The organism is Pseudoalteromonas rubra (assembly GCF_000238295.3).
GTDB lineage: Bacteria > Pseudomonadota > Gammaproteobacteria > Enterobacterales > Alteromonadaceae > Pseudoalteromonas > Pseudoalteromonas rubra.
In genome coordinates this window covers 230,687-288,357 of record NZ_AHCD03000026.1, presented here as the reverse complement: position 1 = coordinate 288,357, position 57,671 = coordinate 230,687, and the positions used below count along the sequence as shown (strand labels likewise).

Sequence of the window (57,671 nt, the reverse complement as noted above, 5' to 3'; positions counted from 1 at the left end):
GCGAAAAACGCACTGGCGAAAGCCAAGAAAAGCCTAACTGAAGTGATGGCGAAAGAAATGCAGACCAAGCGTAAGTTGGCTGCACTGGACGAGAGCATTGCCGAGCATGAAGACTATGCAGGTCAGGCATTGCAACAGGGCAATGAGGCACTGGCGGTAGAAATTGCCGAGAAAATTGGTGAATTTGAAACAGAGAAAGAAGAGCATCAGCAAGTGCTGGATGGCTTTACTAAGCATGTTATTCTGCTCAAGCAGCAGGTGAAGGATGCAGAAAAGTCGATCAAAGAAAACCAACGCCAACTGACGATGGTGAAAACCACAGAAAGCGTGCAAAAAGCCACGATGGCAGTCAACAGCACACTCAACACTAATGAGTCGTCTATGGTGAATGCACGTCAGTCTCTGGAGCGTATTAAGCAACGTCAGCTGGACAGACAAGATCAGCTGGCCGCAGCCAAAGAGCTGGAAGCTGCTGAAACAGGTGCCGATCTGAAAGCCAAGATGGCAGAAGCGGGCATAGGTACAACCCAAAAGAGCAATGATATTCTGGACCGCATTAAGGCTAAACAAGCAAAGTAGTGCGGCCGAAGTGAAAAAAGGAGGCCTGGCCTCCTTTTTTGCTTGCTCTAATTTTTTAAAAGGTGAGTTATGTTTGGTTTTTTCAAATCTAAAAAGGCCCCGGAGCGCCAGCTTGAGCATGCCCGCGATCTGCGTGTCGGTGATATGCTGACGGTGATAGATTCATTTGCTTATCCTGACTGGCTAAAAGGCCAGACACTCAAGGTCACCGCAGTGCAGACATATCAATACCAGCACAGTGCTGACTATGAATTTGTGCTTGAATCAGAATCTGGTAGGGCGGTTTTTTTGCAGATTGAGCAGGATGATGGTGAAGAGTTTGCTAACTTTTCGGTGAAGATCCAGCGTGATGATGTGGATGCGATATTTACCCTCGATGAGTTTGCCCGGATCTTCGATGAAGAATCCCTGACACAGCTCGAAACACACACAAAGCCGGCCGCTTTTGAGCGCTTCCTGGGGCAAAGCTACCAGCAAAGTGAAGCCCCTTATGTTGCTTATTATTATGAACAGGACTATCGTGGCCGGACATTGCCACGTTATCAGGACGAAAGTGGCGCTGTCTGTGAGGTGATAGAACTGATATCGCCTGACGAGAAACACAGTATCAATATTGAGGTCTGGGACGGAGGTGAGACTGAAGTTTCCCTGACGATTACCCGACCGCTCAGTGATATTGTGGAGTTGTTTCCCGGAGCAAGCTCGTGACGGATAAACAAGCCAAATGGCAGCGTCAGGAACGGGCGCTGCGGGCCACTCAAATGGCCTTTGATTTAACGACAGAAGTTCAGAAAAGCTTGAAAAAGCAGGCGATAGATGAAGAGTTAACGCCGTCGGATATGATCCGCAAGATTCTGGATTTAGAAGTCAAATCGAAAAAAACCAGGCAACGCCTGTCGTTTAATCTCACCGATGAAGAAATTGCTTTATTGGCTCAGCGTTTTGGCGTTGACCCGGACGATAAGCGTGCGGTTAAGCAGCAGGTCGCCAGTTTACTGATCAATCGCTATACAGACGCGCAGGGCACATAGCCCAAACGCGTCTGCCAGCAGCGGCTTGGTGACGCAGTGAGTAACAATAAGCACGGTCACAAGCAGCAGGGCACCGAAAAAGCATGGCAAACCCTTATAGCAGATAGGCACCATGCACATAGGCCGGGATAAATGCCATTCTATACAGTGACACAAACAGTGCACTTACCAATAGATTCAACAAAATCACACCTACCACAGCGTACTAGCCAAAGTTAAATATCCTTGCCTGATGGGCCAGCACGATAACGCGTGGTGCATATCCATTTTTAACCGGTTAATTTGATTGGTCTTTCAATCTTGGCTGATATAGATATTCCATATTGGGGGGGTTACAGCGACAAATGGCCAATTTTAAATAGCATCACTCATATTGTTGGTCGTCGCTGGTAGCAAGTTATTCTCCTGTTGAGTAAGCAGAACTGAACGGACTGGACTAGAGTTACTAAGCCGTGATCGCTACCAGGTCTTTAGCACTATGTCAGCCTGGGCGATACGGCTAGTCACCCTTACTGGAGTCTGTGGGTAGTAGGGATAAATTATTTTTCCAGACCTCCAGGTCGTCTCTCAGCGGAGCGACAGTATAACCTTGCCGTTGTATGTATCGAGTTGGCCTGGAGCAGGTGTTTATTAAGGAGCAACTCATGGCAGAACACCAATCACGCGCACGTTTTTTTCAGCAGCACCCCAAAGCCAGAGCCCATGCCGCGCTCGATGACGCGACCAATCAGCAGCTTAAAGTCACACCGGGTCCGGTGACCCTGACCAAGCACAAATATCAGGGCAAGAAAGCGGTGATCATTGGCGCGGGTGTATCCGGCCTGACTACGGCTTATGAATTGTTAGCGCAACAGTCGGGTATGGAAGTGACGGTGCTGGAAGCGCAAAACCGCACAGGGGGACGTTGTTTGAGCCTGCGTACCGGGGATACCTTAATTGAGGATGTTGACAGTCAGCTGTTTCATTCCAAGCCCGGTCAGCCACAGGTGGTGCGCTTTGACCGGCCACAAGGTGATGCAGAACCTTATCTCAATGCGGGTCCTGGCCGCATTCCCTCCAGCCACAAACGCCTGCTGTCTTATCTGAAGCAATTCAGTGTGGATGTGGAAGTTTATGTCATGAACAGCGAGTCTAACTTAGTGCAGATGTCAGATAGCTTTGCGGGTTTGCCGCTGGTTTATCGCCGTCTTGATCACAATACCCGGGGGTGGCTGGCTCAGATGGTGTTTGAAAATGCTGAGCAGCTGATCAAAACCACTGAATGTGGCGTGGGCGCACAGGATGTTGAGCGTCGTGCCCAACAGCTGAGAGAGTTAATGATCAGTTTTGGGGAGTTGGTACCTAGCGGTCCCAATGAGGGTAAATACGTCGTGACGGCGGGTGAAGATGGCATGGAGAATGGCCGTTCTCGCGCGGGTTACACAGAGCTGCCTGGCGTGGATGCCGGAACGATTGCGGAGCCTTTGAGTTTCGACAGTTTACTGGGCTCTGAGTTTTGGGATAAAACACGTTTTTATCAGCCCGTTGATTTTCTCTGGCAGTCGACGCTGTTTCAGCCAGTCGGCGGGATGGATCAGGTACAGCATGCCTTTGCCCAGCAAGTCGCTGCTCTGGGTGGCACCATCTTGTTGAACAGTCCGGTAAAACAAATTGACTGGGATACATCGCGTCAGCAGTTTGCGATTTCTATCGCGAAAGTAGGCACTGACGATCTTGACGTTGTGTATGCGGATTACTGCTTCAGCAACATGGCCATGCCTTTCTTGAAAGAGATCTTGTCAGAAACGCTTCAGGATCCAAACAGTCAGGTGGGCCTCAACAGTGAATTTAAATCAGCATTACAGGCTGTGTATCAGTCTCAGTTTGTCGATGACCATGGCGGCTACAAGGCTAAGTTCCTGGCATGTACGACCAAAGTGGGTTGGCAGGCCGATCGTTATTTATGGCAGGGTAGTCAGGTTAAAGAAGTCCATGATGATTGTGCTAACGTCGATCTGTTGAGTGTGCCGGATTCTGAAATTGGTGTAGTGCCTATTTTCGGGGGGATCTCCTGGACGGACAACGATATTACACAGATCTGGTATCCCTCCACGGCCTATCATGACCAAAAAGGCGTCCTCACCGGTGCCTATAACTTCTCTGAAATTGCCTATGAGTGGGGTAAGTTACCGGTTCAGGCGCGTCTGGACAAAGCACGTGAAGGCGCGAAATTGTTCGGTCAGGAATTTGGGGATGGTCTGGAACATGGTCTGGCGATTGCCTGGCAGAATATGCCATATATCAAAGGCGGCTGGGCACAGTGGCATGTGGTCGGCGATCAGGCTGTGCACCATTTCAATGTACTGGCGCAGGGCAGTGCGGTGAAAGCGGCAGACGGCAGTGAAACGCAACCCAACTTCTTCATCGTTGGTGATCAGCTGTCGTCTTTACCTGGGTGGCAGGAGGGAGCCATTGCGGCGGCGCTAAATGCACTCAATCGTATGGAACGCCCGGATTTGGCGATCCCACATTTGGCGTGTTTGCCAGATACGCGCTTGATCGTTGAAGGCGTTTAACTCGCATTACAATCCATAATATGGATGCGCGAACCTGCACGGGAGATGACTAAGGGATCCCAGGCTTTGGGTTCGCGCTTTGCGTATTGTGGAGACTGGGGATAACTGAAGTGGTTAAAGGCTGTGCCACATACGCTGTCCCCGGATAAGGAATAGTGGCGCGATAATTTGAACCATTATTGGTAATTGTTGCCACACACAGGCAAAAGGCTGCTATTTTTAAAAGAGGCTTATGACCCAGCTGTGAAAACATCATTTAACACCTTAGATCAGACTGTTGCGCGGGACTGATGTATTAAGTACAGACTGAATATCAAATGGAGACTTGGCGATGCGTCACATTGCGATCTGGGCTATCTTGGCCCTGTTCATTACCGGTTGCGCCAGCACCCAACAGACAACACGTTCAGGGTTTTTACCCGATTATCAGCGTTTAAAACCCTCTGACACTTATCCCGATACCGCGTTGTACGTATCGGAACAACTTAAAAATGGCGCCCTGAAACAGGTACACACCATCTACCTGCCACATTTTGAAGTGTGGCTGCAGCTCAATGACGAAGCCAGAGTATCGCTCAGCCCGGCAGATGTGGCCAAGCTAAGTATTTATATGCAGGCTCAGCTACAACAAAAGCTCTCTGTGCATTATCAGGTTTTGCTAGAGCAGCCAAAGGAGCTTGGCCCGGACGTACTGACTATACGCGGTGCGTTTACTGAAATTGAGTTTGCACCGACTGAAATGCAAGTACGCGACTTTATTCCTGTTCGCCTGGTGTATAGCGCCGGCAAAAGCGCCTATCTTATGGCAACCGAACAGTCAGAGGTTGTGACGTCAGTCTCACTGGAGAGCATGTTTTATCTGGGGGAAAGTCAGGAACCCGTGCTGATGATGTCTGCCCACAAAGCGGTAGAGTCAGTCGTAAAACAAAACGGCGATGAAAATGCCCAGGCTGTAAAAGCCGTACTCGACATCTGGATAGATAATTTTGTTACAGCAATCAGTAAATCAAAAACGATATAGTGGTGATCACCTATGATAAGAAAGCACACCTTCCTTTTAGCCGTCGTGATGGCGACTGTCCTGTCCGCGTGCTCTGAGCCACAGACCTCGGCTGAGAAAGCACCACAACTGCGGCCAGTGAGAACGATTGAGCTCAGTGTTAATAATTTTGGGCCACTTCAGGAGTTTCCGGCTGTGGTGGATGCAGCCAGCACCGCCGATCTGTCGTTCAAAGTGTCTGGAGAACTAACACACTTGAATGTGAAACAAGGTCAGCAAGTGACGCAAGGAGATGTGATAGCAAAGGTAGATGATACCGACTACAAACTGGCGGTGGAGGAAGCGCAAGCGGCTTTTGAAAAAGCCGAAGCAGACTTTAAGCGGGGAGAGCAACTGATTGTGACCGGAACCATCAGTCAGTCAGATTATGACCTGCTTAAATCTCAATTTGCCAGTGCCAAAACGAAGCTGGCCAATGCCAGAAACAACCTGGACTATACCCAGCTCAGGGCGTCATTCTCGGGGATTGTTGCGCGCACACATGTTGAACAATTCGAAGAAGTGCAGGCCAAGCAAGTCGTGGCGACTTTACAGGACATAGAGCATATTAATCTCAAGGTAAATGTCCCTGAAAGTATTATGATCCACGTCAGCAAAGACACACCGAAGCAGGTATTTGCGGAATTTGCGGCGATTGAGGGGAAGCGCTTTGAACTGACATTTGTAGAAGTCAGCACCCAGGCCGATGAAGTGACAAAAACCTATGAGGTCACGCTCGGCATGTTACCTCCTCCCGGATACAACATTTTGCCAGGTATGACGGCCAAAGTCATGGCCAGTGCACCCAGTGAAGCGTTATCCCGCCTCTATTTGCCATTATCTACGGTGCTGAAAGACGACAAAGGCCACTATGTGTGGACGGTTACCTCGCTCGGTGACGGCAAAGGTAAAGTGACCAAAACGCCGGTGCAGATTGGAGAGGTCTCTTCGCTGGGCTTTCCGGTGATCTCTGGGGTGACAGCAGGCACACACGTGGTGACCGCGGGTATGAGTAAAGTGACCGATCAGCAGGTTGTGAAATTCCAGGGAGGTCGTGAGTGAACATCACCCGATTAGCATTAGAGAATAATCGCACAACCTGGGTTTTGATTTTTGCCCTGGTGTTTTTCGGCATCGTGGCGTTCAATAAGATGCCTAAAGACTATGATCCTGGCTTTATTATCAGAACCGCACAGGTTGTTACTTACTTTCCCGGTGCAAGCCCACAGCGGGTTGAAGAACTGGTTACCGACAAAATTGAAAAGGTGGTGCAGCAAATTCCGGAGCTGGATTTTGTTAAAAGTACCTCCAAAACCGGTGTCTCGATCGTCAGTGTTAATATCAAAGAAAGCTATAAGGAAATGCGGCCTATCTGGGATAACTTGCGTCGTAAGATTGAAACCGTCGAAAGCGACCTTCCCAGCGATGCGCAAAAACCCATAGTGAACGACGAATTTGGTGATGTGTTTGGTGTTGTCATCGGACTGACTGCGGAAGGTTACTCCTATCGTGAAATGGAAGAAGTCGCCGAGCAGGTCAGAGATGAGCTGCTGAGGTTACCAGAAGCCGCAAAGGTCGACATTTTCGGTGCACAGGAGCAGCGTGTCTTCATTGAATTTGAAAACGCCAAACTGGCATCGCTTGGGATTTCGCCCGGGCAACTGAAAGATCAGCTGGCAGCCCGCAATATCGTTAATCCGGGCGGCTCAATATTTATTGATGATGAAACCCTGGCGCTGGAGCCCAGTGGTAACTTTGAATCGGTAGAAGACATCGCGGGTACCATCATTAACATCACAGGATCAGAGCAGGTGATCCTGCTCAGTGATATCGCCCGGGTGTACCGTGATTATGTCGACCCAGCTAAGGTCAAGGTGCGAGTGGCAGACAAAGAAGGCATGACGATTGCCATTTCCATGCGCCACGGCGGTAATAATTTGCTGTTGGGTGAGCAAGTACTCGATGCGATCCATTATCTTGAATCTGTTTACCCGATAGGGGTGGACTTTAAGCTGCTGTCATTTCTACCGCGAGAGGTTGAGCAAAAGGTTGATGATTTTGTGTCGAACCTGATCCAGGCGGTACTGGTGGTGACCGTGGTGATGCTGTTCAGCTTGGGTTTGCGAACCGGGTTAATAGTCGCCAGCCTGATCCCAATGAGCATGGTATTCGGCATACTGGCGATGTCCTTTTTTGACATCAGCATCGATCAGATCTCGCTGGCTGCTCTGATCATTGCGCTGGGCATGCTGGTTGATAACGGGATTGTGATGTCAGAAAGCATCATGGTGCAGATGGAGCGAGGCAAGTCCGCGGTAGATGCGGCGGTTGATTCCGCGGATGAGCTAAAAGTGCCACTGCTGGTGTCCTCGCTGACCACAGGTGCCGCGTTTTTACCAATTTTTCTGGCGGAATCCGCAACGGGAGAATACACCGCATCCCTGTTCAAAGTGGTGACCATCACTTTACTGTGCTCCTGGTTACTGGCGATGACCATGATCCCCATGCTGTGTGTTCTGTTTACCCGGGTTAAATCCCAAGCCGCCAATTACGATGCGGGCATCTATTTAACTTATAAACAGATCCTGATGGGACTGATTAAGCATCGCTGGATGACCCTTGCCGGGTGTGTGTTGATGTTTTTCCTGGCATTGCAGGGGTTACAGTTGGTGCCTAAGTTGTTTTTTCCGCCCTCAGATCGAGACTACTTTAAAGTCGAACTGGAGCTACCCATTGGCACACGCCTGAGTGCAACCGAAGCTATGGTTAAAGATATGGAAGCCTTCTTACTGCGCGACCTGAAAGTCAACGAAACGCGTGAGCAAGGAGTCACCGATTGGGTGTCGTATGTGGGTAATGGCGGCCCCAGGTTCCTGCTGACGCATACGCCGGAACCGGCCAGCTCAAACTATGCTTTGATGATAGTTTCGACCACCTCATATCGGCATATTGATGAGCTGATGGCACAAATCGAGGCATATGCACTGCAGCGCCATCCTGATTTGCTCATTAAACAGCGTAAGATAGAAAACGGCTCCCCAATTGATAACCCGGTTGAAGTACGCTTATCTGGCAGTGATATCGACGTGCTGACGGGACTGGTCAATGAGCTGAAAGCACAAATGCGTAACACGCCAGGATTGAAAGCAGTGAGTGACGATTGGGGTCTACCAATCAAGAAACTACAGATCAAAATCAATCAGACGCGCGCGCGACGTGCAGGTGTCTCCAGTAAAGACATTGCAAGTTCACTGCAAACCGGGCTCAGTGGTCTGGAGCTCACCCGTTATCGCGAAGGGGATGAGCTTATTCCGGTCACTCTGCGTTCGGTGGCTGCGGACAGACAGGATATCGGTAAGCTGGAAGCCATGGTGGTGTATTCACAGGCTTCGGGTAAATCGGTGCCGCTGAAGCAGGTAGCAGATATCGAAGTGGTGTGGGAGAACGCCCAGATCTTGCGGCGCGACCGCCTGAAGTCGGTCACAGTGGGCGCTCAGCTGGACGGTATCACCGCTGATGAAGGCTTTTCTAAACTTAAACCCTGGCTGGAGGAGCAACAAAAATCCTGGCCGTTTGGTTACAGCTATGAGCTGGGTGGTGAAGCCGAATCTTCTGGTAAAGCGAACCAGTCTATCGCTGAGAAAATGCCAATAGCAGTCTTCATTATCGTGATTTTGTTGGTCGGTCAGTTCAATTCATTGCGTAAGTCGGCCATTGTGCTGACAACTGTTCCTCTGGGCTTTATTGGGGTGGTTGCCGGGTTGCTGATTGGGCAGTCATTTTTTGGCTTTATGACCTTACTGGGGATCATCTCACTGGCAGGCATTGTGATTAACAACGCCATTGTATTACTGGAGCGGATTAAGTACGAGTTGGATCAGGGAGACGACCCGGTCCTGGCGATTATTCAGGCCGCGCAACAGCGCATGCGTCCCATTTTGCTCACCACAGCCACGACTGTATTGGGCCTGGTGCCGCTTTACCTGGGTGGCGGAGAAATGTGGGAGCCTATGGCACTGGCCATTATGGGGGGCTTGTTGTTTTCAACTATACTGACATTAGGCGTTGTGCCCGTGTTATATGCGCTGTTGTATCGCATTTCGGTGAAGTCGTAACGCACGAGATAGATACCAGTCCGCTAAAGTCAGTGGATTGGTATCAATTTGTCGTCAAATGTTACCTTTCATTGCGCGTTCAGCAAAAAATGCAGACTATTTAGAGGTTGAATGTATCAATGCGACCGCAGATGGGTTGGCAATCGTGAGGAGAAGACCATGAAATGTTTACATGTAATTACGCTAGTTTGCTTGAGTCCGTTGGCTGCGCTGGCAGGAGAAGCGAATGTCACGTGGCGAGACTTTAATGATTATCGTGATGTGGTACCGGCCAATGAAAGCAAAGCGGGCTATCACAAACGGATTGCCTCACAATTTGAAAAACACCTGAGTAAGTTGATGGCCAAGGCACCTGATGGCTACCAGCTAAATATCACTTTTGATGATATTGATCTGGCGGGTGATGTGCGCTTCAACATGCATGATATTCGTATTGTGAAGCCCATTTTCTTCCCACGCCTTAAGATAAGCTATACGCTGACCGATAATAACGGCGCAGTTGTGGCACAGGCGCAGGAGAAGGTGCTGAAAGATCTGTCTTTTATGGATCGGGTGCGAACGGGACGAGACAGTGAGTTTTACTACGACAAACGACTGCTAAGTGCGTGGTACAAAAATGAGATTGCGGCAAAAGAGCAAGGATGATGCTGCCATTGCCGAACTTACATGCACTTACTTGAAAGTCGCAAGTAATTGGATCAGCTGTTGTAGCTTGAAGACTGCCTTTTTCAGTTGCGCCTCGTCTAGCTGCTGCGCCTGACCCAATGCTTCGACGTCCGCTGCAACATCAAGCACGTAAGGCTTGAAACGTTTGGCGGCAAAATCAAAGCCGGCGTCTTCAGGAAATAGCGCCTGGAATTTTCCGTGACCTTGCTGCTGTAGTTCGTCTAATTTTTTATCGGCATCAAGTGCTTGACGGTAAACGAGTTTTAGATTTTCATTCAGCTTTTCGATAACGGCTTGCATATTTTTCCTAAAGACTTACGGGAATTGACCGATATTGTACTTGGATCCATCAATCTTGTCAGGTATAAGCTTATGAATATATCCGGAAGTAACCTACCTGCTATGTCTGGGACGGGGCAAAGCGGCGAAGTAATGAGCGCGCAGCTAGCCAAAAAGCAGCAAAAAGCAGATGGACAAGCCGCCCTGGCCTTAATTGAGTCTGCTGGTAATTCAGCACCAGCAAAATCAACCACGGCCACTATGGGCAACAATATCAACGTCTACGTGTAGGCGCTGATAGATTGCGCCCGACTTGAATATGTAAGCATTTTGCTTATGTGCAGTATCAGGCTGGGCTCAGTCCCAAATCAATCGGCGTCTTACTTGGTTCGCCGCCGATTTCTCTTACCAATTTGGGTACCAAAAACCCGGGGAGCGTTTCGAGCAAGTCATGCATGAGCGAAATAGCGGTTTGCTCCGTCACATCAAAGTGACTCGCACCTTCCACTTTATCCAGCACATGCAGGTAGTAAGGTAATACATCCGCGCTAAATAGCGCCTCACTCAGTGCTTGTTGTGCATCCAGAGTGTCGTTAATTCCTTTCAATAAGACTGCCTGGTTTAACAACATCACCCCAGCGCGTCGCAGCTTTTGCATGGCCGCTGAAAAGTGCACGTCTATTTCGTTGGCATGATTAATGTGGTTGACCAGCACGGGTTTCAGGCGACTATGACTCAGGGTTTCGCACAGTGTATCTGTCACTCTGGCCGGGATCACCACAGGTAATCGGGTGTGTATTCTCAGGCGTGTCAGATGGGGAATATCACTGAGTTGCTCAAGCAGCCAGGCAAGCATGTCATCTTTGGCCATCAGCGGATCGCCACCACTTAAAATGACCTCATTGATCTCAGGGTGTGCATTCAGATAATCGAAAACTGGCTGCAAAGCACGTTTGTTGAGCTGATTATCCTGATACGGAAAATGGCGACGAAAGCAGTAACGGCAGTTTACTGCACAGCCGGTTTTTAGCATTAACAGCACTCTGGAGCGGTACTTGTGCAGCAGTCCAGGCAGCGCAGCCTGCTGTTCGTCGAGCGGATCTTTGTTAAAACCGGCTTTAGCCAGGAATTCCTGATGCTGAGGGAGCACTTGCAGCAGCAAGGGATCCTGCGCATCCCCATAACGCATTTTAGCGATGAAGGGGCGGGGAACTCTTAGTGGAAACAAGCGTTTAGCGGCTAAATCCTGTTCACTAAAATGACTCTCCAGGCCAACCAGCTTAAGTAGCTCATCCGCACTGGTGACGACATTCGCCAATTCTTTTTGCCAGTTAGTCTGCAAATTTACTTCATTTATTTGTATCATTAGCGGGTTTATTACTCGAAATACAAAGATTAGAGGATACGATGGCGAATTATAGCACCAACGAATTCAAGGGCGGCCTAAAAATTATGATCGATGGAGAGCCTTGCTCCATCCTGGAAAATGAAGTGGTCAAGCCCGGTAAGGGCCAGGCGTTTAACCGTGTTAAGATCCGTAAGCTGATCTCAGGTAAAGTTTTAGAGAAAACTTTTAAGTCTGGTGAATCGGTTGAAGGTGCGGACGTCATGGACACAGATCTGGCTTATCTGTACACAGATGGTGAGTTCTGGCACTTTATGAACAACGAAACCTTTGAGCAGATCGCGGCAGATGAAAAAGCACTGGGTGAAGCGGTAAAATGGTTGGTTGAAAACGATGTATGTACTATCACGCTTTGGAACGGTAACCCAATTGCTGTTACTCCACCTAACTTCGTCGAGCTGGAAATCACAGAAACAGATCCTGGCCTGAAAGGCGATACAGCCGGTACCGGTGGTAAGCCTGCGACATTGAGCACAGGTGCTGTGGTACGCGTACCTCTGTTTGTACAAATTGGTGAAGTGATCAAAGTAGATACGCGCAGCGGCGAATACGTGAGTCGTGTAAAGTAAGCGAATATACTTTGCGGCCTGGCCGTGCTTAAATCAAGCGGACTGGGACTGACAAGTTACCTATAGATCCCGGCTTTTGCCGGGATTTTTTGTCTGGAGTTATTATGAGTCAATCAGCGCCTGATCCGGCCTCTGATATCGTTTGGGCACCCAGTGCCAGTATTGATACTTTGCGTCAGCGTGCCGGGATCCTCGCTAAAATTCGCACTTTCTTCGCTGAGCGTGAGGTATTGGAAGTCGAAACCCCCAGTCTGTCACAAGCCTCGGTGACGGATGTACATCTTGCGTCGTTCGCAACCACCTTTGTCGGCCCTGGGCATGCCACGGGCACCCCTTTATATCTGCAAACCTCACCTGAGTTTGCTATGAAGCGTTTGTTAGCTGCGGGCAGTGGCGCAATTTACCAGATTGGTAAAGCCTTTCGGAATGAAGAATCAGGCCGACATCACAACCCTGAGTTTACTATGCTGGAATGGTATCGACCCGGGTTCGATGAGTTTGCGCTCATGGCGGAAGTCAATGACTTAATGCAGGCCATTCTGGGTTGTCCTGAAGCCGAGTCACTGAGCTATCAGCAGGCCTTTATAACGCACCTGGGCCTCGACCCGCTGAGTGCCTCGATGGAGGAATTGAGGCAATTGGCCAGCCAGCGTGGCCATGCGCATGTTGCCGAGCAAGAGCAGCACCGTGATACGCTCCTGCAATTGCTATTTTGTATGGAAATTGAACCTTTGATTGGCCAGCAGGCGCCTTGTTTTGTCTATCATTTTCCCGCTTCTCAGGCTGCGCTGGCGCAACTCAATGACAAGGATCCGAGAGTCGCTGGTCGGTTTGAACTCTATTATCGCGGTATGGAGTTGGCTAATGGCTTTAACGAATTAACCGACGGCGTTGAGCAAAGCGCCCGGTTTGATGAAGACAATGCACTGCGTATAGCGATGGGGCTGGCCCCTGTGGCCAAAGATCCGCGCTTTTTGGCCGCGCTGGCACAGGGGTTACCGGCCTGTGCCGGCGTTGCCTTAGGGGTCGATCGCCTGGTGATGCTGGCGACCGCAAAGAAACAGCTTAAAGAAGTGATAGCATTTGACGTCGACAGGGCGTAAGCCGGGGCCTTAGCAGGCCCTCAGACGAAGCGTTTGAGTTCCTGCTGGGTTTGAGTGGAGCGCTGCTGTGCATCCTGACAATCTTGTAATGCCGCATCAATCTGTGATTTGGCGGATTGGCCGAGCTCAACAATGCGGTGCACTGACTCGTGGGTGTGCTGCTGAGTCGACTCAAGCTGATGAACGGCACTGACAATTTCTTCCAACTGTGACTGGTTGCGCTCAAAATCCTCAGACATATCGGCAAACCCCTGAGAGGTCGTGCGAATGGCTTGTTCGGCAGAGCTGGAATGATCTATCAATTGTTCTGATTCCTGATGGGTTTCGCCCACTAACACATCCATTTGGTTAATAAAGTCACTGATCTGGCGGGTGGCATCGTTGACTTTAACCGACAGGTTGCGCACTTCATCGGCCACCACAGCAAAACCGCGACCCGCTTCTCCAGCCCGTGCTGCTTCGATGGCGGCATTGAGCGCTAACAAGTTGGTCTGATCGGAAAACTCTTCGACCATTTTCAAAATACTGCGAATGTTCTCACTGTTTTCTTTTAATCCGGCAACGGTGGATGAAAAGCTGCCCAACAGGTGGGTAATTTGCTGAACCTCTTTAACCAGGGTACTCAACGATTGTGAAGAGCCACGCACAAAATGCAGGCTTTCTGTATTGGCCTGATAAACCTGATCGGTGTTGTGCACTATGCTTTGCAGGCTATGCGTAACCTGATCGCTGGCTGCAATAATGGTGTCGCCCTGATCTATTTGTTGACTACCCAATAAAGCGGTTTGCTTCATGGAGTCGGTGACCTGTTGATTGCTGCGGTTCGCCGCTTCGGCGCTTTGATAGGTGGCAGCCAGCAACTCGCTCAGATGCTGCGTAAAGGTATTGTATTGCTCGCTGAGGTCGCGGAATTCGTCATACGTGAACTGCGGCAGTCTGGCTGTGAGATCGCCATCCTGACGGTTGATCTGTTCTAGCGTGTCGCGCATAGCCTGTACTGGGCGGACAATCAGGTAGCGCATGTAGAAAAAGGTGAAGATAAAGGCGCCAACCGATACCAAAGCCAGTAACCAGAAAACCCCGGTAGAGCCGCTGTGCTCAGCCAGTTCACTGTGCAGCCACACTAATGTGATGATTTGAAAAACTAACAAAAACCCCAGATTGCCAAAAATCTTGCGGGTCAGGGTGAAGAACAAAGATTCTTCGATCAAATTATAGATGCGCATGTACAAACTCATATTAGGCTCTTCACTGTGCCGTTTAGCATACAGTATAGAGTAAACCTGACAGGTGCAACTGTTTACAGGTTAAGCAATTTATTTTAGCAAACGGCATAATCCAGCATATGGTCAGCCCTGTCAATCGACCTCAGATGTATGGTTGAGTTGTTGTTGCACGACCATTTTTGCGTAACAGGGGTAGTTACTGAATATGCCATCAACGCCATAATCCAACATTAATTCAATGTCTTTTGCTTTATCGACTGTGTAAGCCAGGACTTTAAGGCCGCGTTGCTTGGCATCCTGAACAAATTCATGGTTAATGAAGTTTTTGTCCATATGGATGCTTTCGGCATGAAGTTGCTGGGCAAACTGAGCAAATGTAAGTGGAATGGAGGCGGTCAGCGCCCCGATCCTGACCCAGGGGAGTTTTTGTTTGAGCCACAACAACTGGTGATGATCAAAGGAGGACAAGAGCAGCTGATGACGGGCTATCACACCACGCTGTACATTGTCTTCTATGGTGGCAACAAATCTATCCAGGCTGAAGGTATGTTTGAGCTCCAGGTTAATGGTGGTTTGTTGGCCGATTGTATCCAGCACTTGTTGCAGTGTCGGTACGGACTCGTTGTTACTGAGTCTTAACAGAGACAGCTGCTCACGACTGGTTTCGTTAACCTTGCCCCGGCCGTTGGTGGTGCGATCCAGCCAAGTATCATGAATGATGGCGTAATCATCCAGACAACTTTGCACATCGAGTTCTATGCCATCGACGCCCACCTCCAGTGCAGCCTGAATGGCGCTGAGCGAGTTTTCGGGGTAATTTCCACTGGCACCTCGGTGTGCAAAAACCTGGATCATAGCTTATTCCTTGTGATCGACCACGTCTCATAGCAGGCAGCACTGACTACCAGTATGCCTCCTGCCAGCGTGGAGAGTGTTATGGTTTCTGCCAACAGCATATAAGCCAACACGGTCGCATACAAGGGCTGTAAGCAAGAAATCAGCCCCGCGGTAGTGGCTGATAAGTAACGCAAACTGGACGCAAATAGCGCATGGGGGATTGCAGTAAAAATACACCCAGCCAGGACAATCAGGAGCAGGTTTTCAGTACTTAAATCGGAGGGGGGCACTTCAACAAAGGCACATAGCATGAGGCTGGCAACCAGGGTCTGATAAAACATGGTATGTGGCCCACCATAGCTGGAAAAAAGCTTCTTCTGGAGTAAATTTCTGAGCGCAAAGAGTGCCCCGGAAAATACGCCCGTTACTATACCCAAAGTGATTTGATTACCCGGATCGCTGTCTGGCACCAGTAAATAAATGCCACACATCACTACCGCAGCTGTAAAGATATCTTTGCGCTTAATGTTGCTTTTGAAAAAGAGCGGTTCAAGCAACACAGTGATCACCGGATAAGTGAAAAAGGCAATCACCCCGACCGCTATCCCGGCCATTTGCATTGCGGCAAAGTAAGTCACCCAATGGAGTCCGACACAGATACCCAACAGTACGACAATGGCGTAGTCTTTGCTCGCCCTGAGTCTGAATACACTGCCTTTAAACTTGAGAATGCATGCCAAAGTGACAAAGGCGATGGCGGTGCGATACACAGTGATGTCCAGTGCAGAGAGGGAGATCAACTTGGAGAATAACGCGGTACCACCAAACAGCAGCACTGCCAGATGCAAATTAATGAGGGAAGATTGTTCGGGACGCATAGCGAACTCGGTAAGTTTTTCATCAGCTTATCATGTTAGGTGGCGGTCGCTAAAGCCTTATGACAGTCGTAAAGGGTGACCTGGTACGTTGGATCGGCTTGCTTAACTGTGATTTTTTAAGCGTAAAGGATGAGGTGTAATCCCGTGTAATGTCAGATGGATTAGATTTTGCTTCCGGCTAGCATAAAATTAATACTATACTAGTAGTTCTTTTCGACGATGTTTGATGCGGTATGGGCGATCCGAAACAACTTTTACAGATCCTGGCTTTGACGTCATGCGTGTGTGCGCTGTTTATGCTGGTCAACTGGTTTATCCATCGCCGCTTGCTGGGAACCCGCTTATGGGCCAGTTTTTCAATCTGTACCGCATTTGGTTGTATCTTCATCGCCTCATTTTCTTTGTCCGTGACCTGGACCATTTTTATCTCAAATTGTCTGATCTTCATTGGTTTATATTGTTTGAGCCGCGGCAGTGAGCAGTTTTTTTCAGTCCCCCGTTTGAGCTGGCCCTGGTGGCTGTTGGCTGGGATCTTTTTCCCGGGTTATGTGTATTACACGTATATTGATGCCAATTTTATTGCCAGAGTAATTTTAAACTACATGGGTTGGGCATTAAGCATGCTCCTGTGCCTGCGCGCTTTGTGGTTGGGTCAGAGACGTCAATGGCAGAGCTTTTCGCCAGCACACTGGGCATTTGCACAGGCTTGTATCTGTTTGTTTATCGTGTTTACTGTGCGTTTATTGATGCTTAATCACTACACGCAGCATGACAGCCTGACCACCAATAACTGGGTGAATCAGTTTTTCTCCGTGTCTGTTATCGTTATGCCGCTGATCTTATGTTTCTCACTGTGTTTACTGTGCAGCGGGCGACGTGAACAGGAATTACAGGAGTTGCGCCATCGCGCAGAGCTTGCAGCGCAGCACAAAGAGCGTTCTCTCACTTTGCTCAGCCACGAACTCAGGACCCCCTTAAATGCCATCGTTGGTCATGCGGAGTTACTTAAACGGGCACCCAGAGAACCGCAGCAGCATGGGCAGTTTTGTGATGTGATTATTGCCACTGCCATGTCGATGTCGGATCTGGCGAATCAGATTTTGTTGCAGGCGCGGGGGGCTGTGCCCAACACCATAGTGGAGCCCGTCAATCTCGCGACACACCTGAAGGAACAAGTTAGCTTTTTTAGGCCTCTAGCGGAGAAAAAGCACCTAAAACTGACTCTGACAATACAAGGCGTTGATGCCAACCTGCAGGTCATGATTGACAAAGACCCCTTCACTTTGGTGATTAAAAACCTGCTTTCTAATGCCATAAAGTATACGGAACACGGCACGGTTGAGTTGGTTGTTTTTGGTTACGCTCTGAGTGCCAATCGTCATCAACTGCGTGTTGCCGTGAAGGATACTGGCATTGGGCTGAGTCGAGCTCAGCAACAACAGGTCTTTGAGCCTTTTGTCACGTTTGGGTCGCCACGTGCGATTGCTGATAGCGCCGGGGTCGGTCTGGCCCTGTGTAAGCAGCTACTGGAAAACATGGGGGTCGATCTGGAAGTACATAGTGAGCCTGGGCAGGGCAGTGAGTTTTTCTTTGAAATACAGGTGAACTCGCAACTGGGAGAGCAGCTTGATACCTTCGATAGCAAGCCAACGACATTGGGTGATATGTCCGTGCTCGTGGTGGAGGATAACCTTCTGAACCGCGAAGTTGTGCGAGGTTATCTCGACAATTTAGGACTGGATTATCAGATGGCGGAAACCCTGGCGGATGCGGAACACAGGCTGTTGCAAGGCCAGTTCGATGTGGTGCTGCTAGATATGCATTTGTCGGACGGTCATGGCTTAGAGTGGTATCAAACACGTTTTTCGGATCTTGGACTGGCGCACTCGCCTGTTGTGATGGCGCTGACAGGTGACGTAGATCAGCAGGCGCGGCAGGCTTATCAGCAAGCTGGGATTTTCGACTGCCTGGAAAAACCGTTACGCGTTACTGCATTAAGGCAGGCGCTGGAGCGTATCGTAAAACAAAATAGCTGCGGTCTGGCAGCAACAGAGGCGGCTTATGTGGATCTGGCCTTCGTCGAACGTCAGTTGAGTGAGTCCTCTGTGCGTGCTGAGTTTGCCTCTCGGCTCGTGTATTTGAGCGACCGACTGGATTATGAGTTTGCTCAGCTTCGTGGCTTGGCAGATATTCAGTCCGATGATTCGTTGCGAGAAAAGCTTTTACAGCTGGAACACGAAGTGGAGCAACTGGGACTCTATGCCTTACGTCAGGCATTGCATCATACTCGCCGTCGTACAACGCAGGAGCGGGATATCGATTGGCCAGCGTTACATCAATTTGCCAAGCAAAGTGCCTCGGCACTGCAATCTTGTCATCAGCGTATCACTGCCAGAGTGCTTGAAAAAGCGCAAGGTTAGGTGGGCCATTGGCAGGATTTGCGTTAGAATATAGGTATAACTTCTCTACATACTCAGTGAATGTCTAAACAGGATCCTTATCTCAGCCGAGAACAAGAAAAATACGACAACCCGGTGCCCAGCCGTGAGTTCATTCTTGACCATATTCAAAAAAGCAATAACAAGACCAATTTCAATCAGCTTTGTCAGGACCTCAAAGTCTTCGAAGATGAACGACAGATTGCCTTTAAGCGGCGCCTCAGAGCTATGGAGCGCGATGGCCAGCTGTTTTTCAATAAGTTCAAATGTTACGTGATCCCAACGGACGATGGCCTGGTCAAAGGTCGGGTGATTGGACATCGTGATGGCTTTGGCTTTTTGGAGGTGGAAGGCGAAGCCAAAGACTGGTTTATCACTAAGTATCAGATGGACAGAGTATTGCATGGTGACTGGGTGCTGGCGAAAGCAGGCTCCAGGGGCTCAGGTGGTAAAGTGGATGCACGTATTGTGCGGGTGCTCGAAAAAGAGCGCGCACCGATAGTCGGACGCTTCTTTGTCGAACATGGTATGGCGGTCGTGGTGCCGGAAGATCCGCGTCTGACTCAGGACATCATTGTGCTGCCGGGCAGCGAAAATGGTGCCCGTCACAACCAGATGGTTCAGGTTCAGATCACCCAAAGTCCCAGCAAGCAAATGAATGCGGTGGGTAAGGTGACCGAAGTACTGGGCGACCATATGGCGCCGGGTATGGAGATAGAGGTCGCGTTACGAAACCACGAAATCCCTTATGAGTGGCCGCAGGCGGTGCTTGATCAGGTCGCAGAGCATGGTGAGTTTGTTGCCGAGCCGGATAAACTTGGTCGAGTTGATTTACGTGATCTGCCACTGCTCACCATTGACGGTGAAGATGCCCGAGATTTCGATGATGCGGTTTACTGTGAGCGCAAGAAATCCGGTGGTTGGCGTTTATGGGTGGCCATTGCCGATGTGTCGCACTATGTGCCTAAAGGCAGTGCATTGGATAAAGAAGCCATCTCTCGGGGAAATTCGGTGTACTTCCCTGAGCAAGTGGTGCCTATGCTGCCTAAAGTTCTGTCTAACGGCTTATGTTCTTTGAACCCGCAAGTAGACCGACTTTGCATGGTGGCGGAAATGACAGTGTCCGAAGCGGGTCGTTTGTCAGGGTATCGTTTTTACGAAGCGGTGATGAATTCTCATGCACGTCTGACCTATACCAAGGTGCATGCGATGTTACAGGGTGATGAAGCTTTGCGTGAACAATATAGCGCATTGTATCCACACATCAGTGAGTTACATCAGATGTACATGGCGCTGAAATCTGAGCGTCAGGCTCGTGGTGCCATTGAATTCGAAACTCTGGAGACGCGTTTTGTCTTCAACGCACACCGCAAAATTGAGTCCATCGTACCTGTGGTGCGTAATGACGCGCACAAACTGATTGAAGAATGTATGATCCTCGCCAATGTGTCGGCAGCGCGGTTGCTGGAAAAACACGAGGCCAGTGCGCTGTTTCGGGTGCATGATCAGCCTGATCCGGAAAAGCTCAGCCAGTTCAGATTATTCCTGCAAGACTTAGGGATCGAAAGCACGCTGGGCCATGAGCCAACGCCTTTGGAGATCACTGAAGCCCTGGCCGGTCTGGGCGAGCGCCCGGAGCTGGAGCTGATCCAAACCATGCTATTACGTTCGATGAAACAGGCTGTTTATCAACCGGATAACATTGGTCACTATGGTCTTGCGTTGAAGGCATATGCACACTTTACCTCACCCATTCGGCGTTACCCGGATCTGGTGGTGCATCGTGCGATTAAAGGGATCCTGGCGGAGCAGGGACAATCCGTGTCCGGTGCTTATGTATATGAAAGTGATGAAGCGGATCAGCTCGGTGAGCAATGTTCAATGACAGAACGTCGCGCCGATGATGCGACTCGCGAGGTAGCTGACTGGCTCAAGTGTGAGTTTATGCAAGATCACGTGGGTGATGAATTCACTGGGGTGATTTCATCCGTCACCAATTTCGGTTTGTTTGTCAGGCTCGATGAGTTACAAATCGATGGCATGATCCATGTCAGTAACCTGGGCCACGAATATTTCCATTTTGATGGCGCGAAGCACTGCCTGATCGGTGAGCACAGCCGCAGTGTCTTTAGACTCGGTGATAAGCTGAGTGTGGTCGTCAACTCCGTGAGCCTGGACGAGCGACGCATTAACCTGGCACTGGCCGAAGAGGCGGTGCCAGACCGGTATGCCAGACGGCGTCGTAAAGCGGCGACAGAAAGCGCTGGCAAAAGTGTGCGTGCGCAGTTGAAAGACGGCAAGATCCCGGGCAAAGCTAAAAAAGACAGCAAAGCTGATAAAGACGCGGCACCCGCTAAAAGCGACGGTAAAAAACCGAAAAAGGGTAAGAAGACCACACCTAAAGGCAAGGCTAAAAAAGCCAAACAAGCAGCCACTTTGACCGGTAAGAAGAAAACCAAGAAAAGTGCCAGCAAAACCAAGGCAAAGCGTCCTGGTAAAAACGCGCGTAAAAGAAACAAATCGAGTGCGGGAGCATAACTTTGAGTAACGAATTAATTTTTGGTTTCCATTCTATTGAGGCCATTCTATCCACCACCCCTGAGCGCTTTTTAGAGATCTACGCCCTCAAGGGACGAGATGACAAACGGCTTAATGCGGTCGTCAATGAAGCACGTAAGTTTGGTATTTCCGTGCAGTTTATGCAGCGTAAAGCGTTGGATAATAAAGCCAATGGTGAGCAGCATCAGGGGATCATTGCCAATGTAAAAGCCGCCCGTGTACTCAATGAGCGCGACCTGGATGAGATCTTAGCCAGAGAATCGACGCCGTTCTTTTTAGTCCTTGATGGTGTGACGGATCCACATAATCTCGGTGCCTGTTTGCGCAGTGCCGATGCTGCTGGTGCGCACGCACTGATTGTGCCCAAGGATAAATCAGCCAAGTTAAATGGCACGGCTCGCAAAGTGGCGTGTGGTGCAGCGGAAACCGTACCGCTGATCCAGGTGACGAACCTGGCCCGTACGCTCAGGGATATCAAAGAAGCGGGTGTCTGGGTAGTTGGGACCGCAGGTGAAACGGACACTGAACTGTTTGACGCCAGCCTCACAGGCCCCATTGCTGTGGTCATGGGCGCTGAAGGCGATGGCATGCGCCGTCTGACTCGCGAGCACTGTGATGTGTTGGTCAAAATTCCGATGGTTGGTACTGTATCCAGTCTCAACGTGTCTGTGGCCACCGGGATCTGTTTGTTTGAGGTGCTGCGTCAGCGCAATGCGCAGTAGCCTTCAGGCTACGCATTGGGTGGAAAAGGCAAGCTTAGCTTGCCTTTTGTGTTTCCGGGTCCAGCAATAGCGCCTGTAGTTGCGCCAGGTTATCAACGATGTAAGTGGGTTTGATCTCTGACGGACACTCAGCGCCCGGGTGGCGTAACCAGCAACTGTCGATGCCATAACGATTGGCACCCAGTACATCACTGGCAGGGGTGTCTCCGACCATCAGCACCCGAGATTTATCAGGCGTTCCCAGCAGTGATAAAGCATGCTCGAATACGCTCGGATCGGGTTTGGCCACCCCCACCTGTTCAGAAATTACGATGCTGTGAAAGTAGTCTTTAAACCCGGTATGGGCCAGGCGTTTCTCTTGTAAGGCAGTAAAGCCATTGGTGATGATAGCCAGCGTTGCTTTGCCTTGCAGGGCATGCAGTAGATCAGCGGCACCGGGCAGCGGATTGCACAACTCTGCCATCGCGTCGAGAAACCCCAGGTTGAGGGTTTCAGCAGATACATTCAATCGCTCAGCCCACAACTGAAAGCGGGTCACCTGCAGGGTTTTGGCATCAATTTCGCCGTTCTGATACTGCACCCACAAAGGCTTGTTGACGCGTTGGTATTCGACGTTATCGGCTTCGCTAAACGTGACATCATAACGTGCGAAGAGGGCCTTCAGGCCTAAAAAGGCGTTGAAACTGAACAGGGTTTCATCGGCATCAAATAGAATGTGGGTGTATTTCATGAGTATAGCTCTACATGGTTAAAGGGGGCCATCGCCAGCAACAGAGCCTGGGTGTAGGCACTTTCCCGGGTTGCCAGATGATTGGTCAGCAACCCAATCGCCCCCCCTTTTTGTTTAATATTGTTGGTATCGAACATACGGTCCATGACATGACCTAATTCTTCTCCTGCCAGCAGCGCATCATAAATACGTTGTGGGAGTGGCAGGTTGGCACTGCGGCCAATACTCTCAGTTTGGCCATTGGATATGACGACAAAGGCAAACGTGGCAGGGCCGTAGGAAAACTGATGGGCACCGCCTTCCATTGCACAGTAGTAGTCGGCAGCATGCTGGTCAATCAGGTATTGCACACGATTTTGGGCTCCCAATAACGTATCGGCTTCACCCAGAGGTTGATCGGCAACCCCGCTTGGCGCGGATAAGCCCTCACACTGAATATCGTGTTGTGGAAAATACTGCGTGAATATCTGCCTTGCGGCATTGATTTTAACCGGGTTCTTGGACCCGACAAGTATCTTAATAACTGCCATTTGCGATGCCCTGAAAAATCGCTAGTGTAACGACCCCCCGGACAGCTCGCAAGCGGTGAAGTGTAAGCAGTCGTTAAACGGGTAAGTCCAGCGGGACAATCTGTTCCAGTGCCCGTTTTTTTGTAAGTAAGTCTTTGATCAGGGGAGTTAATACCAGTTCCATAGCCAGGCCCATTTTACCTCCGGGTACTACCAGGGTGTTAACGCGCGACATAAAGCTGCCCTGGATCATCTGCAGATAGTAGGGGAAGTCGACATCTTTTATATCCCTGAAACGGATCACCACGAAGCTCTCATCCAGCGAGGGGATGTCTTTGGCACTAAAGGGGTTAGAAGTATCAACTGTGGGGACGCGTTGAAAATTAATATGGGTACGTGAGAACTGGGGCGTAATATGATTAATGTAATCATCCATACTGCGCACGATTGAAGTCATAACGGCCTCGCGAGAATGACCTCTTTCGTGCGTATCGCGGATCAGTTTTTGGATCCATTCCAGGTTAATAATCGGCACCATACCAATCAGCAGGTCGACATGGTGGGCGACATCATGCTCTTCGGTCACTATACCGCCATGCAGGCCTTCATAAAACAGCATATCACTGTTGCTATCCAGTTCCTGGTAAGGCGTGAAGGTGCCGGGTAACTGGTTATACGGTACGGCATCATCAAAGGTATGCAAATAACGCCGGACCTGGCCGGTTCCGGTCTGACCATAAGTGGCAAATAACGCTTCCAGTGCGGCAAAGTCATTGGCCTCCTGACCAAAGTAGCTCAGATGTTTACCTTCTTGCAGGGCTTCGCGTTTGAGTTTGTCCATTTCCGGGCGGGTATAACGATGGAAGCTATCACCCTCGACAATCTCAGCTTTGGCGTCCAGGCTGCGAAAAATGTGCTTAATCGCGGCCGTGGTGGTCGTGGTACCGGCCCCCGAACTTCCCGTGATTGCAATGATTGGATGCTTTGCAGACATTTTGTCCCCTTACCTGGCTCAGCTGGACTGAGCGTAACTTCCGATTAACACCTTTCGATGTTACTCGATAAGGGAAAATTCGCAAGGCATTTCGCGGTGAGTTACCTTGTGATGATTGAGTTCCTGCTGTTGCTCGGTATGATAGCGAAAAAAACAAGGAATATAACACAATGACACTGCTGCAAAAGATCATCGTCACAGGATTATTATGGGGCGTTATGGGAGCACTTAATGCAATGCCAGCCTCGCAGCTTTGGTTGGCTGAGGAGCAATCAGGCTCACTCTCGGTGAAGCCAATCAGTGCGGCTGACGGTTATCACAATCAACCTTTGGTTGTCGACAATGGTGTGTATTTTACCCAACAGGTACACAGCCCTGAGGGGGATCAGACAGACCTGTTTTTTTACGATTTTACCACCCATGAGGCCCGTAATCTGACTAATACGCCAGTGTCTGAATACTCACCGACGGTATATCCTTATGATGAGGGTCTCTCAGCTGTGGTTGTCGAAGCTGATGGCACACAAAAACTATGGTTTTATCCATTTTCTGCAACACAATCACCACGACGCGTGTTTGATCATATCGCCCCGGTGGGATATCACGCCTGGGGCAAGGATGAGCAATTGGTGATGTTTATTCTTGGTGAGCCCCACACTTTACAATTTACCGATTTAAAAGGACATTTGCCTAAGTTAGTGGCCAGTGATATCGGTCGCACATTAGCCTACAATGCCGCGCGAAACCTATATAGTTTCACTTATACTTCGAATGGCCAACAATGGTTTGCCAGCTTCGATGCGCAGACTCAGGTGGTGACGCCGCATTTTGCGTTACCAGGCAGCGTACATTATTACACCTGGTTTGATGACAATACGATTGCTTATGCCATTGCCGGTCGTATTTATACCCGACATCTGGATAATCCTGATAAAGTTCTGCTTTGGCGAAACTTGTCGGCCTATTGTCCGGGAACGATTTCACGCTTGAGTAAGCACGGGCCACGACTGGTATTTGTGTGTGATCAAGCTTAAAGGCGTGCGTTGATGTGTGCAAAACGCTGACACATCGAATTGGCTCGTTTACAATAATTGCAGTTATGGATACAGGAATAGAAATATGACCGTCTTGGTTACTGGTGGTGCCGGGTATATTGGCTCGCACACCGTATTAGAGTTACTTTCTGAAGGCAAGGACGTTGTTGTTGTCGATAACTTGAGTAATGCATCAAAGCAGTCTTTGCAACGTGTGGAAACCTTAACACGCCGCGCAGTGGTGTTTTATCAGGGAGATGTCTGCGACAAGGCGTTTATGGACCGCGTTTTCGCACAACACCCGATAAAGCAAGTGATCCACTTTGCAGGATTAAAGGCGGTGGGAGAGTCGGTGCAGAAGCCGGTTGAATACTACCAAAATAATGTTCAGGGGACGTTGACTTTACTCGATGCGATGCGTGATGCTGGGGTATTCCAGCTGGTGTTTAGCTCTTCTGCGACAGTGTATGGCGATCCGGCCAGTTTGCCTATCCGAGAAGAGTTCCCTGTTGGTGGTACCACGAATCCTTACGGCACCTCTAAATTGATGGTGGAGATGATCCTACAAGACTTAGCTAAGTCGGATACACGCTGGGCGTTTGCGATATTGCGTTACTTTAACCCGGTTGGTGCACATGTGTCTGGCCAGATAGGGGAAGACCCCAATGGCATACCCAATAACCTGTTACCATATATTGCGCAGGTTGCGGTCGGCAAGTTAGATATGCTGGGTGTTTTTGGTGATGATTATAATACACATGACGGCACCGGTGTACGCGACTATATCCATGTTGTCGATCTTGCACTGGGTCACCTGAAAGCACTGGACAAGATCGCAGCTCAGGCGGGGGCACATATCTTTAACTTAGGCACGGGTAACGGTTATTCGGTACTCGACATGGTTAAAGCGTTTGAAAAAGCGGCAGGCAAGCCTATCCGTTATGAGATCAAAGCGCGTCGTGATGGTGATATTGCAGCTTGTTATGCTGCACCGGAAAAAGCCCTCAAAGAGCTGGGCTGGCGAGCAGAGCGCGGCCTCGATGATATGATGCAGGATACCTGGCGCTGGCAAAGCCAAAACCCCAATGGATATGACGGGTAACCCTCAATAAGCGGCCTGTTTTGGCCGCTCTCTTCTTTCACTATATCATCGTTGGATGAAACTCCCCGCAACAGCGTGTATAATTCTCCCCTTATCTATTTTGATGACCACAAGCGACGCCTTATTTGCAGAGCATGGGCTGGGATGTGGTTCGGTTATTGACGCTGGTAGCGGTTTGGAGCCGTTCAATTGGGCGTTTCAGAGGTAGTATGACAAGCACAGATAAATCAGGCGTTAGCCCAGTAAACACAAGCGATTCAGCGTTTCGTCGCTTTTCCGTTGCACCTATGTTGGATTGGACGGACCGTCACTGCCGGACCTTTCACCGTAAACTGACTCAGCATGCAGTACTGTATACCGAAATGATCACCACTGGCGCTATCATCTTTGGCAAAGGTGATTATTTGCATTTTGGTGAGCACGAAATGCCAGTGGCGTTGCAGCTGGGTGGATCCGATCCCAAAGCGCTGGCTGAATGTGCTAAACGCGCCGAGCAATACGGCTATAACGAAGTAAACCTCAACGTCGGCTGCCCATCAGACAGAGTACAAAATGGTCGTTTTGGCGCGTGCCTGATGGCAGAGCCAGAGCTGGTGGCTGAGTGTGTTGCGGCAATGAAAGGTGAGGTGTCTATTCCGGTTACTGTGAAAACCCGGATTGGTATTGATGAGCAGGATTCGTATGAATTTCTGACCCGTCTGATTGACGCCTCAAAAACAGCTGGCTGCGATGACTTTATTATCCATGCCCGTAAAGCCTGGTTGCAGGGCCTAAGTCCCAAAGAAAATCGTGAAATACCACCTCTGGATTATCCTCGCGTGTACAAACTTAAGCAGGATTATTCGGATCTGCACATCAGCATCAATGGTGGCGTTAAAACCATTGAAGAGTGTCAGCATCACCTCGCACACCTGGATGGTGTGATGATAGGCCGTGAAGCTTACAGCAACCCCTTTATGCTTGCAGAAGTGGACAGTGCTCTGTATGGTGCGCCAGCGTTTACCCAGACCCGCCACCAGGTGGTTCGCAGTATGTATGATTATATTGAAGCTGAGATGTCAAAGGGGGCTAACTTTTGGCATATTGCCCGCCATATGCTGGGGATTTTCCAAAACCAGCCCGGCGCACGTGGCTTCCGTCGTCATTTATCGGAAAATGGTCACGGTAAAAGCGCGGATATCAGTGTAATGGAAAAAGCGCTGACCTTTGTTCCTGAACAATAGTTCTTATTTTGGTCAAAAAAGCTAACTATGTGCTTTTTTGACCAAATCGTCCTTCTTGTTTTTCTTCCTTTTTTCCAATCTCTCATTTAAGTATTTGATTTTATTGATTTATTAATTTTGGCATAAACCTTGGACTAAGTTAATCAACATTAGCTTACTCAAGGAGCCTGTCATGGCCTTAATCGACCGAATCGAAGATTTAATCAAAGCCGAGTTTAATGCATTGCTCGACAAAGCGGATGACCCGAAAAAGAACCAGCGTCAAATTTTGACCCAGCTGGAGGATGCGCTCAGTGAATGTCGTAGCACTGTGGTACAGGTGATCTGTGAGCAAAAAGCGCTGGCGCGCCGCAATCAGGCGCTGGCCAAAAAAGCTGAGCAATGGCAACAACAGGCTGAGTACGCGCTGCAAAAGGAGCGTGAAGATCTGGCCCGCGCTGCGTTGCTGGAAAAGCAAAAATGTCAGGAAGCTCAACAGCATATTGAAGATGAGGCGGCGCAGTTACAGCAGGCTTACGACAAGCTGGAGCAGGATGCGCAAACCCTGACTGACAAGCTCAATCAGCTGCGCCACAAAGAAGCGCAACTGGCCCGACGGGAGCACACTGCCACCACTCAGCTGAAAGCCCGCAGTGTGACCAGCCAGCAGTCGATAGCAGCGGCATTAACCCGCTTTGAGCAGCTGGAGCGCAAGGTTGAGCGGGTAGAAGCTGAAGTGGACAGCTATGAATTGGTAAGTAAGGAGCAAGCACAATGGCAGGCACTGGAGACCCTGGCACGGGAAGAGCAAGTGGACAAGGCACTGGCTGAATTGAAACAAAGAAATCAACCTGCTTAGGTATTTGCACTATCGGTCGCCAAAGGGCACCCGATGTAGCAGCAATGAGGAGAACTCTGATGACAGAACATGACACTTATTACAATACGACACGCCCGCAACCACCTCGCAAAAAACTAGGTGGAGTATGTAGCAAACTGGCAAACAGGCTGGACATGCCAACCTGGCTGGTTCGCCTAATCACGGTGTTATTGGCACTAAAAGCACCAGTGTTAGTTGTGATGGCGTATTTTATCGCCTGGATAGTGCTGTCGGAGCGTACTTAGGGGGCATTATGAAAGCGGCATTGATCTTACTGGTTGGCTTGGTTGTGTTATCGGCATTTTCCTGGGTGTCCTCTCCATTGGCCTGGTTCAGTGTGCCAGAGATGGTTTTGGATGTAAGTTGGGTCGGGATTGAAATGCTTAGCCTGTTTGTCGCGATGATCGCCGTTTTTGCCTTACTGGCATTGCTGAGCATAGGGTTGCTTGGCGTGATATTAGTTGTGCTCATTGGGCTAGTGTTAGCATTACTATTTAACTCTGTTCTCATTGCCATTCCGCTATTGTTCCTGGTTGCAATCGGCTGGTTGGTGAGCGATAAGCAGGCGCTGTGTTAAGGTGTCTGGCCGAAGGTGCTGCATTATGAGGCAGCGCCTTTACGAACACGGTACGGCTGTAAAGAAATGGTGATGAAAGCGCGTTAAACTAAGGGCAATGTGGTATAGTAAACGGACTATACTCAACAAGGAAAGCGCTTATGATCAAAAATTTAGCCTTTTTTATGCTGTGTTCATTACCTTGGATGTCACAGGCACATCCGGACCACACGCATGGCGAATCTCATCACCATGCACACGCCGAACAGGGCGTTGTACAACTGACACACGCTACGCTGCGTGACTTTTTGCCCACGGCCAGCTCCACTGCCGGCTATTTCACACTTGCCAATAACAGCCAACAAGCGGTGACGCTGCTCAAAGCTGAAATTGAAGGGCTTGGGCGCGTGGAGGTCCACGAACATGCACATGTTAATGGCATGATGCGCATGCAAAAGATAGAAAAACTGGAGATTGCGCCTAACAGTCAAGTTGAGTTTAAGCCCGGTGGCTATCACCTGATGGCCTTTGAGCCGACAAAACCATTAAAAGTAGGCGAAAATCGTAAACTTACACTATATTTTGCTGATGGCAATCGCGTCTATGGCTTGATTGAAGTGGTGTCGCTTAAAGCGCAGATGCATAACGCGAAAAATGGACATCAGCATCACTAGGAGTATTGATGGATCACAACACACACAATCACATGGGGAAGATCTGGGCTGGCCTGGTCGCCGTGTTGCTAATGGGGTATGGCCTGGCAGTTTACTGGAGCGTTGAGCCCGAACAGTTCGATGTGGTCGGGAGTGCTAAACGTCATGCTGAGCAATCAAACACCCAATTGGTGACAGGGTATGTGACAACACATACCTTAATCACAGTCTCGCAAACTTTACTCGATAAACCTGGTGGTTATTTGTCTAATGACGTATTACCACCGAGTGTGATGATGGATAATATGCCTGCATGGGAATACGGTGCGCTTGAAATGGTGCGCGATATGGCCCTGTCTATGCGTAAAGATTTTAGCCGCTCTCAATCGCAATCGACAGAGCACCCCAGCCTGAAAAAAGCCCAGCCGCAATTTAACATCAGCTCAACGGCATGGTTATGGCCCAGTGCAGAAGGGGAGTATCGTACTGGTATTACTCACCTTAATGATTACCTGCTACAAATTTCCAACCCGGCCGATCAAACTAGTCAGTTTTATGCCCGTGCGGATAATCTAAGAGGCTGGTTAAAAGAAGCGGAAAAACGGATGGGGAGTTTAAGCCAGAGATTGAGCGCCAGTGTCGGTCAGGACAGGCTGAACACCGACTTGGCAGGCGACAGTGCAGCTAATCAGGCAACCTATGCGGCGAATCATCATGAAGTGAAAACATCATGGTGGAAGATTGATGATGTATTTTATGAATCCCGCGGTGCCACCTGGGCCCTGTTACATTTTTTAAGAGCGGTAGAATACGACTTTGCGGATGTGCTCGAGAAGAAAAATGCAAAAGTGAGCCTGCAACAGATTATTCGGGAACTTGAAGCCACACAGGAAACCGTGTGGAGCCCGATGATTTTAAATGGTAGTGGTTTTGGATTGGTAGCCAATCACTCACTGGTGATGGCGAACTATATTTCCCGAGCCAATGCGGCTCTTATTGAACTCAGTGAACTTTTAGCGCAAGGATAAATAAATGAAAAAGTACTGTTTAGCGGCAGCCTTATCTCTGGCCTGCCTCGCACCTGCAGCACAAGCAGACACTCTGTTAGGTTTATATCTGGGTGGTGAAGCGTGGGGCGCAGAGCCTGAAGGTAGCTTTGCGAACAAGGGTAATCAGCAAGACTTTGACTTTTCTGATAAAAACTTCTCAAGCTTCTACGCCGCGCTTGAGCACCCAGTGCCACTCGTCCCGAACGTTAAGCTCAAATATACCGAGATACAATTAGACGGTTCTGCGGTACTGAATGAAACCTTCGACTTCGGTGATAAGAGCTTCACCGTAGGCGGTACGGTCAACACCGTGGGTGATTTGGACCACATAGATTACATCTTGTATTACGAGCTGTTTGACAACGATTTGATTTCCTTCGACTTTGGTTTAAACGCTAAGCATTTTGATGGCGAGATCAGCGTAACGGGTTTTGCCAATGGTGAAACCACTACAGAAACGGTCGATTTTTCAGGCTTTATCCCCCTGGGTTACCTGAGAGGGGAAGTGGGTTTGCCACTGACCGGGTTGAGTGTGTTTGCTGAAGGCAGTTTGCTGGCAATTGACGACAGCAAGATCCAGGATTTCCAGATTGGGGTCGCCTGGGAGTTTATTGATAATATGGCAGTCGATGTCGCCGTTCGTGCGGGTTATCGCTCTATGGTGGTTGAACTGGATGACGTTGACGACATCACCACCGATATCGATGCATCAGGTCCGTTTGCCGGCCTGCAGGTCCACTTCTAAATAGGCCGTTCAACAGGAATGTATCAAGGGGCTGTTTGTTGCTTTGATACATTCCTCATTCATCAGGTGCCCCAGGTCAGGGTAAACTCTTCTTCCAGTGCTTTTGAAAGTAATTGCCTGTAGGTTTTATTGACCGGTGTATTGATCAGCTTTTTCAGTTCGTCGCCAGTTTGCGTCAGTTTGTAATAACTTAGCACCAGATCGTTGCTGTTGGCCTCGATGACAAGGTGCTTCCCCTGATAGGCGAGCGTCAGAGTCTGGCCCTTTTGCAGGTTGGCAGATTCAATCTCTTGTCGATAAATAAGGTTTATGTCCATCAGCGTCAGAATGTGAGGAAAGCTCAACCCTGCCTGAGCCAGGTTCAGCGATTCTTTCGTGCCTTTTCGAAGTAAATCAAACAGCGAAGGCTTTTTATAAAAGCCCAGTAAAATTAAATAACTGTCTTCTTTCTCAAGGTAGCCACATAAGGAGGCGCATCGCTGCAGAGCATCCGCTTCCTTCTGTGTCATTTGTTTCAAAGTTTGCAAGCTTTTGATTGAAAAGGTCCCAGGTGCGATTGACTCGCCAACCAGAATTTTCGCCCAGAGTTTCTGCATGGCACTGTTGGCAATGTCTTCCGCCAGGGCAATAAAATGCTCCAGCCAGTCAGGGTCCGGACGCCCTCGACTGGTCACATCCGGGCACAAGGTCAGTGACATTCCCATAATGGATTCTATATTGCGCTGCTGTGCAATACGCTGCAATTGATTGCGTTTCAGTGCGCGTTTGAGTACCCCATGCTCACTGCGGACAATAAATTGATTTTGATTGGGATTAGGTGTTTGCGCAAAGCGTCGGTCTTCAGATTGAATCGCGGCTTTGGGCTGTTTGATCATGGCATATCCCAGTTTCTCTTCGATAAGAAGGGCTAAACTGGAACGGGCCTGGGCATTTTTTATTGTCATACCGCTCCTTGTGTGTGCAATTTCAACTGGCTGATCAGCTGGTTCATCATTAGTTTGAGTTGTTGTTCCGCATAATAGGCTGCAAAACGCGCATAAAGCCCTCCGACTAACGGTGTATGGTTCTCACCTTTGGCGCTGAGTTGCACCTCCACTACGTCGGCCTGTGGCCTGAGCAATAGCTCGATATGTGCGACATGCTCAGCATTGAATCTGAGTTGTATCGTTACGTGTTGTTGACTCAGGCTCAGCACTGTGACTTCTGCCAGTCCCCAGGGGTGTTGCAATTCACCATAGCCGCCGACCTGGCTGGCATTGGTCAGAAAAGTCAGCTGTAAATCGGCTTGCGGCGTCAATAATCCTTGCCAGTGCTCGGCGTCTAAATAGGTTTTTATCTTTTGCAGGTCATCGGAGGTGATCCGCTGTGTTGTCTGCGCCCGGTAATCAGAGGGAAGTAAAGCGGTGACCACAACCAGGCCGAATATCAAAACAATGCTGAACGTGAATGTCCGAAAAATTGTTGCTGTCATAACCTGCATAGAGCCGCTATATTATTTAGTTAACGAGCACAAGTTGTTGAACATCGACTATAATATTACTTGAGTGTTAACGGGTATGGATCTTGATAGTAAAAACCTATCATAATTTAAAAGATAACACATAGGCAAATATGCCATGTGCGCAGAAACTAAGTAGTTGAACATAAGGTTGATGATGGCGTCAGAACAAGAAGAGTTTTTGTTTGCGGATCAAGACTCAACGCATGACTCACAAGAAACGGTCAGCGCGTATTGGGATGTACTGGTTGTGGATGACGATCCGGAGATCCATTCGGTCACAAAACTGGCCTTATCCGGCGTAGAATTCTGGGGGCGCGCGCTCAAGTTTCACCATGCCTATTCGGGCAAAGAAGCACTCGACGTGTTGTCACAGCATCCCGAAATCTGCATTTTATTGCTCGATGTTGTGATGGAAAGTGATGATGCGGGCCTGTCTGTTGTAAAGAAAGTGCGTGATGAGTTTGGTAACTACGCCGTGAGAATTATTTTGCGTACAGGGCAGCCGGGTTATGCACCGGAAGAAAAAGTCATTCGCGAATACGACATCAATGACTATAAAATGAAAACCGAGCTGACCCGTGGGAAGCTGGTTACCTCTTTATTAACGGCCATTCGGTCCTATCAACAAATCTGCGAGCTCGAACAGCAAAGTGTGGCACTGACCAATATTCTGGAGGCATCTCATGCGATCCTGGGTCACACGGATATGCCTTCTTTTGGTCTGTCGGTGGTCAATCAGCTGGCTAAGATCCTGGGCTCAGAGCCACATGGTCTGGTGGCCGGCGCGATAGAGAAAGACGCAAAGGTGCTGGTTTTTGGCGGTACACAACCTTATTTAGCACATATTGGTCAGGGGCTGGAGCAGATAGATAATGGTCGGGTGATCATGCAGGTGCAAAACTGCTTTGATTTGGATGCCCATCAGCAAACCGACCACGATGTGACCTTTTTACTGCAAGGTAAAAATCGCCGGGCCGCGATTTATCTTGAACTGGCAGAGCCGCCCAATGCGGCGCAAATGCAGTTTGCCGAAATCTTTTTAACTAATGTCAGTGTGGGTCTCGATAACATCAAGCTGATTAACGAACTGCGCGATGTTGCTTATAAAGATGCGCTGACCCGTTTGCCAAACCGCGCAAACTTTGTCGATCAGATAGCCCAGTACTATAAGCCAGAGCAAGATCAGCTGGTGTTCGTGCTGATTGATATCGCGCAGTTTTCAGATATTAACAATGGCTTAGGCCAGGAAGTGGGGAATTTGTTGCTCTTGGCAGTTAAAGAGCGTTTACAACAGGAATGCCCGCAGGGTGAGCTATTGTCGCGAATTGGTGCGGATGTATTTGGCGTATTACTACCCAAGCAAAGTTTTGACGAATCCCTGTTTTTAGATGCGCTCACTGTACCCTATCAGGTGGGTGAGCATGTACTGACTATGCATTTTCATATTGGCGTATGTTGCCAAATTGACTTTTCACCACAAGGCTTGGAAACCCTGAAGTTGGCCTACATCGCACTGAACCAGGCAAAGCAAGGGCGTCAAACGCTCAACTGGTATAGCTCTGACCTGGAAGAAAAAATGGCCTGGCGATTAGGCTTGATCCGTCAGCTTCGGCAAGACTTTGAACAGAGAAAACTGGAAGTCTGGTATCAACCTCAGTTGTGTTTACAAACCATGACGGTGATCGGGTGTGAGGCCTTACTAAGATGGCCCACGGGGAAGGGGGATTACATTTCGCCAGCGGTATTTGTGCCCTTGGCCGAAGATGCCGGGCTGATTGTCGAGATCGGTCAGTGGGTACTAGAGCAGGCATGTATGATGCAGAAGCAGCTGAGTTCACTGGGACATGATATCAGTGTGGCGGTCAATGTATCTGTGCCGCAATTTAAGGTCCCCAACTACGCGCAGCAGGTCAAACAAACCATTTTGGATCATGATGTTGAGCCACAAAAAATTGAGCTTGAAGTCACTGAAAGTGTGGTGATGGATGAAATCAATACTGTGGTACATACGCTGAGTGAGCTGAAGTCCTTTGGGGTGGAAGTCGCTATTGATGACTTTGGTACAGGCTTCTCTTCATTGAGTTATTTACAAAAATTGCCGCTTGCCAGACTTAAAATAGACCGGGCATTTGTGAAAGGGATCCCGCACGAAGACTCCGGCGCTATTGCCGAGCTGGTGATTTCTCTAGGTCGTCATTTAGGCCTTAAAACCATTGCTGAGGGTGTTGAAACGCAGGAACAAGCCGATATTTTGCGTGCTTTGGGGTGCAATGAAGTGCAAGGGTTTTTCTTTGCCAGACCTATGGCTGAAGCCGATTTACTGGCGTATTTGAAAAGCTAGTACTGGGAAGCCATGGCGCTTTTTAGTATAATCCGCTTCTTTTTTCAGCATTGAGCCGTCATCATGAATGCGTTACAGGCCGAGCGCCCGCTTTTTTCTTACCCTAAGTACTGGGCCGAATGTTATGGTCCAGCCCCGTTTCTTCCTACCAGCCGCGCCGAGATGGATGCACTGGGCTGGGATAGCTGCGATATTATTATAGTGACGGGTGATGCCTATGTAGATCACCCCAGTTTTGGTATGGCAGTAATAGGTCGGGTGTTAGAAGCGCAGGGCTTTCGTGTCGGGATCATCGCGCAACCGGACTGGTCCAGCAAAGACGCCTTTATGAGCCTGGGCAAACCTAACCTGTTCTTTGGGGTGACGGCAGGCAACATGGATTCCATGATCAACCGCTATACAGCGGAAAAGCGCATTCGTCACGATGATGCTTACACGCCGGGCAATGTCGGTGGTAAACGTCCGGATCGTGCTGTGGTCGTGTACAGTCAACGCTGTCGCGAGGCCTATAAAGAGGTACCGCTGGTGATTGGGGGTATCGAAGCCAGTTTACGTCGTATTGCACACTATGACTATTGGCAGGAAAAAGTACGCCGCAGCATCATCTTTGATGCCAAAGCGGACTTGCTGATCTACGGTAATGCCGAGCGCCCGCTGGTTGAAGTGGCACATCGAATCGCGAATGGCGAATCGATTGACACCATTCAGGATGTGCGCGGCACTGCGGTGATCCGTAAAGAACCTTTGCCCGAATGGCGGGGGAGTGACTCCACTGCTATCGATAAAATAGGCAAAATTGATCCTATTCCGAATCCTTATGGGGCTGATGATGTTGGCTGTAGTAAGTCGGAATTTGTGCAGGCTGAAAAAGCGCAAGATGCCACCCAGGCTCAACCCATTATGGTGCAACCTCCCCGGCTGAAACCCTGGGAAAAAGTCTATGTTAAGCTGCCTGCTTACGAGCAGGTGAGTGTCAATAAGCCGCTATATGCGCATGCATCCAGGATTTTACACCAGGAAACCAATCCGGGTTGTGCCCGAGCCTTGTTCCAGCGCCATGGCGATCGCAGTGTGTGGGTCAATCCTCCTGCTTATCCGCTTGAAACCGACGAAATGGATGAGGTCTTCGGTTTGCCATATCAGCGCATTCCTCACCCAAGCTACGGGGAAGAAAAGATCCCGGCCTACGACATGATCAAAACATCGGTGAACATCATGCGCGGGTGTTTTGGTGGGTGCAGTTTCTGCTCTATTACTGAGCATGAAGGGCGCATTATTCAGAGCCGCTCTGAGCAGTCGATCATTGACGAAATTGAGCAGATCCGCGATAAAGTTCCCGGGTTTACCGGCGTGATCTCAGACTTGGGTGGCCCAACGGCCAACATGTATAAGTTGCGCTGTAAGAGTAAAAAGGCGGAAAGTACCTGTCGTCGGCTGTCGTGTGTATATCCGGATATCTGTAAACACATGGACACAGATCATACCCCGACCATAGAGCTATATCGCAAGGCACGCGACGTTGAAGGGGTGAAAAAGATCCTCATTGCCTCTGGTGTGCGTTATGACCTGGCCATTGAAGATCCGCGTTATGTCAAAGAGCTGGTAACCCACCATGTTGGCGGCTATTTAAAAATTGCACCTGAGCATACTGAGCGGGGGCCTTTGTCTAAGATGATGAAACCTGGCATGGGCACCTACGACAAGTTTAAAGAGCTCTTTGATAAATACTCCAAAGAAGCGGGTAAAAAGCAGTATCTGATCCCTTATTTTATCTCTGCACACCCGGGCACCACGGACGAAGACATGGTCAACATGGCACTGTGGTTAAAAGCCCATGACTTTAAACTGGATCAGGTGCAAAACTTTTACCCGTCACCGATGGCTAACGCAACCACCATTTATCACACTGAGATGAACTCGCTGCGTAACATCAAAAACAACAAAGAAGTGGTGGCTGTGCCCAAAGGGGCGAAGCAACGCCGTTTGCATAAAGCCATTCTGCGTTACCACGATCCGGCTGGCTGGCCGATGATCCGTGAAGCACTGAAGAAAATGGGCAAGGCGAATCTGATCGGGCGTGGGCCACAGTGTTTGGTGCCTGAGGCGGGACGCAGCGAAGGCAAAGGCAATACCCGACGCAAACCGGGTACGAAAGCGCTGACACGCCACAGCGGCTTTGGTCAGTTTAATCAGGCCAATACTAAGCCCAGAGTGGGTAAGAACAAGCCCTCAGGCCGCGCAGCAAAACGCTAGCGCCTTGGGTAAAGAAAAAGCCGCTAAGTAGCGGCTTTTTTAATTTAATCACTGCTCTCTTTGCGATAGGGGATCCCTGACTTGATCCAGTCCGCAGCGGGTTTACCCATCAGATAGTGATCAAAGTAGTCTTTCATGCGCACAGAGAAATCCACCTGATTCGGGAACTGTTTCAGATGATGCGGCTCGCCTTCATATTGTAAGAAGATGGCATCTTTATTGTGACGGCGCAGTGCAAGATAGTACTGGATCCCCTCTTGCCACGGTACCGCACCATCTTTATCACCAAACATCAACAGGATCGGTGTGTTAACTCTGTCGGCATAGAACACTGGCGAGTTTTCAATATACAGCTCAGGCGCTTCGGTCAGTGTTTTGCCGATACGGCTTTGTCCGGCCTCATACTGGAACTGACGTGCCAGGCCTGATTTCAGGCGAATGCCACTGTAGGCCGAAGTCATATTTGATACCGGTGCACCAGACACCACAGCTTTAAATATATCCGTTTGAGTGACAGCAAAGGCGCTTTGGTAGCCTGCCCAGGAGTGTCCCTGAAGGCCAATCTTATCTGGATCGGCAACCCCTAAGTCAATGAGCTTTTGCGCCGCATTCACTAAGGTTTGCGTGGATGAGCGGCCCGGATACCCAATTTCGAAGCGAATGTCAGGCAGGAAAATGGCATAACCGTTGGAAGTAAACATCGGTAAATTAGGTCTGTGGTTCAGCACCATATGTGGAAAGTCATACATGCGCTGGCTCATATATCGGTAGAAATAAAAGACTACCGGTACTTTTTTACCTGGTTGATAGTCAGCGGGTTTGATCAGTACCCCTTGTAAGGGTTCGCCATTGTAACCTTGATACTGTACTAGTTCCGGTTTTTGCCCCCAGGCAAAGGTGCTGAGCTGAGGGTTCAGGTTGGTGATTTGATGACGCTGACTAAAGGCACTATTGGTTTGCCACAGATCTGGAAACTCATGGTAACTTTGTCTGGTAAATAGCAGCGTATCTGCCTGTTTGGCTTTTTCGAGTAAGCTGTATTTCGCTTCACCTGAGGTCAGGGTGGTCAGTTTACCCGTGGCCAGGTTCAGCCTGGCAATATGTGTTTGCTTGTTGGCGAGGTTATGTGCCGACAGGTAGATGTGTTCATCAGCCGCGAAGCCGACAAAGTCTTTATCCAGTTTGATCACCCGGTATTGTGTTTGGGTTTCTTTACCGTGTGTCAGGCGTTTCGCCTGAGCCGTTTTACTATCAAAGGCCCAGATATCGAACTTACTGTAGGCATACAGTGTGCTGCCATCTCGTTGCCAGCCTGCAAATCCGTAACCCGGATTGGGCTCGGGATAGTCGTGACGATCATCTGCAAATAGCGCATCGCGGACGGCTTTGCTGATGGCCGTTTCTTTTTGCGCATGCAGGTCCTTCAGCCACAGCTGATCATTGAGGAAGTAGGCTGCGTGCTGACCGGTTGGTGATAGCGTCGGACGATTGGGTGATTCTTTGACGATAAAGCTGCGTGCACCAGTGGCAACCTGTACGGCGTAATAATCTGCATAGAATCCTTTGTACATGATCTGCTTCAGGTAGGGCTGATCGTTGCTGGCGAGCAGGAATTCGGCTTCGCGATTCACCGTAACGTCGCGCGCTGTCTCATCGCTTAACTGGGCAACACGCTGACTTTCAATGTGGTAAACCGCCTGATAATTGCGTTCCTGGTTGGTTTTCTCCCAGGTTTTAATCTCACGGGGTTTGATCTGAGCATCCTCATTATGCCAGACCTTCAGGCCTGACTGAGCCATGATAGTATCAAGGTCGGTCAGTGATGCCTGATCCTGATATTTTTTCTCAGCAGGCTTTGGGGAAAGTAACGGGCGGTTTTCAAAATAGAGCCGCTCCCCTTGCTCTGACCAGCTTACTTTAGCAGATTTTGCGCTATACCAGCCCTGTGGCTGAGGCACTTGTGTGAAACGGTCAACTTTGGCATCCCATAATCGCACCTGATAAGCACGACGACGTGTATCATCGTTTACGTAATTGCCTTCGGTAAAGGCCACCAGTGATGAGTAGGGGTGCCAGGCTATTGCGGACAAAGTCACGCCCGGCTCTGCAATTAATACGCTGGCCTGTGCCCGGCTCAGATCAAAATACTGAATTTGGTTATCTGCACCGTCCTCGCTATGCTGGCTCATGAGCACGCCATATTCCGCGGGGCTCAATGCATAGCGGCCAACCTGCTCAAACTGATACTGCTGCTGTGAGGTTAAATCCACAATCACCAGAGGATAGGTTTTGTCTTTCTTGTCTGCCGGGATCGCACTGTCGGTGTTTTTCTCTGTCTTATCTGATTTATCGGCTTCCACATCTTGTCGATAGGCCAGCCAGCGGCCATCGTCGCTCAGCTGATAGTCTTTAACAGCGTCAAAGGTGCGTTGTTCACCACTGTGTGTATTGACCAGCACCAGCGCGCGCTTGAGCTTTTTACGCGCTTTTTTGTCTGTGGTTTCTGACGTCAGCAGGCTCGGGGCCTGAGTGAAAGCAGCCCAGTTGCCTGCGCGGTTGAGTCGGGGTTTGGTGCCACGCTCTACACTGGCAATGATTTTCCTGGTACTGAGATCATACAGCTGGCCTGTGCTGTCTCCCCGGTAGGGCTGCGCGCTTAGGGCCACAAATCGTCCGTCTTCTGACAAAACCCGACCTTGGGCGTATTTAAAGTCAAAGACATCATGGAATTCCAGGCTGGGCTTGGCTGCGAGGCTGGTTGCTGACAACAGGGCGGCCGTGAGTAAAGATTTGGCAAACGTCATAATATGATTCTTGTTCGATAGGGATTGTAACTTTGTAACACTTTTATCTGAGAGACTAAACTGTGCTGCGTTGGGTGTGAGAAAAAACTGGATAAAGTCAGGCGGGCTGTGCCCACCTAACTAGGTTTGCAATAATCTGCAACAAGCGGGTTACGCCAGCCAGATACGCTGTAATTCTTGCCAGTGGCTGGCAAAGTTGGCTGCTGGCTTGGCTTTAAAGTCGCTGCGTACAAACTGATTCATTTTACCCTCAACATAGGCTAAGAAAAAGTTTGCCAAAGCGGCTTCATCACTGGCAAAGGTTTTGCCTTCGCGCAACTTGCGCTCACGGAGGACTTGTTTGAATTGGGTTTCGAGTTTTTCGAATAATCCCTGAACGCGCTCGCGCAACCTTTCCTGCTCACCCTGAAGTGCATCTCCGGTCAGAATTCGGGTGATCCCTGGGTTCTTTTCAGAGAAAGTGAGTAACAACATCAGGATATTGTAGATACGACTTTGCGTTTCTTTTTCGTTTTCCAGGATTAAATTGATCCGCGACAGTAAAGTGTCTTCAATAAATTCAATCAGTCCTTCAAACATTCGGGCTTTACTGGGAAAGTGACGATACAGTGCGGCTTCAGACACGCCGACTTCTGTCGCCAGTTTGGCGGTGGTAATACGCTGCCCTGGACTGGTTTCAAGCATTTGCGCAAGGGATTGGAGTATTTGCTCTTTGCGATTACTGCGTTTAGTCGCTGGCATGAGGTTTCCTTTATGATTATCGTTATTTTAGTAGGAGCGGGCTCAGTGGCGGTCTGTCGCTGTGCTCGCCTGAGCGACTACCAACAGAGCCCTAAACTCAATTATCTGGCCATGTTAATGCTTTATTCAGCTTCTTTCCAGTCTTTTAACATGAACTTAATTAAGTTTACCGGCAATTGCTTTAACGACAGTAAGCGCTAACTCTGACTTGCTTGCCAGTGGCAAAGATTGTTGTGCATTATCCCAAAACAGGGTCAGGGCATTGTTATTGGCATTAAAGCCAATCCCTTCCTGGCTGACATCATTGGCACAGATCATATCTAACCCTTTGTTTTTCAGTTTGCCTTGCGCGTACTGCGCCACATCTTGTGTTTCTGCGGCAAAGCCGACGGTATAGGGCCTGCGTGCTGTTAGTGCGGCAACGTCAGCAATAATGTCTGGATTTTTCACCAGTGTCAGGGTCATTTCATCGCCTTGCTTTTTAATTTTTTGCTCGGCGATATCTGCGGCACGATAATCCGCAACGGCTGCACACCCAATAAAGACATCTGAATCGGGCGCCAGTGACATCGCAGCCTGATGCATATCCCGTGCACTGTTGACTGCATGCACTGTACAGCCATGTGGCGGAGTGAGCGTGACCGGGCCTGAGATAAGATGTACGTCAGCGCCCAGCGCCAGTGCGGCTTCAGCCAGTGCATAGCCCATTTTACCAGAGCTGTGGTTACTGATATAACGCACCGGATCGAGCGCTTCACGGGTTGGGCCCGCTGTGATGGTCACCGTTTTACCGGCCAGTATAGGGGCTTCAGGGGTGAGTGCATCTAGCGCCAGTGATACCAGTTCATGGGGCTCCAGCATCCGGCCTTTGCCGACATCCCCACAGGCTTGCTCGCCCTGACCGGGACCCCAGACAATAACGCCTCTACGTGCCAGTGTGGAGAGGTTTGCCTGTGTTGCCAGGTGAGCATACATTTGCTGATTCATGGCCGGGGCAATGGCAACCGGTGCGGGGGTTGCCAGCAACAAAGTGGTAAGCAGATCATCGGCAATGCCTGCGGCCATTTTGGCGATGATGTTGCTGCTGGCCGGTGCGACTAAAATCAGATCGGCCCATTTTGCCAATTCGATATGGCCCATGGCGGCTTCGGCTGCCGGGTCAAGCAGAGAATCTGCGACGGGTTCGCCCGAGACTGCTTGCATGGTCAGGGGAGTAATGAACTGTTTTGCAGACTCCGTCATGACAACTTTGACGTCACAGTGATGGTCTTTTAATCGTCGCACCAGTTCGGCACATTTATAGGCGGCGATCCCACCGCTGATCCCCAGAAGAATACGCTTGTGTGTTTGGCTCATGCTCGGCCCCTGCAAATTAAAACTAGCGCTAAGATAACATAGCCCACCCCGGGTTTTGAATTATTCTGCCAGCTGTCTACACTCAGAGAGTCACAGTGACGTGACAGATACCAACAAGGAGGAAACATGCAATTGATGGCAATACCTAAAATGCAAAGGCCCAGAGAGCGGCTGCTAAACAATGGCGCCAGTGCACTCAGCGATGCCGAACTACTGGCCATTTTTTTACGCACCGGGATTGCGGGTATGAATGCTATTGAACTGGCTCAGTCGCTGATTGATCAAAGCGGCTCTTTGCAGGAGTTAATGAACGTACCGTGCAGCGAGTTTTGTCAATATAAAGGCGTTGGTGAAGCCAAATATGTGCAGTTGCAGGCAGTAATGGAACTCAGCCGACGTTATTTGTTGGAAGACGTGGTGCGCGATGCTCAGTTTGGTTCACCCCAGGCAGTCAGTGATTATCTTAAAATACAGCTTAAAGGGCTGCATCATGAGGTTTTCATGGCATTGTTTTTAGATAACCAGAATCGCTTGATCCGCGATGAAGTGTTGTTTTCCGGCACCATTAATGCTGCCAGTGTCTATCCGAGAGAAGTCGTAAAGGCGGCGCTGAAGTACAATGCTGCAGCTTTGATTTTTGCCCACAACCATCCCTCCGGGGTCGCCGAACCCAGTGAAGCCGACAGACTGATCACCAATAAATTGCAGCGAGCGTTGGCGTTGGTTGATATTCAGGTACATGATCACTTAATTGTAGCGGGCAGCTGCTGCCTTTCATTTGCGCAAAGAGGGCTGTTGTAGCAGGGGGAGGAGCCGTATTTGGCGTGTTTCAGCGCGCTTTCCCAGCATAAATTAAAAATAGTTTAATTTAAATGCAGTTTTTACTTTCCTAAGCGGCCATGGATCATTATAATTGGCCGCTATCAAATTTACCAATGAGCTGATTAGGATATCATCAGATCCTTGAACTCTGCCTGTAAATACTGTATAAAGAGCGCCCTTTGATTTTACCCAGGGCACACAGTTTGAAGGCCTAAGGGGAAATTAAGCTCGAGCGAAGTTATTGGAGATATATAGACATGTCTAAAGTCTGTCAAGTTACAGGTAAGCGCCCGGTTGTTGGTAACAACCGTTCACACGCGCGCAACGCAACTAAGCGTCGTTTCCTACCTAACCTGCAAACGCACCGTTTCTGGGTTGAAAGCGAAAAGCGCTTTGTTACTCTACGCACTACTACTAAAGGTATGCGTATCATCGATAAAAAAGGCATCGACGCGGTATTGACTGATATCCGTGCTCGCGGCGAAAAAGTATAAGGAGCTTAAATCATGCGTGATAAGATCCGTCTAGTTTCTACTGCTGGTACTGGTTATTTCTACACTACCGACAAGAACAAGCGTAACATGCCTGAAAAAATGGAGATCAAAAAGTACGATCCTAAAGTACGTAAGCACGTGATCTTCAAAGAAGCGAAAATCAAGTAATTCGCTTTCAGATTTGAAAAACCCAGCTCAGGCTGGGTTTTTTATTGCCTGTGTTTTATCCCTGCCTTGATACGCTGCCTGTGGCACCAGCATAGCCGCAAATTTAGTTGCTGCTTCTGGTCAAGAAACTCGCGTATTTGCCCCCTGTGGTTGTGGCCCGTGACGTGATTGCTATTTCGACCGTTCAATGACAGTCTTTGACTCGCGAGTTCAGATAAATCTGGCTGCCATCGTGTGCGCGATTCTTGTCTAACAGTGTCAGTTTGGTGATATAAAAAGGCATACATCACCTGCTGCGCAGAGCAACTAGGCGATAAAAAAGCCCTGACTGGATCAGGGCTTTTTTAGGAGTTGTTCAGCAAGCTTTATGCGAATGCATCTTGCAGTGGTGGAACAACCTGCTTTTTACGGCTCAGCACGCCATCCAGCCATACTCGGCTATTTTCAGGTGTGACCTGATAGGCAGTTGCCACAATGCTTTCGTCGTCAGAGGCGATCAGCATTTGTGAGCCTTCTTTCATAATGTCGGTTAACAGCAGTAATACTGAGTGACGACCACCTTCTTCTTTCAGCTTAGCAATATCGGCTTCCAGATCGGCCTTGATGTCATCGAATACTGATAGATCAATGACTTCCAGCTGGCCAATACCAACCAGGTTGCCATTCATGTTGAAGTCTTTAAAGTCACGCATAACCAAATCGCGTGCTGGTGTGCCTTCCACCGCTGATTTTACTTTGAACATTTCCATGCCCAGTGCTTTAAAATCTTCGATGCCCGCGATTTCAGCGAGTGCTTCTACGCACTTAATGTCTGCTGTGGTGCACGTTGGTGATTTGAAGATCACAGTATCGCTCAGGATCGCACACATCATCAGGCCCGCGATCCCTTGTGGGATTTCAACGCCATAGAAGTCGTACATCATTTTAATGATGGTATTACTACAACCAACCGGACGGATCCAGCACTCAAGTGGCGTTGAGGTAGTCAAGTCACCCAGTTTGTGGTGATCCACTACACCCACGACAGTGGCTTCATCGATGTCGTCTGGTGCTTGTGTTTTCTCTGTATGGTCAACGATATATACTTCTTCGCCAGCATAGCTAAGCTTTAATTCAGGGGCTTCAAAGCCAAAGCGGTCAAGAATAAATTGCGTCTCAGGAGAGACATCACCCAAACGTGTTGGGATCGCTTCTTCACCGATCTGGTTCTTCAGGTAAGCCAGTGCAATTGCACCACAAATTGAATCTGAGTCAGGGATCTTGTGTCCCACTACAAACATTGCCATTGACGGTTCTCCAAAAAAATTTGTCGCCATTCTAGCAAAAATTAACCACAAGGTAACAGTATAAGCTGGGCTAATCGTAGCTTTTTCAACTCTGGCCTGAAGGGAGAGTGGTTTGTATGAAATTTATGAGAATGGTCAGGAACTGATATCCATGGACCTTATAAGGGAATATAGTTTCGTTTGACAGTAAGCATGAGTAAACTGATATCCTCTTGTAACGCTCAGGGTACCTGATATGACAAATCGACTACTGCTCTTGCTGACGGCACTTGTGCTTGCAGGTTGTAACACCACGCCCCCAGAACGGGGCTATATCGTCAATGCTAAGACCAATCAGGTACTATATGGAGACAGGATAGGCCCGCTTGGGCAAACCCGGGTTACCCGGTCGCTCAATAACGTTGATCCGGCTACCTTTGAGGTGGTCGATCGCTTTGGTTATGCCAAAGATAAGCATCTGGTGTTTAAATCCGGGCGCTCTATCCCGTTCGCGGATCCTGCTACTTTTCGCAAGCTCTCACAGTATTATGCGGCAGATAAACGGTATGTGTACTTCAATGGAGAAATTGTCCGTGGTGCGAATCCGGATAATGTGCAGGTAATTGATGACTCATCTAGCTTTCAGGGTTACTTGCTCAGTGATAATAAGGTTTATCTGGGAACAGACAAAGTCTTTACCCCTTGTGACATAGAAACGTTTAAGGTTTTATCAATTGGTACATTTGCCAAAGATCAAGAATGCGTTTTTTACGAAGGGGAGCGCGTGATGGGGGCGTCGGCAAAATCATTTCGAAGACTGTATCTTGACTATGGGGCTGATCATCAGCACGTTTACTATCGAACCAAGAGAGTTAAAGGGCTTAACGTAAAAGACTTTCGCAGCTTAAGTGATGAATATGCGAGAGACAAACATCATATATATTTTCACGAGCAACGGACTACCATTTCACCTGAAGGGTTCAGGGCATTCGATGGTGCATATGCGAAAAATGACCAACACGTCTTTTATCAGGGAAGTCTTTTGCAGGGGGCCGATCCTGACACGTTCAGAGTGTATTACTTCGGGGTGTTGGCTAAGGACAAGACATACTGTTACCACAAAGGAAAGCGTACAGAGTGCGAAAAAAAGGATGAATCGTTGTCAGTGCAGGAGCGCCAGGCAAACGGACTCAAGCGATTTATTGAGATACAGAACAAGTCTATGGCGACGCGTGAAAAAGAACTTCCTGCGCGTATTCGAGAACTTAAATTAGCCCTGAATCATCGTTATCTGACCCCGGATAATGTGAATGATATAGACTTGAGCAAACTCCCCATAGGTTTCCATTTTAGATGGTTTGATACCTCTTTGGCTGAGCGGGAGGTGATGTACGAGCTACGCAATATGGAAAATGACATCGCTACTTTTGCATTGCACTCAAGCAACTTGAAAGGCGCGCTTTTTGAAAAGCGCGCTCGTGACGGTAAGGTATTGAGTGATTCAGAGATGAAATTAAATGCAGCCTTTAGTTATCAGTATACGCCTTACAAGTGCCTCTATAAATTAGGAAAATGTGAACAGGCGATAACTCCATTAGTGACAGCAGATGAACTGACAAACAGTTTACTTCAGGTGTCACCTGACAACCCTCAGGGGAAATTGGACCTGACTGGACAGATTGAACTGGTCAAGCTTCAGCAACGCGCGCCTGCTGGCGGGACGTATCATATTAGTTATGATGATGGGATCTGGACCCGGGCTGATGAACAAGGAAACAAAGAGCGTTTTATGTTTGATGAGTTTGGACTGCCGGTGTTGCATGTGCGTGAGCAAGGCGGCCTGCTCGTTGATTTGTGGTATCGCAAGTTTGAGTAAAATACGACTCAATTGCAAGTCAGCCAGTGTGATGGACGATGACTGAACCGGTTATCTATTAGTGATTATGACAAAGCCAAGGAGGCGTTGAGTGGAAACAATCTATCTGGTGCTGGCCTGGCTGGGGCTGGCCATTTTTCTGTACTCCATTATCATTCGTCAGTTGCAACGGGCTGAATTTACCGGACCAATGTGGTTTGTGCTGTTTGGTTGTGCCCTGGGCTGGTATTTTCAGGATTCGCTGACGCTGAAGGTGGACACGTTGCGTGAGTTTCTGCCTCTGGTTGAATTGATCCTGGCTATTTTTCTGTTTTCAGATGCGGCAAAAACCCGGCTCAGGGTCTTATTACATTCCTATCAACTGCCACTGTTACTGCTGCTTGCGCTGCCTCTGACCATGGGGTTTGCGGCGCTTGGCGCACATGCGTTATTGTCTTTGCCCTGGCTGAGCTGTTTTATTCTGGCCATTATGCTGACACCAACCGACGCGGCCTTGTGTCAGAGCTTTATTCAGGAAAAGCAGGTGCCGGCTCAGCTTCGTGAGGCGATCAATGTTGAAAGTGGCCTGAATGATGGCCTGTGTGTACCGGTTTTTCTTTTTTTACTTGGTAGCAGCCTGTATACCCAGCAACCCGCCGAACATTCACTGGGGGCGTTATTTTTGCACGAGGTGGGGCTCGCTTTAGTTGTTGCATTAGTGTTAACTGTCGTGTCTGTTTACCTGATTAAATTGACTTATCGTCATCATTTCTTTGCTGCTAAAAGCAGCCCGTTTTTATTTATCGGCATTGCCATTGCGGTATTTTCTGCCACCCAATTGCTCGGTGGGAGTGGGTTTATTGCGGTGTTTATCAGTGGTTTGTTGTTTGATTATGGCTTTCGAGATGCGCTTAAAGACAAACTGATCGAAGAAAGCGAGCAGATAGCCGATCTGGCGGCTTATATCCTGTGGGTTATCTTTGGGATCAGTGCCAGTATTTTGTTGTTTACTACGTTTGACTGGCGGATATGGGCATATGCATTACTGGCGGTGGCCGTGTTTCGGTTCTTTCCTGTGGTTTTGTTGTTACTGGCTTGCAGGCTGGGCTGGCGCGAGCGCGTGGTACTTGCCTGGTTCGGACCGAAAGGACTGGCCTCTGTTGTGTTAAGCCTGATGTTGCTGGGGTCGAACCTCCCTCACAGTCTTTTTATTACGAAGATCACGACGGCCACTGTGCTGCTGAGCATCTTTATCTTTGGTGTGAGCGGCCACCTTGCGGGTACTTTTTTGATTAAAAAACAATAGTGCCCGAACAAAAAGTGTCACTCAGGTGAAATAAAAAAGTCATCAAGTGTCCCTAGACTGTGCCCCGGCTCAGATGATTACGTTTTAGGAACACTACAATGAAAAAAAAGCTATTAGCAGTGGCGGTCTCTGCCGTCTTATTGACCGCATGTAACGATGACGACACCAAAACGGTTGAAGTGATCAAAGAAGTTGAAGTTGTTAAAGAAGTTGAGGTTGTTAAAGAGGTTGAAGTTGCGCCTAAGCCTGTTACTCAGGTGAAGAATATTATCCTGATGATCGGCGATGGTATGGGTGCTCAACAGGTTGGTTTACTTGAAGAGTATGCACGTCGCGCACCAAACTCTACCTACAACAGCAAAGACAACCAAACCGCACTGTCTAAGCTTGCTAATGGCGGTCACCTGGGTTTATCTCTGAATGCACCACATGGTGAAAACGGCAGTCTGGTTGTTGATTCAGCGTGTTCGGCAACTCAGCTTGCGACTGGTAAAGCGGCTGGCTCTGAGATGATTGGTCTGGACGACCAGGGTTATGTAATTGAAACAATCCTTGAAAAAGCGAAAAAAGCGGGCAAGGCGACCGGTCTGGTTTCAGATACACGTTTGACCCATGCGACGCCGGCTGCATTTGCTGCACACCAGCCACACCGCTCTTACGAGCCTGAAATTGCCGTAGAGATGGTAGAAAGCGGCATGGTGGATGTCATGCTATCAGGTGGTGCGCGCGTGTTTATTCCATCAGATATTAAAGAAGATGCGGCTGATCAAGAAGTACTTGCTAACCTGGGTATGCCAGCCAGCGTGTATAAAAAGTCGAAGCGTAGCGACGACCGCAATGTGGTTGTTGAGGCCAAAGAGCAGCACGGCTACGAACTTGCATTCGACAAAGCGCAGCTCGCTGATGCCGATACTAATAAACTACTTGGTTTGTTTGCAAACTCGGGCATGGCAGATGGTATTGCGTACAGAGATTGTAAAGCAGACAACAGCTGTACTCAGCCTTCTCTGAAAGAGATGACAGTAAAAGCTCTGGACATTCTGTCTAAAGATGAAGACGGCTTCTTCCTGATGATTGAAGGCGGTCAGATTGACTGGGCTGGTCACGCTAATGATGCTGGCTGGATGCTGAATGAACTACTGAAATTTGACGAAGCAGTAGAAGCAGTCCATGAGTGGGCGAAAGAGCGTACAGATACGCTGGTTGTGGTGACGGCTGACCACGAAACGGGTAGTTTTGGTTTCAGTTACTCAAGCCACAATAAACCTGAAGCGGTTGACCTGCCGGGCGATGGTATGCAGGGCAAGCAGTATAAGCCGAAGTTTAACTTTGGCGGCCTTGAGTTACTGGATATCCTGTACGGACAAAAAGGGACTTTCTATGATGTGATTGGTCACGTAAACGGTGATTATGACTTTAGTAACTCAACGGATAAAGAGTGGCAAGATGCGATTCAGCTGTTCACACCTTATCAAGTCACCATTGATGAAGCAGCGCGTATGAACGAGTTTAACGGTTACAACAGTGATAACGTGCCGCTGCCTAAGTTTGATGATTTCTCAGACTTCTATGTGTATGGCACTGAAGACTACACTGCTAAAATTGGCCGCATCGTGGCGAAACAGCAAAACGTTGTTTGGGGTACAGGTACCCACACGGCTGCACCAGTGCCTGTGTATGCTTTCGGTCCTGAAGGCGTGACGGCACAATTTTCAACGTTACAGCACCATGTTGACATCGGTACCAAGATGATCAAAGCACTGGGTCTGGCTGACGCTGAGTAAGCACCGGCTTTTTAGGGATAATCCATAATAACAAACATAAAAGGTCGTCAGATCTTATTGGGCTACAGCATTGCTGTGGCCTTTTTTGTTCTACTCAAAACGCAGTCAAAGAAGCGTTAAGCAGCGCTCTAACTGAATAGTGAAAGGTAAATTCTCACGCAATAGAGATACTTACCTTCACTAAAAATATAATCAAATTTTCAAGTGTATAGCGAGGAATTCTGCACTATGAAAAAGAATGTTGGATTATGAACCTGAGATGAATATTTTATGTGCATAAAATAGTCTATATGGTATACTCCGCGCCGATTTCCCGTTTGAGAAACATAGGTTAAAAATGAACTTTAAAGGACTGCTTTGCTGTTTAGCGCTCTTTTCGCCGCTGTTAAACGCATTTGAGCAAGCTTATACACCAATCAAGGTTGGCAAAACCACAGTTTTTATTCCCATTGAATTGATACCAGAGAATATCGTTCGGCTATCAACTAAACGAACGGGTAATGTCTCTCAGCTGGCATGGACACCGGCTGCGGATGCAGACTACTACGTCGTTGAGCACTATCAGGATGGTCAATGGAGAGTGGTGAATGATAAGGTCCTGACACCTTATACCAGCACAGCTCAAACGGGTCCTTTTCGAATCAAGTCATGCCATCGCCATGGCTGCTCCCCCTGGCAGCAAAATGCCGTTACCGTCGATGCAGACCTCGAAGTTCAGGCATTTTATGCTACGAGCAGTCAGGTTGAAGCCGGAGAGGTGTTTCAGTTGCACTGGTCGCAATCAGGCGCAACTGCGATTTCAGTTACCAAATCGGTTGATCAATATACAAAACCAGCGTTGACAATGAAGTCACCGTCATTCAGATCGCTGTCGCAAAGTATTAATTACGTCACTAAATACACATTAACGGCCTACGGCTTTGGTGGGCAAAGCATTCAGCGCGAGGTTGTTGTCTCTCCGCTCGCTGAGGAACGGACAATAGAACAAGCTTTGCCATCCAATTATCCTCAGCCATTACGTGAGCTGGGACTGGATGTGATAGAGCGAACCATTGTCGAGCATAATGGAAGTCTGTATTTTGCAACCCATGACGATAAGCTATTCAGATATAAAAGTCAGGTGATTCAAAGTGCACAAGGCGAAAAAGACATTACCTGGCAAAAAGAGTGGGCGATCAATACTGCTGGGGTTGTCGCTAATGCTCCGGTGTTTAATGGTGGTTTTGCTTACTTCACTGTCAGTATGATGGGAGAGAAAGGCAAGGCCTGCAAGGTTGATGTAAACCAACCCGGCACACTCAATTGTTCCAATCAATTCGATAGTAACGCTATTGCGGCCCCAATGCTGGTTGATAAGGCTCAGCTTAATACAGCAATATCACAGAGTGAGTCGAGCTTCTTCAATTCCGTATCTGAAGCCAATGAAATACTGGTAAATGGCCTGTATGTCTTTCAGCGAAATGGCACCATCAAAGTGCTAGATACGAACAACCTTAGAACTGAGCTAAAAACCTATATCATGCCGGCACAAGTAAAGAATGTGCTGACTAAGCCCTTACTTATTGGTTCTGTTGAGCTGGTTCGTGCTGCGGCACAATCTACTCAGCTCGCCAAACACGTAACAGAGGCTGTTAATACTGCGGGCTCAGGGCCTCAGCTTATTTACCGTGAAGGCAATAAATTGCTGGGGATTGCATTTCCAAAAAGTACGCCACAGAGTGAATCAGTTACACAGCAAATGTCACGCATGTTAGGTCTGGAAGCGGTACCGTCGACATCGCAGGATAGCCAGACCATGCAGGTAGTTTGGGAAGCGGAGTTATAATAATGAAAAATATAAACAAACTATTGCTCACTTGCATGGCTGTTTGGTCATCGGCTTATTCTGACGATGTTGTTGCCAATCAAGTTGAGACTAACTGCTTCTTAAAAAACGCCTATGAACTGCCTTACAAGCAAAACCTCAAACTGACTCTAACAGGGAATTACGAGGGATATTACTATCCTGAACAAGGCAGTGACTACACGAGTTTTGAAGGTATCAAATCCCTGCATAAAGGGAACAATAAATTATATGGGTGGACTTCACGGATCTTAGCTGAAAGTGAATTACCCAGTGGGTTAAGGCATGCTAAAAAACACTACAGTGTGCCCAGGGTTGTTACTTCGGCGCTTGCTGCCGGGAAATATGATCTCATCGTGCGCATGACAACAGCAGATCATGAAGAAGATGATGATCCATACAGCCAGATACCTACCTATATAGAGTACGATCATGATTGTGTTGTCAAACTCGATATCTTCAATGTTACTGAACCGCAAATCAGCAGCACGAGCCCATCTAGCGATACGTCCATTGTTCAGGATGAGAAGCTTACCGTTAGCTTTACCGCTTATGATGCAGGCACTGACTTCGCTTCATTCAACTTATACCGCAATAACTTACTTATCACGGCTAAAAGCTGTGAAACCTCTCGTGACAAGAAGTCAAAAACATGTTCTAGGTCTTATGATAAAAACACGCTTAATGTGGGTGAGCACACCTTCAAAGCGATTGTAAAGGATAGCCGGGGCTATCAAACCAGTAAGACGCGCAAAATTACTGTACTGGAGAAAAACTCCGCTCCCACTATCAGTGACTTTTCTGTTTCACCAGAGTTTGGCGCGGCCGGGGAAGCGATATCGGTAAGCTTCACTGTAAAAGATGGTGACGCGCAAAGTTATAACAAGTTATCACATGTAACGCTGCAACGAGACAGTCAGGACCCTGTGACGGTTTCGCAACAAGACTGCGCGCTCTCTGGGCTTGGCAGTAAAAGCTGTACGCTGAGTTTTGGCACCATCAGCGGCGATAATGCACAAACCAGTATTACACTGACGGTATACGACAAAAAGGGAGCCAATGCCAGCAACAGCGGCACCGTTGAGTTCGTGCCAGCAGATCTGACAGTTTCTTCAATTACTGTTTCACCAAGCACACCGTTTATTGATGATATCGTGACGATCACAGCTAATGTGAACAGTGGCCTGGATTACCTGGATACATTGCAGTTGTGCGCAAGAAGAGGGGGGAGTTTTACTCAAGATGCCCCTTGCCCATCTAGCTCCATCATCAGTGGTGCTTGTAACAAAGCAAACGGTAGTTGTTCTGCAACGTATAATCTGGGAGGGAGCGCTTCCTCTGCTAACTTCAAAGTCTATGCGGCTAACCGGTTCGGTGATACGGACGAATCTCTACGCACAGTGATGCCTGCGAGTTATTTTGGTGCAGCGCTGCGTGTTAACGTTGGCCCAGGCACCAGTCATATCCTTGGTAAACCAGTGCCATTGGTAGCGCGCATCGGGGCGATTAATAAGGATTCAAAATCGTTAAAGCGGATTGAGCTCAGGTCTGGAAATACGCTGCTGCAGTCCTATTCAGTCAACATAGCACTTTACCGGGATAGAGCTGTAGAACATCATTTTTCGTGGACACCGGGAGTGGTTCGTTCAAATATGCCGGTATCTGCGGTGTTATACGATGATAAGAATCAGTCGGTTTCCACGTCGTCTGTTTATTTAGACATAGTGTATCCGGACACGCCTAAACCAAGGTTGCCCAAGCTTGTTATCAGCCCTGCCGGTTCAGGCACCTATCGGGTTGTGGCAAGCGCGCTGTTAAACACAGAGCAGCTGAACTTTTCAGCCCATGTGAACGGCTCATCCAGAGACGTTTTACCAAATGCAGAGATTAAATCGCCAGGTACTGACGCAGAAGTTGAAGTCGACGTTAGTTATGCCGACCACACTAAAACACTCAGTGTGTGCGTACTTGCGACCAATTATCTGGTGTCAGACGGGCAGCCGATCCCAGGTACAATCAAAGAAGCCGATCGACAAGTCTGTGCAACAGAGTCGATCTCGCATCCAAAGCCAACACCTGATACACCTAAATTCAGCGCACTCAAGTCGCAGGTGGGTGGCCGTTATACCGTAAAGTGGCAGCAGCAAAATGACGGGGCAACGAACTTGTTCAGGCTATACCGCTGGAATGGTCTGCCGATTGATCGCAATTTGTCAAATCTGCTCTACGAGGGCACTGCGAACCAGATAACGATTGAAAAGCCCGAGCAGGGCCACGTAACCTATGAAATTCAAGCTTGTTATGATGGCAGTACGTGTACAGCCGGTCAGCAGTTTACTGTAGAGCATCTGCCTCCTTATATTCAATCTGCGAGTATTGAGGAGTGTGGTGCGAGTCGCTGCTTATATGTAAAAGGGATTGGCTTTTCGCAATCACAAACTTCGCTTCAGGTACAACTGCGCCAAACCGCTGAAACCTACAGTTATTCTAACAATCTGGCTATCCAGCATGACGGATTTAAAGCGTTGGTGTCCGACTATGTCGCCGATAAGTTGATTGACGGTGGTGCCTATTTAAAAGTGAATAACGGTGTCAGTAAAAACGACGCACCTATTTATTCCAGTATTGTCGTTGATGGCTCTGGCTCAGAAAACGGTCCTGATCTGCTTTCGAGAGGGTTTTCATTCAGCGAAAATGGCATTTTGTATGCGGGATCAGAGACTGGTCTGAATGCGTACATAGTGACGGACGACCAAAAGTTCGAGCTGAAGTGGAGCCATAAAACACCGGCTGGCATCGCTGATGCTTCAAAACACAGTGATGTCGTGGCCATGCCGCTTATCAAGAGTAATACCTCGATGGCCCATGGTGGAGTCTATGATGATGTTTACTTTGGTGCGCGAAACAATCGTTTCTATAGCATCCGGCACGATATTACGAATACGAATGAGTCAAGCAAGCGTGTCCAATGGTTGTTTGATACGCGCGGACCCATTGTTGCTCCAGCCCAGTTGACTAAGGTCTATGGAGAAGATACGCCGGTCGTTTATGTCGGCTCTCTGGACGAAGCACTGTATGCTCTGAACGCAGACAACGGTGAGGTCTATTGGCATTATTTATTCCCCGGTTCCGGTGGGGTTGTTGCGCAGCCTCAGGTTTCTGCTGATGGACATGTGTATGTTCAAACTGAGAAAGACGTATACGTAATTAATCCTGGGTTGATAAAACGTAATGCCATGCATTGGCAGGGGTTAGGGGAGCTGGGAGCGTTATTGAACCAACATTTCCCACAGTGGCAAGACTCCATTGAAAATGATGCAAAGTTGTTGCGCCCTGAACAAAGGGATGAAGCTATCTGGACGATCACAGAGCTTATGTTTGTGCTCAGAGATGAGTCTCCAACAAAAGATCAGCTGAATATTCTGAGCTACCTGGTGACTAACGATCTATTGTCCATCGAAGAAGTGGCACGCTTGATTTTAGGCAGTGTTACAGAAGATGGTGTTGCGATTTACAGCAACAGCGCTATGTCAAATGAAGCCTTTACGTTGGCCATGATAGCGAAAGTGAAAAATATCTCCCAACAAGAAGCCAGAACGGTATTGGTGGGCGGGCAAGGTTATGGTTACTGGCAGGGCTTACTTGAACAGGGCATGTCCAGAGCAAACCTTGTTCTTGAGCTGTTGTTTTACCGCAGTGAACAGTATGACCAGCTAACGCTGAAAACACTCAACTATTTTTATGATTTCTGTACAACTAATGAAGCGTGTAGCTACAGTGCGGATGATGATGGTGACGGACTCAGCTTCGAGGCTGAATTGCTGCTGGGAACGGATCCATTCGACAAAGAAGATGGCTTTCAAACACCCGAGATAAATGTGCTTAGTCAGAACTTTGGTAACCTGACTTTAGGGCTTTCAGTGTCAGGCCCGGTTGAATTTTATGACCTTGAAATGAGTGCAAACGGTCAGCCTTATGAGTCTGAATCCAGAGTTACTGCAAGTAGTAGCAGTAAAAAAGCCCCTAATTCAGACAGCACGAACTACAATATGGCCTTGCATAATGGTAACTATAAGTTCCGGGCTCGTGCGTGCATCTCTGTTGCAGTGAATGCCAATACCAAAACCTTCTGTAGCCCGCAATATGCTGAGACCAAGCAGGTCTACATTCAGGATAGTGTGGTACAGTCCGGTATCAATGTTCACCTGCCTGAAGGTACAGCAAAAGAGCCGACGCATGACCGAGAGGCGCTCTTGCAGCACGCACGTCTTACGCCAACGCAAGGTAACTTCAGGGTAACGGAAAACGGCAGTGCCAGTTATACCGTACCGATTGAATTGCCATCCGGTATAGCAGGGGTCGCACCACAAGTAACGCTAAACTACGATTCTCAGGCTGGCAGCTCTAATGTGGCGCTGGGCTGGTCTATTGGAGCGGGTGGCGCAATTTCTCGCTGTCCACAAACGTTTGCACAGGATGGCCAGTTTAAGCCGCTAACCTTCACACAGAGCGACCGCTTCTGTTTGGGTGGACAAAGGCTTATCCCCGCGGATGTGACAGGTGACTTTGATGATTACAACCCCCTGGAGACCTATGTGCTTGAGCTGGATTCTCAGGTCACGGTTGCAAAAATCGGCACCGCAGACAGCATAGAGTTTCTTGTGAAAGCGAAAGACGGCACCCTGAAGCGCTACGGTGGGGCGGCCGACAGTGAAATTCGATTGGGTAACAGAAGCGACAGAACATTAACCTGGTTACTGCATTCTGTGTACGACAACATGCAAGTCGAAGACACTGCCATCAAATATGAATACAGTGACTCTGTCTCTGGTCAGGTGCTGGGTGAAACAGAAAAAGTCCTGACTAAGGTAGCCTACAGTGGTAACAGTGTTGAGTTTAATTATCGAGCCGGTGAGATACGCAGAGCTGGCTACGTCTTTAACGGGCTTATGTCATCTGAGCGTGCCGAGCTGCAAAGCATCACAGTCAAAAACCACTTTGACAGAGTGTTGTCTCACTTTGTATTAGGTACGGAAACAGCCGCAAATGGCCTGCGTTTGCTGACTTCTGTGAAGCAGTGTGATGCTGCTAATGTTTGTAAACTACCGATCCAGTTTAACTATGACGCTTTCTCTGATTCTTTGTCTTACACGTCTAGTGCTAAGGTATACAGTCTGCCTTATCACAGAGAAGGGAAACATGCACTGGCGGCGGTATTAAGTGTCGACAGCGAAGGGGATGGTATACCTGAAATCGCGGTACTCGAGCGTTACGAAGGTAAAGACTACAAGCTATGTTTGCTTAAAGGTGGTGACAGACTCGATGACGCTTCTCGCTTTGCCTGTACGGACTTTGTTCGCGGTGATGATGAGGCAAGTGTTTCTGTTGAGACCTTTGATTACAACAACGATGGAAAGCAAGAGCTGTTCGTCAACATGAAAAAGGACTATGACAGCAACTACGGACGTGACTACTTTGCTGTCTATGAGCTGGTTGGCCAGACCCTGCAACGCGTGGATATCACCGACTTATTTTTGCCATCTGACAGCGCGTCACAGGAAAGAGAGCGTGCACTGTACTTTAAAGAGCCTCAGTTTGCAGACATGAATGGCGATGGGTACAGCGATATTGTCTATAAGCTGGATAGTTCAGAATCCGCCTATGTGCGCCATTATGATCCTGT

General features: G+C 48.8%; 47 protein-coding genes (2 of these 47 running past the window's edge). 33 read left to right on the top strand and 14 right to left on the bottom strand.

The genetic code is table 11. The features are described 5' to 3' along the window. The 8 genes from PRUB_RS03900 to PRUB_RS03865 all read left to right on the top strand — a co-directional run. Positions 1-579, top strand: partial view of a PspA/IM30 family protein gene (locus tag PRUB_RS03900; protein WP_010383728.1) — the 3' portion only. 111 nt of this gene lie to the left of the window's left edge; 579 of the gene's 690 nt are visible here — the last part of the coding sequence; its start codon lies beyond the left edge, outside the window; it ends in the stop codon at positions 577-579. Between the two features lie 69 nt (positions 580-648). Further along, the gene (locus tag PRUB_RS03895) at positions 649-1,287 is read left to right on the top strand and encodes a DUF4178 domain-containing protein (protein ID WP_010383727.1); all 639 of its coding nucleotides are present in this window, start codon (positions 649-651) and stop codon (positions 1,285-1,287) included. A 53-nt stretch (positions 1,288-1,340) separates the two neighbouring features. Beyond that, on the top strand, positions 1,341-1,610 hold the full coding sequence (locus tag PRUB_RS03890) for a hypothetical protein (protein ID WP_228553276.1): 270 nt from the start codon (positions 1,341-1,343) through the stop codon (positions 1,608-1,610). A gap of 644 nt (positions 1,611-2,254) precedes the next feature. Next, complete coding sequence (locus PRUB_RS03885) at positions 2,255-4,165, top strand: flavin monoamine oxidase family protein (RefSeq protein ID WP_010383725.1); 1,911 nt, start codon at positions 2,255-2,257, stop codon at positions 4,163-4,165. Between the two features lie 331 nt (positions 4,166-4,496). Further along, a complete protein-coding gene (locus PRUB_RS03880) occupies positions 4,497-5,186 on the top strand; it encodes a DUF3313 family protein (protein WP_010383722.1) in 690 nt (229 codons plus the stop codon). A gap of 12 nt (positions 5,187-5,198) precedes the next feature. After that, a complete protein-coding gene (locus PRUB_RS03875) occupies positions 5,199-6,266 on the top strand; it encodes an efflux RND transporter periplasmic adaptor subunit (RefSeq protein ID WP_021032732.1) in 1,068 nt (355 codons plus the stop codon). Further along, positions 6,263-9,319 (top strand): efflux RND transporter permease subunit, encoded by a 3,057-nt coding sequence (locus tag PRUB_RS03870; RefSeq protein ID WP_010383720.1) that lies wholly within the window; start codon positions 6,263-6,265, stop codon positions 9,317-9,319. The genes PRUB_RS03875 and PRUB_RS03870 overlap by 4 nt, the downstream gene beginning before the upstream one ends. A gap of 159 nt (positions 9,320-9,478) precedes the next feature. Then, positions 9,479-9,964: a DUF3016 domain-containing protein gene (locus PRUB_RS03865; RefSeq protein ID WP_010383719.1), complete on the top strand. Its 486-nt coding sequence runs from the start codon at positions 9,479-9,481 to the stop codon at positions 9,962-9,964. A gap of 27 nt (positions 9,965-9,991) precedes the next feature. Here the strand turns inward: PRUB_RS03865 and PRUB_RS03860 are convergent, their stop codons facing one another. Next, the gene (locus PRUB_RS03860; protein WP_010383718.1) at positions 9,992-10,285 is read right to left on the bottom strand and encodes a hypothetical protein; all 294 of its coding nucleotides are present in this window, start codon (positions 10,283-10,285) and stop codon (positions 9,992-9,994) included. A gap of 72 nt (positions 10,286-10,357) precedes the next feature. Here PRUB_RS03860 and PRUB_RS03855 point away from each other — a divergent pair, with 72 nt between their 5' ends. Next, positions 10,358-10,555, top strand: coding sequence for a hypothetical protein (locus PRUB_RS03855; protein WP_040644570.1), 198 nt, complete (start codon positions 10,358-10,360; stop codon positions 10,553-10,555). A 55-nt stretch (positions 10,556-10,610) separates the two neighbouring features. Here PRUB_RS03855 and epmB read toward each other — a convergent pair whose 3' ends face one another. Further along, a complete protein-coding gene (gene epmB / locus PRUB_RS03850) occupies positions 10,611-11,630 on the bottom strand; it encodes an EF-P beta-lysylation protein EpmB (protein ID WP_010383715.1) in 1,020 nt (339 codons plus the stop codon). A 41-nt stretch (positions 11,631-11,671) separates the two neighbouring features. On the opposite strand from epmB, the gene efp reads away from it, so the two are divergent. Further along, the gene (gene efp, locus PRUB_RS03845) at positions 11,672-12,238 is read left to right on the top strand and encodes an elongation factor P (RefSeq protein ID WP_010383714.1); all 567 of its coding nucleotides are present in this window, start codon (positions 11,672-11,674) and stop codon (positions 12,236-12,238) included. A gap of 104 nt (positions 12,239-12,342) precedes the next feature. Next, a complete protein-coding gene (gene epmA, locus PRUB_RS03840) occupies positions 12,343-13,341 on the top strand; it encodes an elongation factor P--(R)-beta-lysine ligase (protein WP_010383713.1) in 999 nt (332 codons plus the stop codon). Positions 13,342-13,361: 20 nt separating this feature from the next. Here epmA and PRUB_RS03835 read toward each other — a convergent pair whose 3' ends face one another. The 3 genes from PRUB_RS03835 to PRUB_RS03825 all read right to left on the bottom strand — a co-directional run bounded on the left by PRUB_RS03835 (position 13,362) and on the right by PRUB_RS03825 (position 16,282). Further along, positions 13,362-14,579, bottom strand: coding sequence for a methyl-accepting chemotaxis protein (locus PRUB_RS03835; RefSeq protein WP_198452313.1), 1,218 nt, complete (start codon positions 14,577-14,579; stop codon positions 13,362-13,364). A gap of 120 nt (positions 14,580-14,699) precedes the next feature. Further along, positions 14,700-15,422 carry a glycerophosphodiester phosphodiesterase gene (locus tag PRUB_RS03830; protein ID WP_010383710.1) on the bottom strand — a complete coding sequence of 241 codons (723 nt, stop codon included), beginning with the start codon at positions 15,420-15,422 and terminating at the stop codon, positions 14,700-14,702. After that, positions 15,419-16,282, bottom strand: coding sequence for a DMT family transporter (locus tag PRUB_RS03825; RefSeq protein ID WP_010383709.1), 864 nt, complete (start codon positions 16,280-16,282; stop codon positions 15,419-15,421). Before PRUB_RS03825 ends, PRUB_RS03830 begins: the two co-directional genes overlap by 4 nt. A 233-nt stretch (positions 16,283-16,515) precedes the next feature. Here PRUB_RS03825 and PRUB_RS03820 point away from each other — a divergent pair, with 233 nt between their 5' ends. Genes PRUB_RS03820 through rlmB form a run of 3 tightly spaced genes read left to right on the top strand, consistent with a single transcriptional unit; the run spans position 16,516 to position 22,001 of the window. Then, positions 16,516-18,702: a hybrid sensor histidine kinase/response regulator gene (locus PRUB_RS03820; protein ID WP_010383708.1), complete on the top strand. Its 2,187-nt coding sequence runs from the start codon at positions 16,516-16,518 to the stop codon at positions 18,700-18,702. 60 nt (positions 18,703-18,762) lie between these two features. Then, positions 18,763-21,258 carry a ribonuclease R gene (gene rnr, locus PRUB_RS03815; RefSeq protein ID WP_010383707.1) on the top strand — a complete coding sequence of 832 codons (2,496 nt, stop codon included), beginning with the start codon at positions 18,763-18,765 and terminating at the stop codon, positions 21,256-21,258. Positions 21,259-21,260: 2 nt separating this feature from the next. Next, positions 21,261-22,001 (top strand): 23S rRNA (guanosine(2251)-2'-O)-methyltransferase RlmB, encoded by a 741-nt coding sequence (gene rlmB / locus PRUB_RS03810; RefSeq protein WP_010383706.1) that lies wholly within the window; start codon positions 21,261-21,263, stop codon positions 21,999-22,001. A gap of 34 nt (positions 22,002-22,035) precedes the next feature. On the opposite strand, the gene yjjG is transcribed toward rlmB, so the two are convergent. From yjjG to PRUB_RS03795, 3 genes are all read right to left on the bottom strand, one after another. Continuing rightward, positions 22,036-22,731, bottom strand: coding sequence for a pyrimidine 5'-nucleotidase (yjjG, locus tag PRUB_RS03805; protein WP_010383705.1), 696 nt, complete (start codon positions 22,729-22,731; stop codon positions 22,036-22,038). Next, on the bottom strand, positions 22,728-23,261 hold the full coding sequence (yjjX, locus tag PRUB_RS03800; protein ID WP_010383704.1) for an inosine/xanthosine triphosphatase: 534 nt from the start codon (positions 23,259-23,261) through the stop codon (positions 22,728-22,730). The genes yjjG and yjjX overlap by 4 nt, the downstream gene beginning before the upstream one ends. Before the next feature lie 73 nt (positions 23,262-23,334). Continuing rightward, positions 23,335-24,234, bottom strand: coding sequence for a phosphoribulokinase (locus PRUB_RS03795; RefSeq protein ID WP_010383702.1), 900 nt, complete (start codon positions 24,232-24,234; stop codon positions 23,335-23,337). A gap of 170 nt (positions 24,235-24,404) precedes the next feature. Here PRUB_RS03795 and PRUB_RS03790 point away from each other — a divergent pair, with 170 nt between their 5' ends. The 9 genes from PRUB_RS03790 (at position 24,405) to PRUB_RS03750 (ending at position 31,455) form a co-directional block, all read left to right on the top strand. Beyond that, the gene (locus PRUB_RS03790; RefSeq protein WP_010383701.1) at positions 24,405-25,268 is read left to right on the top strand and encodes a hypothetical protein; all 864 of its coding nucleotides are present in this window, start codon (positions 24,405-24,407) and stop codon (positions 25,266-25,268) included. 85 nt (positions 25,269-25,353) lie between these two features. After that, entirely contained in the window at positions 25,354-26,370 is a 1,017-nt protein-coding gene (galE, locus tag PRUB_RS03785; protein WP_010383699.1) for a UDP-glucose 4-epimerase GalE, read from the top strand. A 209-nt stretch (positions 26,371-26,579) separates the two neighbouring features. Next, positions 26,580-27,593 carry a tRNA dihydrouridine(20/20a) synthase DusA gene (dusA, locus tag PRUB_RS03780; protein ID WP_010383698.1) on the top strand — a complete coding sequence of 338 codons (1,014 nt, stop codon included), beginning with the start codon at positions 26,580-26,582 and terminating at the stop codon, positions 27,591-27,593. 172 nt (positions 27,594-27,765) lie between these two features. Beyond that, the gene (locus tag PRUB_RS03775; protein WP_010383697.1) at positions 27,766-28,431 is read left to right on the top strand and encodes a PspA/IM30 family protein; all 666 of its coding nucleotides are present in this window, start codon (positions 27,766-27,768) and stop codon (positions 28,429-28,431) included. Between the two features lie 59 nt (positions 28,432-28,490). Beyond that, complete coding sequence (locus PRUB_RS03770; protein ID WP_010383696.1) at positions 28,491-28,697, top strand: PspC domain-containing protein; 207 nt, start codon at positions 28,491-28,493, stop codon at positions 28,695-28,697. Positions 28,698-28,705: 8 nt separating this feature from the next. Next, positions 28,706-29,029, top strand: coding sequence for a hypothetical protein (locus tag PRUB_RS03765; RefSeq protein ID WP_010383695.1), 324 nt, complete (start codon positions 28,706-28,708; stop codon positions 29,027-29,029). Positions 29,030-29,169: 140 nt separating this feature from the next. After that, complete coding sequence (locus PRUB_RS03760; RefSeq protein ID WP_010383694.1) at positions 29,170-29,682, top strand: copper chaperone PCu(A)C; 513 nt, start codon at positions 29,170-29,172, stop codon at positions 29,680-29,682. An 8-nt stretch (positions 29,683-29,690) separates the two neighbouring features. Then, on the top strand, positions 29,691-30,689 hold the full coding sequence (locus tag PRUB_RS03755; protein WP_010383692.1) for a DUF2333 family protein: 999 nt from the start codon (positions 29,691-29,693) through the stop codon (positions 30,687-30,689). 4 nt (positions 30,690-30,693) lie between these two features. Continuing rightward, positions 30,694-31,455, top strand: coding sequence for a TIGR04219 family outer membrane beta-barrel protein (locus PRUB_RS03750; RefSeq protein ID WP_010383691.1), 762 nt, complete (start codon positions 30,694-30,696; stop codon positions 31,453-31,455). Positions 31,456-31,517: 62 nt separating this feature from the next. Here PRUB_RS03750 and PRUB_RS03745 read toward each other — a convergent pair whose 3' ends face one another. Beyond that, positions 31,518-32,399, bottom strand: coding sequence for a TIGR03899 family protein (locus PRUB_RS03745; protein ID WP_010383690.1), 882 nt, complete (start codon positions 32,397-32,399; stop codon positions 31,518-31,520). After that, positions 32,396-32,926, bottom strand: a complete 531-nt coding sequence (locus tag PRUB_RS03740; protein ID WP_155946227.1) for a hypothetical protein — start codon at positions 32,924-32,926, stop codon at positions 32,396-32,398. The genes PRUB_RS03745 and PRUB_RS03740 overlap by 4 nt, the downstream gene beginning before the upstream one ends. Positions 32,927-33,110: 184 nt before the next feature. On the opposite strand from PRUB_RS03740, the gene PRUB_RS03735 reads away from it, so the two are divergent. Together PRUB_RS03735 and PRUB_RS03730 are read left to right on the top strand one after the other, a co-directional pair. Further along, positions 33,111-35,297: a bifunctional diguanylate cyclase/phosphodiesterase gene (locus tag PRUB_RS03735; protein ID WP_010383688.1), complete on the top strand. Its 2,187-nt coding sequence runs from the start codon at positions 33,111-33,113 to the stop codon at positions 35,295-35,297. Between the two features lie 63 nt (positions 35,298-35,360). Further along, positions 35,361-37,550 (top strand): YgiQ family radical SAM protein, encoded by a 2,190-nt coding sequence (locus tag PRUB_RS03730; protein ID WP_010383687.1) that lies wholly within the window; start codon positions 35,361-35,363, stop codon positions 37,548-37,550. A 44-nt stretch (positions 37,551-37,594) separates the two neighbouring features. On the opposite strand, the gene PRUB_RS03725 is transcribed toward PRUB_RS03730, so the two are convergent. The 3 genes from PRUB_RS03725 to coaBC form a co-directional block, all read right to left on the bottom strand. Continuing rightward, a complete protein-coding gene (locus tag PRUB_RS03725; RefSeq protein ID WP_010383686.1) occupies positions 37,595-40,354 on the bottom strand; it encodes an alpha/beta hydrolase family protein in 2,760 nt (919 codons plus the stop codon). A gap of 150 nt (positions 40,355-40,504) precedes the next feature. Continuing rightward, positions 40,505-41,095 (bottom strand): nucleoid occlusion factor SlmA, encoded by a 591-nt coding sequence (gene slmA, locus PRUB_RS03720; protein WP_010383685.1) that lies wholly within the window; start codon positions 41,093-41,095, stop codon positions 40,505-40,507. 156 nt (positions 41,096-41,251) lie between these two features. Beyond that, positions 41,252-42,451, bottom strand: a complete 1,200-nt coding sequence (gene coaBC / locus PRUB_RS03715; RefSeq protein WP_010383684.1) for a bifunctional phosphopantothenoylcysteine decarboxylase/phosphopantothenate--cysteine ligase CoaBC — start codon at positions 42,449-42,451, stop codon at positions 41,252-41,254. Between the two features lie 126 nt (positions 42,452-42,577). Here coaBC and radC point away from each other — a divergent pair, with 126 nt between their 5' ends. The 3 genes from radC to rpmG all read left to right on the top strand — a co-directional run bounded on the left by radC (position 42,578) and on the right by rpmG (position 43,935). Next, positions 42,578-43,252, top strand: coding sequence for a RadC family protein (gene radC / locus PRUB_RS03710; protein WP_010383682.1), 675 nt, complete (start codon positions 42,578-42,580; stop codon positions 43,250-43,252). A gap of 278 nt (positions 43,253-43,530) precedes the next feature. Then, on the top strand, positions 43,531-43,767 hold the full coding sequence (gene rpmB / locus PRUB_RS03705) for a 50S ribosomal protein L28 (RefSeq protein WP_010383680.1): 237 nt from the start codon (positions 43,531-43,533) through the stop codon (positions 43,765-43,767). A 12-nt stretch (positions 43,768-43,779) separates the two neighbouring features. Continuing rightward, the gene (gene rpmG / locus PRUB_RS03700) at positions 43,780-43,935 is read left to right on the top strand and encodes a 50S ribosomal protein L33 (protein ID WP_005493124.1); all 156 of its coding nucleotides are present in this window, start codon (positions 43,780-43,782) and stop codon (positions 43,933-43,935) included. A 365-nt stretch (positions 43,936-44,300) separates the two neighbouring features. On the opposite strand, the gene PRUB_RS03695 is transcribed toward rpmG, so the two are convergent. Then, the gene (locus PRUB_RS03695) at positions 44,301-45,221 is read right to left on the bottom strand and encodes a manganese-dependent inorganic pyrophosphatase (protein WP_010383675.1); all 921 of its coding nucleotides are present in this window, start codon (positions 45,219-45,221) and stop codon (positions 44,301-44,303) included. A gap of 235 nt (positions 45,222-45,456) precedes the next feature. Here PRUB_RS03695 and PRUB_RS03690 point away from each other — a divergent pair, with 235 nt between their 5' ends. From PRUB_RS03690 to PRUB_RS03670, 5 genes are all read left to right on the top strand, one after another. Further along, positions 45,457-47,076: a DKNYY domain-containing protein gene (locus PRUB_RS03690; RefSeq protein WP_010383673.1), complete on the top strand. Its 1,620-nt coding sequence runs from the start codon at positions 45,457-45,459 to the stop codon at positions 47,074-47,076. A gap of 91 nt (positions 47,077-47,167) precedes the next feature. Further along, positions 47,168-48,361, top strand: coding sequence for a cation:proton antiporter domain-containing protein (locus PRUB_RS03685; protein ID WP_010383672.1), 1,194 nt, complete (start codon positions 47,168-47,170; stop codon positions 48,359-48,361). Positions 48,362-48,459: 98 nt separating this feature from the next. Further along, positions 48,460-50,145, top strand: coding sequence for an alkaline phosphatase (locus tag PRUB_RS03680; RefSeq protein WP_010383671.1), 1,686 nt, complete (start codon positions 48,460-48,462; stop codon positions 50,143-50,145). A gap of 337 nt (positions 50,146-50,482) precedes the next feature. Continuing rightward, positions 50,483-51,970: a hypothetical protein gene (locus PRUB_RS03675; protein ID WP_010383670.1), complete on the top strand. Its 1,488-nt coding sequence runs from the start codon at positions 50,483-50,485 to the stop codon at positions 51,968-51,970. 2 nt (positions 51,971-51,972) lie between these two features. Next, positions 51,973-57,671, top strand: the 5' portion of a protein-coding gene (locus tag PRUB_RS03670) for an RHS repeat-associated core domain-containing protein (protein ID WP_010383669.1). 5,557 nt of this gene lie beyond the right edge of the window; the window shows 5,699 of its 11,256 coding nt (coding positions 1-5,699); it begins with the start codon at positions 51,973-51,975; its stop codon lies beyond the right edge, outside the window.

What these genes read in the sequence shown, in the direction of transcription:
- PRUB_RS03895 (WP_010383727.1), top strand. Translation starts at nt 649, where the DNA reads ATGTTTGGTTTTTTCAAATCTAAAAAGGCCCCGGAGCGCCAGCTTGAG.
- PRUB_RS03890 (WP_228553276.1), top strand. Translation starts at nt 1,341, where the DNA reads ATGGCCTTTGATTTAACGACAGAAGTTCAGAAAAGCTTGAAAAAGCAG.
- PRUB_RS03885 (WP_010383725.1), top strand. Translation starts at nt 2,255, where the DNA reads ATGGCAGAACACCAATCACGCGCACGTTTTTTTCAGCAGCACCCCAAA.
- PRUB_RS03880 (WP_010383722.1), top strand. Translation starts at nt 4,497, where the DNA reads ATGCGTCACATTGCGATCTGGGCTATCTTGGCCCTGTTCATTACCGGT.
- PRUB_RS03875 (WP_021032732.1), top strand. Translation starts at nt 5,199, where the DNA reads ATGATAAGAAAGCACACCTTCCTTTTAGCCGTCGTGATGGCGACTGTC.
- PRUB_RS03865 (WP_010383719.1), top strand. Translation starts at nt 9,479, where the DNA reads ATGAAATGTTTACATGTAATTACGCTAGTTTGCTTGAGTCCGTTGGCT.
- PRUB_RS03860 (WP_010383718.1), bottom strand. Translation starts at nt 10,285, where the DNA reads ATGCAAGCCGTTATCGAAAAGCTGAATGAAAATCTAAAACTCGTTTAC.
- PRUB_RS03855 (WP_040644570.1), top strand. Translation starts at nt 10,358, where the DNA reads ATGAATATATCCGGAAGTAACCTACCTGCTATGTCTGGGACGGGGCAA.
- epmB (WP_010383715.1), bottom strand. Translation starts at nt 11,630, where the DNA reads ATGATACAAATAAATGAAGTAAATTTGCAGACTAACTGGCAAAAAGAA.
- efp (WP_010383714.1), top strand. Translation starts at nt 11,672, where the DNA reads ATGGCGAATTATAGCACCAACGAATTCAAGGGCGGCCTAAAAATTATG.
- epmA (WP_010383713.1), top strand. Translation starts at nt 12,343, where the DNA reads ATGAGTCAATCAGCGCCTGATCCGGCCTCTGATATCGTTTGGGCACCC.
- PRUB_RS03835 (WP_198452313.1), bottom strand. Translation starts at nt 14,579, where the DNA reads ATGAGTTTGTACATGCGCATCTATAATTTGATCGAAGAATCTTTGTTC.
- PRUB_RS03830 (WP_010383710.1), bottom strand. Translation starts at nt 15,422, where the DNA reads ATGATCCAGGTTTTTGCACACCGAGGTGCCAGTGGAAATTACCCCGAA.
- PRUB_RS03825 (WP_010383709.1), bottom strand. Translation starts at nt 16,282, where the DNA reads ATGCGTCCCGAACAATCTTCCCTCATTAATTTGCATCTGGCAGTGCTG.
- PRUB_RS03820 (WP_010383708.1), top strand. Translation starts at nt 16,516, where the DNA reads ATGGGCGATCCGAAACAACTTTTACAGATCCTGGCTTTGACGTCATGC.
- rnr (WP_010383707.1), top strand. Translation starts at nt 18,763, where the DNA reads ATGTCTAAACAGGATCCTTATCTCAGCCGAGAACAAGAAAAATACGAC.
- yjjG (WP_010383705.1), bottom strand. Translation starts at nt 22,731, where the DNA reads ATGAAATACACCCACATTCTATTTGATGCCGATGAAACCCTGTTCAGT.
- yjjX (WP_010383704.1), bottom strand. Translation starts at nt 23,261, where the DNA reads ATGGCAGTTATTAAGATACTTGTCGGGTCCAAGAACCCGGTTAAAATC.
- PRUB_RS03795 (WP_010383702.1), bottom strand. Translation starts at nt 24,234, where the DNA reads ATGTCTGCAAAGCATCCAATCATTGCAATCACGGGAAGTTCGGGGGCC.
- PRUB_RS03790 (WP_010383701.1), top strand. Translation starts at nt 24,405, where the DNA reads ATGACACTGCTGCAAAAGATCATCGTCACAGGATTATTATGGGGCGTT.
- galE (WP_010383699.1), top strand. Translation starts at nt 25,354, where the DNA reads ATGACCGTCTTGGTTACTGGTGGTGCCGGGTATATTGGCTCGCACACC.
- dusA (WP_010383698.1), top strand. Translation starts at nt 26,580, where the DNA reads ATGACAAGCACAGATAAATCAGGCGTTAGCCCAGTAAACACAAGCGAT.
- PRUB_RS03775 (WP_010383697.1), top strand. Translation starts at nt 27,766, where the DNA reads ATGGCCTTAATCGACCGAATCGAAGATTTAATCAAAGCCGAGTTTAAT.
- PRUB_RS03770 (WP_010383696.1), top strand. Translation starts at nt 28,491, where the DNA reads ATGACAGAACATGACACTTATTACAATACGACACGCCCGCAACCACCT.
- PRUB_RS03765 (WP_010383695.1), top strand. Translation starts at nt 28,706, where the DNA reads ATGAAAGCGGCATTGATCTTACTGGTTGGCTTGGTTGTGTTATCGGCA.
- PRUB_RS03760 (WP_010383694.1), top strand. Translation starts at nt 29,170, where the DNA reads ATGATCAAAAATTTAGCCTTTTTTATGCTGTGTTCATTACCTTGGATG.
- PRUB_RS03755 (WP_010383692.1), top strand. Translation starts at nt 29,691, where the DNA reads ATGGATCACAACACACACAATCACATGGGGAAGATCTGGGCTGGCCTG.
- PRUB_RS03750 (WP_010383691.1), top strand. Translation starts at nt 30,694, where the DNA reads ATGAAAAAGTACTGTTTAGCGGCAGCCTTATCTCTGGCCTGCCTCGCA.
- PRUB_RS03745 (WP_010383690.1), bottom strand. Translation starts at nt 32,399, where the DNA reads ATGACAATAAAAAATGCCCAGGCCCGTTCCAGTTTAGCCCTTCTTATC.
- PRUB_RS03740 (WP_155946227.1), bottom strand. Translation starts at nt 32,926, where the DNA reads ATGACAGCAACAATTTTTCGGACATTCACGTTCAGCATTGTTTTGATA.
- PRUB_RS03735 (WP_010383688.1), top strand. Translation starts at nt 33,111, where the DNA reads ATGGCGTCAGAACAAGAAGAGTTTTTGTTTGCGGATCAAGACTCAACG.
- PRUB_RS03730 (WP_010383687.1), top strand. Translation starts at nt 35,361, where the DNA reads ATGAATGCGTTACAGGCCGAGCGCCCGCTTTTTTCTTACCCTAAGTAC.
- PRUB_RS03725 (WP_010383686.1), bottom strand. Translation starts at nt 40,354, where the DNA reads ATGACGTTTGCCAAATCTTTACTCACGGCCGCCCTGTTGTCAGCAACC.
- slmA (WP_010383685.1), bottom strand. Translation starts at nt 41,095, where the DNA reads ATGCCAGCGACTAAACGCAGTAATCGCAAAGAGCAAATACTCCAATCC.
- coaBC (WP_010383684.1), bottom strand. Translation starts at nt 42,451, where the DNA reads ATGAGCCAAACACACAAGCGTATTCTTCTGGGGATCAGCGGTGGGATC.
- radC (WP_010383682.1), top strand. Translation starts at nt 42,578, where the DNA reads ATGCAATTGATGGCAATACCTAAAATGCAAAGGCCCAGAGAGCGGCTG.
- rpmB (WP_010383680.1), top strand. Translation starts at nt 43,531, where the DNA reads ATGTCTAAAGTCTGTCAAGTTACAGGTAAGCGCCCGGTTGTTGGTAAC.
- rpmG (WP_005493124.1), top strand. Translation starts at nt 43,780, where the DNA reads ATGCGTGATAAGATCCGTCTAGTTTCTACTGCTGGTACTGGTTATTTC.
- PRUB_RS03695 (WP_010383675.1), bottom strand. Translation starts at nt 45,221, where the DNA reads ATGGCAATGTTTGTAGTGGGACACAAGATCCCTGACTCAGATTCAATT.
- PRUB_RS03690 (WP_010383673.1), top strand. Translation starts at nt 45,457, where the DNA reads ATGACAAATCGACTACTGCTCTTGCTGACGGCACTTGTGCTTGCAGGT.
- PRUB_RS03680 (WP_010383671.1), top strand. Translation starts at nt 48,460, where the DNA reads ATGAAAAAAAAGCTATTAGCAGTGGCGGTCTCTGCCGTCTTATTGACC.
- PRUB_RS03675 (WP_010383670.1), top strand. Translation starts at nt 50,483, where the DNA reads ATGAACTTTAAAGGACTGCTTTGCTGTTTAGCGCTCTTTTCGCCGCTG.